The organism is Jannaschia aquimarina (genome assembly GCF_000877395.1).
Taxonomy (GTDB): Bacteria; Pseudomonadota; Alphaproteobacteria; order Rhodobacterales; family Rhodobacteraceae; genus Jannaschia; species Jannaschia aquimarina.
Genome location: NZ_JYFE01000034.1, coordinates 1 through 54160, shown reverse-complemented (window position 1 = coordinate 54160; position 54160 = coordinate 1). Strand labels below are relative to the sequence as shown.

Below are 54160 nucleotides of genomic sequence, written 5' to 3'. Positions count from 1 at the left end.
AGGTCAGCGCTTCGGTCAGGCCGGAATGCAGCGCCAACAGACGCGCCGAAAGATCGCCCCGCGGGGGCCGGACCGTCCCGCAGGCGACGAAGGAAAGGCGGGATCCGTCCACATCGACTACGCCCCAGCCGCAGGCATTCAGCCCCGGATCTATGCCGATCACCCGCATTGCCGACCTGCCCCGCAATCACCGCTTTGTTCACGTCTCGTTCGCCCTAGCATGCCGGGCGGGGCGGGGCCAAGCCGGGCCATGCGCGGGATGCATGACGGGCAGGCGAAAGTTGCAATTGCGCCCGCTGGCCCCGCCCCCCATCTGCCGTTCAACGATGGGCCATCGGTGGCCCGACGCTTTCCATGATGACAGATGAAGGAGTGACCGGAATGGCCACTTTCGATCAGTTCCGTTCCGTTGTTCCTGCGCCGCGCGGATTCTTCGCAAACCTGCTTGCTGCCGCCCTGACCTGGAGCGACCGGCGCGGCACCGTGCGCGCTCTGCGTGCGCTGACCGACCGGGAGCTTGCGGATATCGGCCTCACCCGCGGTGACGTCGAGGAAATGGCGCACCGCCGCTGAGGCACGGTCTGCCGCAGGAATGGCGGTGACGTCAGCCCTTGCGCAGCCGCAGAGTGGTCCAGTCGCCGATCTCGCGGCGATGTTCGAGCGTGAGGCCCTGATCGGCATAGGCGGCGATGACCTCCTCGGCCTGAGGCGTCAGCAGGCCGGACAGGACGACCGCGCCGCCGGGTGCGCAGGCGGAGGCGGCATCCGGCGCAAGCTGCACGAGCGGGCCTTTCAGGATGTTCGCCAGAATCAGGTCGAAGGGGCCGCGCAGGGCGTCGTGGTCGAAGCCCGCCGCGATATGGGTTGCGATCCGGTCCGCCATTGCGTTCACCGCGAGGTTCGCCTGGGCGACGTCGATGGCGACCGGGTCCATATCCGAGGCGACGACCTGCGCGTCGGGCCAGACATGGGCGGCCGCCATGGCGAGCACCGCCGTGCCCGCGCCGATATCCGCGATGCGCGCCGGATTGTCGGTCGCGGCCAGATCCTCGATGGCCAAAAGGCAGCCTTGCGTCGTGCCATGATGGCCGGTGCCGAAGGCCAAGGACGCCTCGATCAGCAGCGGCACCTTGCCCGCAGGCAGGGCGTCGGCATCGTGGGCCCCGTGGACGACGAAGCGGCCCGCCTCGACGGGATGCAGCTCTCGCCGGACATGGGCGACCCAATCGGTCGGCGGCAGGGCGCTGACTGTGAAGGGCTTGGCGCCGAAGGCTGCGGCCAGCAGGTCGAGCGTGGCGCCGTCGGGCGTCTCGGTGAAGTAGCCGCCGACTTCCCAGAGCCCCGAGCCGTCCTCGAGCTCGAAGACGCCGATGCCCTGGGGCTCCGGGTCGAGCCTCTCCATCCGCTCGCCCAGCGCCTCGGCGGCGTCGCGGCCGGGCAGGGTGGTGAGTGCGGTCCAGGTGGCTGGGGTGTCTGTCATGTCGCGTCCTTTCGGGGCGGGGTAGGGCAGGGCGCGCGGCCTGTCCAGCGGAAGGCGGACTGCGCGGACTTGTCGCGGGACCCGCGCGATCCCAGATCAAGGGCATGAAACAGACCGTCTTTCCCCCGCTCGACCGCGACGCCGAACTCGACCGCTTGGCCCAGGTGATGAAGGGCGCGCAAGGCACGGGGTTCCATGTCCTGAACCTGATCGGCACGCAGGCCGAAGGGCTGGTGGACATGCTGCCTCAGGGCGTGCGCAGCCGGCTTGAGAAGACGACGATCAGCGCGCTGGAATATGCCTTCGACGCGGCCAAGGCATCGCGCGGCGGGCGGCTGCCGGATACGTCCGACTGGCTGACGCGCGCGGTGACGCTGGGCACGGGGGCCGCCGGCGGCTTCGGGGGCGTGGGCACGGCCCTGGCTGAATTGCCGGTGACGACGACGGTGATCCTGCGCGCGATCCAGAGCATCGCGGACGAGCACGGCTTCGACCCGGAGAGGCCCGAGATCCGCGCCGCATGCCTGCATGTCTTCGCTGCGGCGGGTCCGCTCGACGACGATGACGGCACCGATCTGAGCTTTCTGACGATGCGGCTGACGATGACGGGAAAATCGCTGTCGGGGCTGATCCCCGGGGTCGCGGTCAAGCTGGCGGGGCCGCTCGGCCAGAAGGTCGCCGCCCAGGCGGTGCCGGTGATCGGCGCGGCGGCGGGGGCTGCGATCAACTACGTTTTCACGGCCTACTACCAGGACATGGCGCGGGTGCAGTTCGGCTTGCTGGCGCTGTCCGAACAGACGGGGGAAAGCGTCGAGAGCCTGACGCATCTTCTGCGGGCGCGGATCACGGGGTGACGCTGATCGTTCGCGAGGCCGTCCCGGGCGATGCGCGGGGGTCGGCGCGTTGCTGGATGCGTTGATCGAGGCGGGGATGCGGACACGTCCCGGCGGGCAGGCCTTCGCGATGGAGGGCTACATCGCCAATCCCGACCGGATCCTGTGCTCGGTCGCCGAGGTGGACGGCGAGGTGAGGGGGCTGCAGGTCCTGTCCGGTGAGAGGCCGGGCAATCCATACGACGCCCCAGTGGGGCAGGGGATCATCGGCACCCATGTCCACCCGGCCGCGCACGGGCTGGGTGCGGGGCGCGCGCTGTTCCGCCGGACCGAGGCGGCGGCACGGGCGGCGGGGCTGGACCGGTTGAAAGCGTACATCCAGGCCGACAACGCGATGGGGCACGGCTATTACGAGGCGATGGGCTTCGTCGCCGACCGGCAGCACGGGACGGCGCTGATCCGGGTCTACAGGCTGACCTAGGCCACGGCCTCGTCGGTCACCGGGCCGAAGTCTTTGCGTGCTGGAACGAGACTTGCCGGTCGGGCCCTAGCGGTGGCCGCCGTCGAAATGGTCGGGATCCGCGGGATAGACGCCGAGAATTTCGAGGTAGTCGGTGAAGTAGTCCAGTTCCTCCAGCGCGCGTGCGACGGCCGGGTCGTCGGGATGACCCTCGATATCGGCGTAGAACTGGGTGGCGGTGAAGGCGCCGTCGACCATGTAGCTTTCCAGCTTGGTCATGTTGACACCGTTCGTCGCGAAGCCGCCCATCGCCTTATAGAGCGCCGCCGGCAGGTTGCGGACCCGGAAGACGAAGGTGGTCTTGGTCGGCCCCTCGCCCAGAGCGGGACGGGCGCTGTCGCGGGACATGACAAGGAAGCGCGTCGTGTTGTGGTCCGTGTCCTCGATATCGCGGGCGAGGATGTCGAGCCCGTACTGGGCGGCAGCAAGCTCGGAGGCGAGGGCGCCTTCGTCGGTCAGGTCGGACGCGGCGAGGGCGGCGGCCGCTCCGGCGCTGTCGGCGGCGCTTTCGGCCGCGATGCCGTGCGCGCGCAGGAAGGCGGCGCATTGCGGCAGCAGGACGAGATGCGCGCGCACGCGACGGATATCCGAAAGCGCCACGCCGGGGCGCGCCATCAGCGCGATACGGACCCGTACGAAGGTCTCTCCGACGATGCGCAGGCCAGAATGGGGCAACAGGCGATGCACGTCGGCCACACGCCCGTAGGTGGAATTCTCGATCGCGATCATCCCGAGATCCGCGCGCCCATCGCGGACCGCGTCCAGCGCATCCTCGAAAGTGGTGCAGGGCACGGGGACGTGGTCGGGATAGGTCTCGGCACTTGCCTGATGCGAATAGGAGCCCAATTCCCCCTGAAATGCGATGCGAACCATATGTCTCGCCCCGTGTGATGCGTTTGGTCGCGGTGCTATCCCTTGCGCCTGAGGGGCGAAAGACAATACATGGCGCGCGACGCTTCGATTGACTGAGAGACGGGAATCCATGGACTCGATGACCTTCACCAAGGCCGGCGGCTTCCTCTGTGCCATGCTGCTCGTGTTCCTGCTTGGCAGCTACGGCGCGGAGAACCTCTACACCGTCGGAACCGACGACCATGGCGAGGATCGGGTCGTCGGCTACCGGATCGAGGTCGCCGAAGCCGATACCGGCGCTGAAGAGGAAGCGGAGCCGGAGATTCCGTTCGAGGAAGTCTTCGCCAGCGCATCTGCCGCCGATGGCGAGCGTCTGTGGCGCCAGTGCTCCGCCTGTCACCAGCTTGAAGATGGCGCGAACGCGACCGGGCCGCACCTCTATGGGGTCGTCGGACGGGATAAGGGCAGCGTGGCTGGTTACGACTATTCCGACGCGCTGGTCGGCACCGGCGAGGCCTGGACGCCAGAGAACCTGTCGGGCTTTCTGCTTAACCCGCGCGAATACGCGCCTGGCACCAAGATGGCCTATCGCGGGATGGCCGATGTCGAGGATCGCGCGAACCTGATCGCCTATCTCGACTCGATCGGCGGCTGAGATCCGCTCGACACGCAGTGTGACACGCCGGTCCGGTCGGGCCGGCGTTTTCGTTGAACGGGTCTGTCAGGCAATCCGTGTGGACCGGGCACCACCATTGCATGTGCGCCGGAGGGCTTTCTCGACCTGAGGTCGCTTTCCGGGCCGAATCGACGCCCTAGCTTGCATCTTCGTGAAACGAGGCCCCCTTGCACCTGCCCGCGCAGGCCCCTTACCTGACCGCCAACGAATTGACCTGGGAGGTTCGCCGATGAGGATCCGTAAGCTCGCACCCATCGCGCTGGCCGCGATGACCGCGCCCGCCCTGGCGCAGGACGTCACCGTCAGCCACGGCATCTCCAATTTCGGCGAGCTGAAATACGGACCCGACGAGCCGTTTGCCTACGTGAATGTCGATGCGCCGAAGGGCGGCGAGATCAGCCTGCACTCGATCGGCAACTTCGACAGTTTCAACCCCTACACCCGAAACGGCAACGTCGCGGCGGGAACCGCAGCCCTGTGGGAGAACCTGTTCATCTCGGCGGCGGACGATCCGTACGGCCTCTACTGCTATCTCTGCGAGACGATCGAGTATCCGGAAGACCTGGCCTTCATCCGGATCAACCTGCGGCCCGAGATCCGGTTCTGGGACGGCACGCCGATGACCGCCGAGGACATGAAGTTCACCATCGACATGTTCCTTCAGGACGGCATCGCGGAGTTCCGGAACGTGTTCACCCGCTACTACGAGTCGATCGAGGTGACCGGAGAGCATCAGCTGACCGTGACCTTCACCGACGTCGCGCCCAAGCGCGACCGGGCCGGGCTGATCGGCTTCTGGACGCCGTTCTCGAAGGCGTGGTTCGAGGAGACGGGGGCCAGCATCACCGAGACGACGCTGGAGCCGTTCATGGGAACGGGGCCCTACATGGTCGGCGATTTCGACACCGGCAGGACCATGATCTACGAGCGTACGCCCGACTGGTGGGGTGCCGATCTGGCGCTGAACCAGGGTCGGCACAATTTCGACCGCATCCGCTACGAGTATTTCGGCGACGCCTCGGCCGCGATTCAGGCATTCTTTGCCGGCGAATACACGTTCCGGGTCGAATCCTCGTCGCGCGAATGGGCCACGTCCTATGACGGCGTGCGGCCGGTGCAGCGCGGCGACATCATTCGAGAGACGCTGCCAGACGGGGCGATCTCGAACGCGCAGGGCTTCGTCTTCAACCTCAAGCGCGACAAATGGTCGGATCCGCGGGTGCGGCAGGCCATCTCGATGATGTTCAACTTCGAGTGGTCCAACGAGACGCTCTTCTACGGGTTGTACTCGCGGCCGAACAGCTTCTGGGGCGGCTCGGACCTCGCGGCCGAAGGCGTACCGGGTTCCGAGGAGGCGGCGATCCTTCAGCCGCTGGTGGACGAGGGGCTGTTGGATGCCTCAATCCTGACCGACGAGGCCTGGACGGCGCCGGTCAACGACGTGAGCCGCAGCCAGCCCGATCGGCGTGCCCGGCGCACCGCGCTCGGCCTGATGGCAGAAGCGGGGTGGGAGCTGGACGCCGACGGGCTGCTGCGCAACGAGGCGGGGCAGACGCTCGATCTGGTGATCATCCAGTTCAACCCGACCTTCGATCGCATCATCAACCCCTTCGTCGAGAACCTGCGCGAGATCGGCGTGAACGCTCGCCTCGACCGCATCGACCGGGCGCAATACATCAACCGCCGCCGGTCCGGCGACTGGGATCTCACGAACCACAGCCCCGGTCAGGAATGGGAGCCGGGCGCGGGCCTCAAGCAATGGTTCCACTCTGAGACGGCAGAGGACTCCTCGCGCAACCTGATGGCACTGGCCGATCCGGCCATCGACAGCCTGATCGACACGGTGATCGAGGCCGAGGACATCGACAGCCTGCGCGCCAGTACACGCGCGCTGGATCGTGCGCTGCGATCCTACGGCTTCTGGATCCCGCAATGGGGCAACTCGGAACACTGGGTCGCCTATTGGGACCAGTACGAACGCCCCGAAGAGATCCCGCCACTGGCTTTGGGCGTGCTGGACTTCTGGTGGTACGACGCGGAGGCCGCCGAGCAGCTCCGGGCAAGCGGAGCGCTCTGATTTGGGCGCCTACATCCTGAGACGGTTGCTGCTGATGATCCCCACCCTGCTGGGGATCATGGTCATCAACTTCACGCTGATCCAGTTCGTGCCCGGTGGCCCGGTCGAACAGGTGCTGGCGCAGCTCGAAGGCAGCGGCAGCGCATTCGACGTGATTTCGGGCGGGGGCGCCGAGATCCAGGATGTGGGCGGCAATTCCAGCGGCTATATCGGGGCGCAGGGCCTGCCTCAGGAATTCATCGAGGAGCTCGAGCGGCAGTTCGGCTTCGACAAGCCGCCGCTGGAACGCTTTCTCAACATGATGTGGGATTACCTCCGCTTCGATTTCGGAGAGAGCTATTTTCGTTCGATCAGCGTCGTCGACCTCGTAGTCGAGAAGCTGCCGGTTTCGCTGTCGCTGGGCCTCTGGACGACGCTGATCGCCTATCTGATCTCGATCCCTCTCGGAATCCGCAAGGCTGTGCGCGACGGGTCCAGCTTCGATACGTGGACGTCGGGCATCGTGATCGTGGCCTACGCCATCCCGGGCTTTTTGTTCGCGATCCTGCTGCTGGTTCTCTTTGCGGGCGGCAGCTACTTCCAGATCTTTCCGATCCGGGGGCTGACCTCGCCCGATTTCGAGACGATGAGCGTGGGCGAAAAGATCCTCGATTACTTCTGGCACATCACGCTGCCGGTCGCGGCGTCCGTCATATCGGCCTTCGCGGGGCTGACGCTGCTGACGAAGAACAGCTTCATGGACGAGATCCGCAAGCAATACGTCATGACGGCCAAGGCCAAGGGCCTGTCCGAAGGGCGGGTCCTCTACGGCCATGTCTTCCGCAACGCGATGCTGATCGTGATCGCGGGCTTTCCCGCCGCCTTCGTCAGCGTCTTCTTCGGTGCCTCGCTGATCATCGAGACGATCTTCTCGCTGGACGGACTGGGGCGCCTGGGATTCGAGGCGGTGGTGAACCGCGACTACCCGGTCATGTTCGGCACGCTCTATGCCTTCGCGCTGATCGGGCTGGTAATGAACCTCGTCACCGACCTCACCTATGTCTGGGTCGATCCGCGCATCGACTTCGAGAGCCGGGAGACCTGAGATGGCATTATCCCCGCTCAACCGTCGCCGCTGGGCGAACTTCAAGGCGAACCGCCGGGCCTATTGGTCGCTGTGGATCTTCGGGATCCTCTACGTTCTGTCGCTGGGGTCGGAATTGCTGGCCAACGACAAGCCGCTGCTGGTCAGCTATCAGGGCGAGCTGCGCGCGCCGTTCCTGACCTTCTACCCCGAGACGGCGTTCGGCGGCGACTTCCGGACCGAGGCGCCCTACCGGGACGTCGAGGTGCAGTGCCTCATCGTGTCCGGCGGGCTGGAGGAGTGCTTCGACCAGCCGGAGGAAATCATCGAAACCGTGCAGGCGACCGGCCGGTGGAATGGCAAGGCCGTCGACGAAGGGTGGCTGATCTGGCCGCCGATCCGGTACCACTACACCACCAACAGCGACGTACCGGGCGCCGCGCCTCATGCGCCGAGTGCCGAACACCTGCTGGGCACGGATGACACGGCGCGCGACGTGCTGTCCCGCGTGATCTATGGCTTCCGCCTGTCCGTGACCTTTGCGCTGGTCGTCACCATCACGACCTCGATCATCGGTATCGCGGCGGGGGCAGTGCAGGGGTTCTTTGGCGGGTGGACCGATCTGGTCTTCCAGCGGATCATCGAGATCTGGGGGTCCACGCCCAGTCTTTATATCATCATCATCATCGCCGCGATCATCCCGCTGAATTTCTGGATCCTCGTCGGTCTGATGACGCTGTTCGGGTGGACGGCGCTGGTCGGCGTGGTGCGGGCGGAATTCCTGCGCGCGCGCAACTTCGAATATGTGCGCGCGGCGAGGGCCCTCGGCGTCGGCAACTGGACGATCATGTTCCGCCACGTCCTGCCCAATGCGATGGTCGCGACCCTGACCTTCCTGCCCTTCATCGTGACCGGCACCATCGGCGGTCTGGCGGCGCTGGACTACCTGGGCTTCGGGATGCCGTCTTCCGCCCCCTCCCTCGGGGAGCTGACGCGGCAGGCGAAGGACAACCTGAATGCGCCGTGGCTGGGGTTCACGGCGTTCATGACGTTCTCGATCATGCTGTCGCTTCTGGTCTTCGTCTTCGAGGGCATCCGCGACGCCTTCGATCCGCGCAAGACTTTCACTGCCGAGCCGGCCGCGCCCGCCGCGACCCCCGCGCGCGCCACGTCGACCGCGGCCGAGGGGAACATATGAGCCTTCTGCGTGTCCGCGATCTGAACGTCAGGTTCCAACAGGGTGCCGCCGCGACCCATGCCGTGCGCGGCGTGTCGTTCGAGGTGGGCAGGGGCGAGACCGTCGCCCTGGTGGGCGAAAGCGGGTCGGGCAAATCCGTCACGGCGCTGTCCACCGTCTCGCTGCTGCCGGACAGCGCGGCCATCGAGGGCTCGATCACCTATGACGGGGCGCAGATGGTCGGCGCCTCGGAAAAGGAACTGCGCCGGGTGCGGGGCAACGATATCAGCTTCATCTTCCAGGAGCCGATGACATCGTTGAACCCGCTGCACACGCTGGAAAAGCAGTTGGCCGAAAGTCTGTCGCTGCATCAGGGTCTGTCGGGGCAGGCGGCGCGCGACCGGATCGTCGAGCTTCTGCACCAGGTGGGCATCCCCGAGCCGGAAGGCCGGTTGAAATCCTATCCGCATCAATTGTCCGGCGGGCAGCGTCAGCGCGTGATGATCGCCATGGCGCTGGCCAACGGGCCGGACCTGCTGATCGCTGACGAGCCGACCACGGCGCTGGACGTGACGATCCAGGCTCAGATCCTGGAACTGCTGGCCGGGCTGAAGCGCGAGCGGGGCATGTCGATGCTGTTCATCACGCACGATCTTGGGATCGTGCGCCGCTTTGCGGACCGGGTCTGCGTGATGCGCCACGGCGAGATCGTCGAGACCGGGCCGACGGCCCGGATCTTCGCCGATCCGAAGCATTCCTACACCCAGACCCTCCTCGCCGCGGAGCCGACGGGGAGCCCCGATCCGGTCCCCGCCGACGCGCCCGAGATCGCGCGGACCGAGAACCTGAAGATCTGGTTTCCGATCAAGCGCGGGCTGCTCAAGCGGACGGCCGGCTATATCAAGGCCGTGAACGACGCCTCCGTTTCGGTCCGGGCCGGAGAGACGACGGGTATCGTCGGCGAAAGCGGGTCCGGCAAGACGACCCTGGCGCTGGCCATCATGCGGCTGATCTCGTCCGAAGGGCGCATCGTCTTTCAGGGACGCGACATCCAGGGCCTGCGCTCTCGCGAGGTGCGGCCTCTGCGGCAGGGAATGCAGATTGTCTTTCAGGATCCGTTCGGCAGCCTGAGTCCCCGGATGACGGTGGCCGAGATCGTGGCCGAGGGTCTGAAGCTGCATGATACGGGGGACACGCGGCCGCACCGGGAACAGGTGGCAGAGATCTTGTCGGAGACCGGCATCGACCCCGGTACGATGGATCGGTACCCCCACGAATTCTCCGGCGGTCAGAGGCAGCGGATCGCCATCGCGCGCGCGATGATCCTACGGCCCAAGCTGGTCGTTCTGGACGAGCCGACCAGCGCGCTGGACCAGACGGTGCAGGTACAGATCGTGGACCTGCTGCGCGACCTGCAGAAGCGTCACAAGCTGGCCTATCTCTTCATCAGCCACGACCTGCGGGTGGTGCGGGCCCTGTCGCACAACGTGGTCGTGATGCAGCGCGGCGATGTCCGGGAGCAGGGCCCGACGGATGCCGTCTTCGACAATCCGAGCGATCCCTATACGCGCGCGCTCATGGCGGCGGCCTTCGACCTGAAGGCCGACGCGGCGGATGCCGTCGCGGTCTAGCTGGGGCCGAAGCGGCGGATCAGGACCCGAAGGTCACAGCACAATCCACGTCCCGCGACTGGAGGCGCAGGCAGGCGCGCTGCGCTTCGCGTTGGCTGAGGCCGATGAAGCTGGGCTCGAAGCCGCCGTTCACCCGGCTGACCTGACGCAGCGCATCGTCCAGCGCCTCGAGTTCCTGCAAAGCGGTGCGCAGCAGGAGCTTGTCAGCGGCCGACCGCGTGGGCTGGCGGGACAGGGTGATGCCGTAGACGCGGCCGCCCTGGGTCGAGGCGCGGGTCACGACTTCGCGCGGGGCGTCGTCGCGGGTGGCTTCGGCGGTGGGTTGCTCGGGCGCGGCGGTGGCGATCAGGACGGCGTCGGCATCCGAGCCGGGCCGCATGATCGGACGGGCCGACCGGGGGGGAGCCGCCGGGCCTGCTGAGACTGCGCCCGCATAAGCGGGCGGGGCGGGCCGGCGCTCTGCCACGTGCTTGGGCGCGCGGGCGAAACCCATGTCGAAGAGCTCGATGATGCGAGCGTTGCGCGTCGAGGCGGAGCGGCCGCCGAAGACGGTCGCGATCACCCGCACGCCGCCCCGCTCGGCCGATGCCACGAGGTTAAACCCGGCCGCATTGGTAAAGCCCGTCTTGATCCCGTCGGCGCCACGATAATTGTCCAGGACCCGGCGGTTCGTGTTGCGCACGGTCTTGATGCCGACATTCGTCGTCCGGCGTCCGAAGAGGTTGTAGTATTCGGGATAGTCGTAGAAGAGCCGGCGCCCCATGATCGTCATGTCACGCGCGGTCGAGAGATGGCCGCTTTGGGTCAGGCCGTGGGGGTTCTTGAACGTCGTGCTGTTCATGCCGAGCGCGCGCGCCGTGCGGTTCATCCGCGCCGCAAAGGCCGGGACGGAACCGGAGATCGCCTCGGCCATCGCAGTGGCCGCGTCGTTGGACGACCGGACCGCCGCCGCGCGCATCAGGTAGCGCAGGGGCACGCGGGTCCCGGCGCGAAACCCGATCGCGTAGGGCGTCGACGCGGCGTTGCTGCTGATGCGGACCTGGGTATCGAGGGTGATCTCGCCCCGGCGGACCGCCTCGAAGGCGACGTAAAGCGTCATCATCTTCGTCAGCGAGGCGGGATGCAGCCGCGTGTCGGCGTTGCGCGATCGGAGCACCTCTCCGGTGCGGGCGTCCATGACGAGTTCCGCATAGGGCGCGGCCCGCAACGGGGTCGCTGCCATGCAAACGAGTACGGTCAGAGCCATGACGGCCCGGATCAGCATGTTCATGATGCGCCTGCTCTACTGCCCACGGCCCGGGTTTTCCCGGATCCGCATTCGTTTCCAGAAAGATAACCCGACTGGCCGCCCGAATCCACCGTTTCGGCGGGCCGCCGCGAAATTACCTCTTTCGGTATCGAGGCGGGCATATCTGGTATTGGCGACGTCTGCCGTCCACAAGGCCGGAGCGCCGAATGAGGCGAAAAGAAGGCGTCCCATCGGCTGTCGAATGCGGCTAGGATCGCCCGGAACTGCAGGAGGCCACACATGCTCGACCACGACCCGTCATCCACAGCGCGAAAGACCCGCGCGGCCGCATGGTTCCGCGCGCTGCGGGACGAGATCGTTTCCGCCTTCGAGGGACTGGAGGATGCGGGTGCGCAGGGCCCCTTCGCCGATCTGGCGCCCGGCCGGTTCGACGTGACCGAGACCAAGCGCGCCTCGGAGGACGGATCGGATGCCGGCGGCGGGATCATGAGCGTGATGCGCGGCGGGCGCGTCTTCGAGAAGGTCGGCGTGAACTGGTCCGAGGTGCACGGCACGCTCGCCCCCCGGGCCGTCGCCGCGATGGCGGCGCGCAAGGATCTGCCCGGCATGGCCGAGGATCCCCGCTTCTGGGCGTCGGGGATCAGCCTCGTCGCGCATATGCGCAATCCCCACGTGCCGGCCGTTCACATGAATACCCGTATGTTCTGGACGCCCCATGGCGGCTGGTTCGGCGGCGGGGCGGATCTGAACCCCGCCATCCCCTACGAGGAAGACACCGCCCATTTCCACGCCCAGATGGAAGCCGCCTGTGAAGGCGAGGCCGGCCGCTATGAGCGCCTGAAGGAATGGGCCGACGAGTATTTCTACATTCCCCACCGGAAGCGGGCGCGGGGCGTCGGCGGGATTTTCTACGACGATCTCAGTACTGGCGATTGGGATGCGGACTTCGCCTTCACCCAATCGGTCGGGCGGCATTTCCTGCCCGCTTTCGTGCCGCTTGTGGAGCGCCGTCGCGCGATGACCTGGAGCGATGCCGACAAGGAGGCGCAGCTCGTTCACCGGGGGCTCTACGCCGAGTACAACCTCGTCTACGACCGGGGCACGAAGTTCGGGCTGGAGACCGGGCACGACGCGAATGCCGTGCTCATGAGCCTGCCGCCCGAAGCCAAATGGCCGTGATCCAGCGGTGCGCCTGCGGCGCGTTTCCCTGAACAGGGCGAGGGGCTCTGCCCCTCGCGCTCCCCGGGATATTTCCGGCAGGATGAGGACCGGTCAGATCCAGACGGCGCGGAAGTCGGTCCTGTAGCCCGCATCGGTGATGCCGGTGCCGGTTGCCGTCAGCGCGCCGAGACGGCCCAGTTCGTCCCCGCATTTCGCGGCAGCGCCGTTGCCGCCTGTCAGGATCGTGACGTTCGCGCCCGCGCTGTCGATGTAGGGAAAGCCGGTCTCGGTCCACGTGACCGCGCACGGGCCGTAGCTGGTACCCTTGGCGCGATGGGTCGGCAGGACGCGGCGAAATTCTTCGAGAAGGCGCGCCCCGACATCCGCATCGCCCGTCCCGTGGAACCAGTCGCGCATCTCGTCCGCCGAGCCGATGGTCGGCCCGTCCTTCTGGCCTCCGACCTTCATCCGCCAGACCCCGTCGGGATAGCGGATCGGAGGCAGCGCGTAGAGATCGTGATCCCAGTCAGGGCCGGGCACCCAGATCAGGGTTGGGAGCTGGAGGAGGTCGCGCGCCTGATCTTCGTCGAGTTCGATGAAGGCGACTGTCCGGGCCCAGACGGTCATGGCAGGGCGGGCCGGAAGGAGGCCGTCGCTTGCTGCGTGAGGACCCGTGGCGACGACGACATGGCCAGCCGAAAGGCGCGTGCCGTCGGCAAGCGTGATATCGGTTTCGTCGCGGGATACCGCCGCCTGTGGGTAGAGCGCCGCCCCGGCCCTGCAAGCGCCCCCGATCTGGGCGCGGGCCATCGCGCGGGGGTCGATCCAGCCGCCCCCCGTTTCCAGCGCCGTGACGGATCCGGCGGGCAGGTGCCACCCCGTTTCGGCCGGGTCGTTCAGGATCGAGGCATCCTCGACGAAGGGAACCATCTCCAGAAAGGCCTCGGTGAACCCGGCGAGCGGCCCCGCCCGCAAGCCGGCCATCGCGGCGCCCGTCCGGGTGAAAATCCGTTCCCCCGACGCCTCCTCAAGGCTCTGGTAGCGAGACATCGAGGCCGCGCTGAGCAGGGACCAGTCGTCGTGGTGGGAGAGATGCCGGGTGATCCGGCCCGCATCGTAATGGCTGCCGAAGGGGCCATCCGCCACGGACGCCGGTTCCGGGGCGGCAACCAGGGCTACCGAGTGGCCGCCCCGGGCGAGATAGCGCGCGCAGGGGGCGCCCATCATGCCGCCGCCGACCACGATGAAGTCGAACCGCTCCACGTGCGGGTCCGGGCGGCCTAGCCTGCGCCGACGGTCGCGTCTTCGCGCAGGACGTCGAGCATGCGCGCCACGTTATCGGGATCCGCATCCGGCGTGATTCCGTGGCCGAGGTTGAAGATATGCGGACCGTTCGAGAACGCGTCGCGGATGCGTCGGATCTCTGCGTCCATGTCAGGCCCCCCGCTGACCATGTGGCGGGAGGCGAGGTTGCCCTGCACGCAGCCGCCGGTCTGGACGTGCGCGGCCGCCCATTCCGCCATCACGCCGTCATCGAGGGCGATGCAGTCGGCGCCGATCTCTGCGTGCAGGCCCTCGTACTTCTCGCCTGCCCCGCGGGGGAAGGCGATGACGGGCAAGCCCGGATGGCGCGTCTTGAGCTCGGACGTGATCCGGCGTGCGGGCGCGACTGCGTAGTGCGCGAAGTCATCGCCCGTCAGCGATCCGGCCCAACTATCGAAGATCTTCACGACCTCCGCGCCGGCCTGAACCTGCCGGTCGAGATATTCGACGGTCGCGTCGGTCAGAAGGTCGATCAGCGCCTCGAACGTCCCGCGATCCTCCTCCTTCAGCGCGTGGGCCGGGCCTTGGTCGGGCGTGCCGCGGCCCGCGATCATGTAGGTCGCGACCGTCCAGGGCGCGCCCGCGAAGCCAATCAGCGCGACATTCTCCGGCAGGGCCGAGGCGAGGTTGGAGACCGTGCCGTAGACCGGCGCAAGCGTGTCATGGATGTCGTCCTTGCCGCCGAGCCTGGCCAGATCGTCGGCGGACGTGATCGTGGAAAGGCGAGGCCCCTCTCCGGTCACGAACCAAAGATCGGCGCCCAGGGCCTGCGGTACCAGCAGGATGTCCGCGAACAGGATCGCGGCGTCGAAAGCGTAGCGGCGGATCGGCTGAAGCGTGACCTCGGTGGCGAGGTCGGGATTGTAGCACAGGCTGAGGAAGTCGCCCGCCTGCTCGCGCGTGGCGCGGTATTCCGGCAGGTAGCGCCCGGCCTGCCGCATCATCCAGGCGGGGGGCACGGGCAGACGCTCTCCGGCGAGGGCGCGAAGCAGGGGTTTGGTCATCTGGCCTCCGATCGGGTCTGGACAGGGTGTGGGGACCTCTGGTCAGAGTGTCAATCGCGGGGCATGTGTCAATCCCGCCTGACAGACGGACCGATCCATGCGCAAGCCCACCCCCGCCTCTCCGTTTCGCATCGGCACCCGGGGATCCCCGCTCGCGCTGGCCCAGGCACACGAGACCCGTGCCCGGCTTATGGAGGCGTGGGATCTGGTCGAAGAGGCGTTCGAGATCGTCGTCATCAAGACGACGGGGGACCGCGTACTCGACCGCCCGCTGAAGGAGATCGGGGGCAAGGGGCTTTTCACACGCGAGATCGAGGAGGCGCTTCTGGACGGCTCGCTCGATATCGCCGTGCATTCCACCAAGGACATGCCGACGCTTCAGCCAGACGGGTTGGTGCTGGACACGTTCCTGCCGCGCGAGGACGTACGCGATGCTTTCGTCACGCTGGACGGGCGGGGGTTCGGCGATCTGGCCGAGGGCACGGTGGTGGGGACATCGTCGCTGCGCAGGCGTGCGCAGCTCGCCCAGCGGCGCCCCGATCTCAAGGTTGTCGAGTTCAGGGGCAACGTGCAGACGCGGATGGCCAAGTTGCGCGACGGCGTGGCCGAGGCGACCTTTCTGGCCATGGCGGGGCTGAACCGGCTCGGCATGGAGGACGTGCCGCGAACGGCCGTGGAGACGTCCGACATGCTGCCCGCCGTGGCGCAGGGCGCCATCGGGATCGAACGGCGCGTCGACGACAGCCGGGCCGCAGAGATGCTCGAGGCGATCCACCACCGGGACACCGGGCTGCGGATCGCGTGCGAGCGGGCATTCCTGCGCAAGGTCGACGGATCCTGCGAGACGCCGATTGCCGGACTGGCGGATCTGGAGGGAGGAAAGATCGCTTTCCGATGCGAGATCCTGCGGCCCGACGGGTCCGACGTTCTGACCGAAGCGGGCGAGGCCGGTGCTTCGGACGGGCCGGCCCTGGGCATGGAACTCGGGGCGAAACTGCTGGACCGGGCGCCGGCCGGCTTTTTCGACTGGCGCGCCGAGGTCTAGGGCCGCCGCCGCTCGCCGACGGTTGCGCGCTTGCGGCAGGTCCAGCCGGCAGAAACCCATTGTTTCCGAATCCGTGCTTGCGGATTAAGCAACCCGCGAGGCACGTTGCGACCAGCGGTGGGGGCCGCAACACTGGACGCCGCCTGCCCGATGACCGCCTATCAGCGCCCGCCGACCTCTTTCGCCCCTGTGACGCCCGCTCGCCTGGTCGAGCCAGAGCAGGTCACCTACGATTTCAGTTGGCTCGATGCGCAGGGCGCGGACAAGTGGAAGACCCTCACGCTTCCTGCCCATGACGTGATCGAGGGCGCGGTGACGCTGTTCGCCCGCGGCACGCCCATCGACACGCCGCGCGGGCAATCCGCCGTCGAGGATCTCCTGCCCGGGGATCGGGTGTTGACCCCGGAAGGCAGCGCCACGGTTCGCTGGGTCGGATCGAGGTGTTTCCCGGCGACCGCCCCGATCCGTCCGACGCTGTTCCGCATCGGCTCGTCGGCTTTCGGGCGGGATCGCCCCGTCGGCGATGTCGTCCTGGGAGGGTCCGCCCGCATCCTGATCCAGTCGGATCGCTGCCGGACCCTCGTCGGCCAGGATGCGGCCTTCGCGCCGATCGCGGCCTTCGAAGACGCGCTCGGCGTGATCGCCCTGATGCCGCCCGGGGACGTGACGACCTATGGCATCGCCTGTGACGGGCAGGCGGCCGTCATGATCGACGGGATGGCCGTCGAGGCCTGGCACCCGGCGCGGGACATGATGCGGCGCGTGACGCCCGCCATGCTGGACGCGCTGCGGCAACTAATACCGCCGCTTGCCGAAGACGGTTTTGGCTCGGCACGCATCCCCTATCTGAGCGATGTCGAGGCGCAGACGCTGCGGTTGCTCTGAGGCACGCGCGGCGCGCGCGGATCGACCCCGTCGTCGCGGCGTCCTTCAGGCTTCGACAGCGAGGCGATCTTCCAGCACGTCGAACGGGACGCCCGGTTCGTCCTTCGCCCCCCGGATGACCAGCGACGTCTTTACGCTGGCCACGTTCTCGGCGGACGTCAGTTGACCGGTCAGGAATGACTGGAACGTGGACAGGTCGGGTGCGACGCATTTCAGGATGAAGTCGATCTCGCCGTTCAGCATGTGGCACTCGCGCACGAGCGGCCATTCGCGGGCTTGCGCCTCGAAGGCCGACAGGTCGCTCTCGGCCTGGCGGTTCAGGCTGACCATGGCGAAGACCTGGACCTCGAACCCCAATGCGCGGGCGTCCACATCGGCATGATAGCCCCGGATCAGCCCCGCCTCTTCCAGCGCACGCACCCGGCGGAGGCACGGCGGAGCAGAGATCCCGACGCGGCGGGCCAATTCGACATTCGTCATCCGCCCGTCTGCCTGAAGTTCGGCGAGGATCTGGCGGTCGATCGGGTCGAGTTTGGCGAGGGGCATCCACATGTTCCGTTCAGCGCAGGTCTTCGATAATTGTCACGCTGGCTATCTGAGCGCAACAAAATTTCTCGGAGGCGTAATTAAGTTTCCGCGTGATTACCTTCCGGAGGATGCCTACGCGTGTGACCGACAGACTGTGCGCGGATCTCCTGTGCGATGGCCGCAGCAGGTCGAGAGCCGTCCCTCACATACAAGCCGGCATATCTTGTGGAGAACGCCGCCTGATCCGCGAAATCGGGTGGCGATGACTTGACCGCGGCCGTCCGCGCCGTCCAAATCGCCTGAACGCAAGGCAGGGGGCAGCCGGTGCGCTTCACGCGACTCAGGCTACACGGCTTCAAGAGCTTCGTGGATCCGACCGATCTGGTGATCGCGGACGGGCTGACGGGCGTGGTCGGCCCCAATGGCTGCGGCAAGTCGAACCTTCTGGAAGCCTTGCGCTGGGTCATGGGTGAGAACCGCCCGACCGCGATGCGCGGCGGTGGAATGGAGGACGTCATCTTCGCCGGCGCGGCAAGCCGCCCGGCCCGCAACTTCGCGGAGGTGACGCTGGCGCTGGACAATGCGGACCGGACCGCGCCTGCCGCTTTCAACGACGCCGACGCGCTTGATGTGGTGCGCCGGATCACGCGGGATGCGGGCAGCGCCTACAAGCTGAACGGCAAGGATGTCAGGGCGCGCGACGTGCAGATGCTGTTCGCGGACGCCTCGACGGGCGCGCATTCGCCCGCTCTGGTGCGGCAGGGCCAGATCAGCGAATTGATCAACGCCAAGCCGCAGCGTCGGCGTCGGATCCTCGAAGAGGCAGCCGGGATCAGCGGGCTTTATGCGCGCCGCCACGAGGCGGAGTTGAAACTGAACGGAGCCGAGACGAACCTCGCGCGGGTCGATGACGTGATCGAGCAGCTTGCGGCGCAACTCGCGTCGCTGGCCCGCCAGGCCCGTCAGGCCGCACGGTACCGCGAGATCGGAGAGGCGCTCCGCCGCGCCGAAGGTCTTCTGCTTTATGCGCGCTGGCGCGAGGCGGATGCGGCGCGCGCGGCGGCGGATGCGGCCCTGCGGAACGCTGCGACCGGAGCCGCGAGCGCCGAGCGTGAGGCCGTCGCGGCGGGCCGCGCACGTGGCGCCGCCGAGGAGGCGATGCCACCGCTCCGGGAGGAGGAGGCCGTCGCCGGTGCGGTCCTGCAACGCTTGCAGGTCGCCCGCGACACGCTGGAAGAGCGCGAGACCCGGGCGCGGTCGACGATCGAGGCTCTGGAAGCCCGCGCCCGGCAACTCGATGCCGATGCGGAGCGCGAGGAGATACTGGGCCGGGATGCCGCCGAGAGCATCGCGCGTCTGACCGCCGAAACCGAATCGCTGGAGCAGGCCGGATCGGGCGAGGGCGAGGAACTGGCGACCGCACAGGCCGAAGCGCACGAAGCCGCCCGTATCCTGCAAGACCGCGAGGAAGAGCTGGCTCAGCTCACGGAGGACATGGCCCGCCTGTCGGCCCGTCACCAATCCGCGAACCGCATGGCCGAAGACGCGCAAGCGCGTGTCACGCGCGTCGAGGCGGAGCGTGAGCGTGCCGAGGCGCAGGCCGCGATTGCCCGCCGGACGCTGGCGGAGGCCGACGCCGCTCAGGAAGCCGCTCAGGCGGAGCGGACCGAGGCACAGGCCGGAGCGACGGAGGCCGAGGCGGCCCTGGAGGCGGCCGAGGCCGCACGCGAGACCGCGCAGGAAGAGGAGGGCCGCGCCCGCACCCAGCGTGCCGAGGCGGAGGGCGCCGCCTCGACGCTTCGCGCCGAGGTGGGGGCCTTGGCCAACCTTCTGTCCCGGGACGATGGCGAGGGCGAACCGCTTCTGGACAGGTTGACGGTGTCGCCCGGCTACGAAGCGGCGCTCGGGGCCGCCGTCGGCGAGGATCTGCGTGTCTCCGAAGCCGACCGGGAGGCGGAGACCGGGTGGGTGACCCTCGCCCCCTATGACCGGCCGCAGCCGCTGCCAGACGGGATCGAGGCGCTGGCACCTCAGGTCGAGGCCCCCGACGTTCTGGCCCGCCGTCTGGGACAGATCGGGCTGATCGACCCCGAGGAAGCGGCGCAGATGCAGCCCCGCCTTCTGCCGGGGCAAGTGCTGGTCTCGACCGATGGGGATCTGTGGCGCTGGGACGGCTATCGCGCCTCGGCAGAAGCCGCTCCTTCGGCAGCGGCCTTGCGGCTCCAGCAGGTGAACCGGTTGTCTTCCCTGAGACGGGATCTCGAGGAAGCCGAAAGTCGCGCCGACGGGACCCGCGCCGCGCACGAGGCCTTGTCCAAGACGCTGGAACGGCGGCGCGCGGCCGAGGCCGCGCCTCGGGACAGGTTGCGCGCCGCCGACCGGGCCGCGACCGAAGCGGGGCGCAAGCTTGCCCGCCTTGAAGGCGAGCGCGGGCTTGCCGCCTCAAAGCTCGAGACGGCGCAGATGGCGACGGGTCGGCTGGATGCCGACGGGCTGGAGGCCAAGGAGGCGGCGCGCGAGGCACAGGCGGCCCTGCGCGACTTGCCACCGCTCGAGGGCGCGCGGGCCGCGTTGGAGACGATGCGCCAGACCGTCGAGGCCGCGCGCATGGCGATGATGTCCCGCCGCGCACAAGCCGACGAGATCAAGCGGGAGGCCGAAGCGCGCGCCAAGCGCCTCGCCACCGTGACGCGCGAGCTTTCGGATTGGACGGGCCGTCGAGAGAACGCGGGCAACCGCACGAGAGAGCTGTCCGATCGTCGCGAGGCGACGGCGACCGAATTGAAAGCCGCCCGAGCGGTGCCGGAACAGGTCGCGGCCGAGGCGGCGAAGCTGCATGACGAATTGGAGAGGGCGACCACGCGCCGGAAGGCGGCGGCGGATGCCTTGGCCGAGGGCGAGACGGCCCTGCGCGAGGCGCAATTGGCCGAACGCGATGCAGAGCGGGCCGCGGGCGAGGCGCGTGAAGGCCGCGCCGCCGCGCAGGCCCGTCTGGAGGCTGCCGACGAGAGCCTCCAGACGGCCGTCGACCGGATCCGCGAGGCGATGGAAATCACGCCCGAACGATTGCTCGAGTCCCTCGACGAAGTGCCGGATGACTTGCCCGTCGACCGCCTTGAGGCCGATGTCGCCCGCCTGAAGCGCCAGCGCGACGCCTTGGGCGCGGTCAATCTGCGGGCCGAGGAGGACGCCAAGGAAGTGTCGGCCGAGCACGATAATCTCGTTGCCGAGAAGGCCGATCTCGAAGCGGCCATCGCCGAGTTGCGGGCCGGCATCGCGGCCCTGAACAAGGAGGGGCGGCAGCGTCTTATGGATGCGTTCGGGACGGTGAACGCGAACTTCTCGCTGCTCTTCCGGCATCTCTTTCAAGGCGGCGAGGCGCGGCTGGAACTGGTGGAGTCGGACGACCCGCTGGAGGCGGGGCTTGAAATCATGTGCCAACCGCCCGGCAAGAAGCTGTCGACCTTGTCGCTCTTGTCCGGAGGGGAGCAGACGCTGACGGCGCTGGCCCTCATCTTCGCCGTTTTCCTCGCGAACCCGGCGCCGATCTGTGTGCTCGACGAGGTAGATGCGCCGTTGGACGATGCGAACGTCACGAGGTTCTGCGACATGCTGGACGAGATGACGCGCCGGACCGACACGCGGTTCCTGATCATCACGCACCACGCCGTGACGATGGCGCGGATGGACCGCCTTTTCGGGGTGACGATGGTCGAACAGGGGGTGAGCCAGCTTGTCAGCGTGGACCTGAAGAAGGCCGAAGCGCTGGTGGCCTGAGCCGCCCGCGCTAGCTTCGCCATATGACCCGGCTCGCCATAGACTCCCGCATGACCTACGAGATGGCGGCGCCCTGCGACTGCCTGTTGCAGATCGAGGTCGCCCACGCGGAAGGGCAGGACATTCTTTCCGAAAGCCTCTCCACCACGCCGGTGGACGGATTCGTCAGGATCGCCGCCGAGGGCGGCGTGGGCACCCGGGCCTGGATGGGGGCCGCAGGACAACTCGGCATCACCCACCTGGCCGAGGTAGAGGTGACGCGCCCTGACCGGGATCTCCGGGGTCTTCCCCCGACCGACCCTCGCGCCCTGCCAGCCGAGGTGACATCCTATCTGATGCCGTCCCGCTACGCCGTCTCGGACCTTTTCGAGGGGCTGATGGACGACAAGTTCGCCGATCTGGTAGGCGGTGCGCTTGCGGTCGCCATCCGGGACTGGATCGAAGCCAACTTCGCCTACATTCCCGGCGCGAGCGGCCCCACCACGACGGCCTACGAGACGTTCATGTCGCGCAGGGGCGTCTGTCGGGATTACGCTCATGTCTTCATCGCGCTCGCACGCGCGGCATCGCTCCCGGCGCGGATGGCCAGCGTCTATGCGCCTGACGTCGATCCTCCGGATTTCCACGCGGTCGCGCAGGTCTGGCTGGACGGGGCGTGGCATTTCATCGACCCGACCGGGATGGCCAAGCCGTCGAACATGGCGCTGATCGGGGTGGGGCGGGACGCCGCCGATGTCTCATTCCTGACCGTGATCGGCGCGGCGGCCCTGATCGAGCAGAGTGTGTCGGTCCGCCGCCTCGGCCCAGCCTAGATCGCAAGCGCCGCCAAGAAGAAGAGCACATGCGGAGCCGCTTCCCAAATGGCGACGCAGAGCAGGGCGGCCAGCCAGGTGCGCCAGAGGACGCGGACGGCCCCGTCGATCTCGGCCCTGCCGGGGTCTCGACGACCTTCGGGATGGACCCAGGGAAAGTCTCGCGGCGTGCCGTCGTAGCTGCGGGGTCCGGCCAGCGCCACATTCAGGGCCCGCGCCATCGCCGCCTCGGGCCAGCCCGCGTTGGGAGAGCGATGCAGCCGAGAGTCGGCCGAGAGCCCGGCCCCCGATGTCCGGGTCGACAGAAGGATGAACCCTGCCGTCAGCCGGGCCGGGATCCAGTTGAGAACGTCGTCCAGCCGGGCCGACGCCCAACCGAAATCGGCGTGACGCGGGGTGCGGTATCCGACCGTCGAGTCCGCGGTGTTCACCATCTTGTAGGCGGCCATCGCAGGCAGCCCCCCGACGGCGAACCAGAAGGCGGGGGCGATCACGCCGTCAGACAGGTTCTCCGCTGCGCTCTCGATCGCCGCCCTCGCGACCGCCTGTTCGTCCATATCGGCCGTGTCCCGCCCGACTATCATGGCGACCGCCTTGCGGCCTGCGGGCAAGCCGATGGCCAAGGCGCGGGCGACCGCGCGGACGTGTTCGACGAGGCTCCGCTGGGCCAGCAGGACCGCTGCGACCAGCAACTCAAGCGCCGGGTGTAAGGCGGCGAGCGTCCAACCGACGAAACCTGCGGTGCCCACGAGGATCGCGAGGGCCGCGATCCCCTTCCACCGCCGTGCGTCTGCGTGGTTCCAGCGCGCGTCCAGCGCCTCGACCGCGCGGCCCATCAGAACCGCCGGATGGGGCAGGCGCCGCCAGAGCCAGTCCGGCTCGCCCAGAAGGGCGTCGAGTAGAAGAGCCAGCGAAAGCGTCAAGCCGCCAGCGCAGTTTCAAGCCTCGACCAATCGTCGGGATCCGGCAGGCCAAGCCGCAGCAATGCGGGACTATGCGAGAAGGTCCGGCTCCAGATGCGCTGCCGGGCCAGCCTTTCCTGCCAGTCGGCCGCCGCCCCGAATCCGGGCACGGTGTAGGTTCGAAAGAGCGGGGTTCCCAGAACCTCGCGATGCATCCCCGCCCCGCACATCAGGTCGTCCAACCGGGCCGCGTCGCGGACGAGGCGGGTCCGCGTCTCTTCGGCCCAGGCCCGATCCTCCAGTGCTGCGGCGCCGATCGCGAGGGCGGGCCCCGAGACAGGCCATGGGCCCAGCGCCTCTGCCATCCGAGCCACGAGGCCCGGCGACCCGATCAGAAAGCCAAGCCGTAGCCCGGCGAGCCCCCAGAACTTGCCGAAGCTTTTCACGACGACGAAAGCCGGCGAACGCGTCGTCCAGACCAAGCTGTCCTTGGGGTCGACGCAATCCGCGAAACTCTCATCATAGATGGCGGTGAACCCTTCGTACGGGCCGTCGGTACAGGAGGCCGGGCCGAAGCTCGCACGGTCCGGTCCGGGGGCATAGATGCCGGTGGGGTTGTCCGGATGGACGGAGACCTCGGCATGCGGGATGCCGGCGTCGTGTTGCGTGGCGACATGCGGCTGCCAGCCGGACGCCAGGAAGGCCGCGCGCCATTCACCGTAGCTGTGAGGATCGACGACGAACTCGCCGGGACCCGGGATCAGGCCCGGCAGGCGCGCGATCAGTGCCGAAGCGCCGGGTGTGGGCAGGATCTCCGCCTCGCTCGGCACGTCCCAGAATTCGCGCGCGGCCCGGACCAGACGGTCATGCGCCGCCCGGTCAGGCAACGCGGTCCAGCAATACGGGTCCAGATCGGAAATCGGGTACGGCACAGGGTTGATGCCCGTAGACAGGTCGATCCACGCGTCGCGCGTCCCGCCCCATCGGTCGATGGCCGCGTCGAGGCCACCGCCATGCTCGCGCCCGCCGGACGGTTCAGTCATCGGGATCGGCCGACGCGTCGGGCAGGGGCGGATGGCGGGTCACGAAATGGCCGTTGATCGCCTCGGGCCAGTCTCGATACGCCACGATGCCAGTTTTCTCGCGTGCATGGAGCGACGCATATTCGACGATGCCGTCGGCCGCATCGGAGGTGGGATCGAACCCGCCCAACGTGTAGGCCATCTTTCCGTCCGCCTGCAGCGCGACGTTGCATGCCGACGAACAGCCCATCAGACAGGAATGCCGTCTGACAGTGATGCCGTCGAGACCGTCGGCCGCCCGCTCGATCAGCGATGCGAGGATCTCTCCGTCGGTCTGTCCGGACTCGGCGTTCCACCCTTCGCGCTTGCAGGTGTCGCAGACGGTGATTGTGGTCAACATGCACCTCTCCCCGGATCGCGCAGGCGTTAACGCACCTTGCCCGCGCGAGCGCAATGGGCGGTGTCTTGCCACACCTGCCGGTCTCCGGAATTGTTTAACCCTCGCTTAACCATGCGGCCCCAAAAAACGGATCGACAGCCTTCGGGCAATCGAGAGGGAGACTGCGATGAACGGCAAACCGCTTGTTCTGACCGTCGGGGTCAGCACAGCCATATCCGAGCGCTTGCGGGCGGAGCAGGGGCGGGAGATGGGGTTCGCCCTCTTCGAAGTTCACGATCAGGCCGGAGCGGTCGCGATCCTGCAGCAGATGCCTGTCGCGGTCATTGTCATCAATGTCGAGATGCGTGCCGGCAGCCCGCTGGCGGTTGCCGATTATGCGAATTACCGCCGCCCTCAGGCCCGGGTGCTGTGGGAGATGTCCAGATCCGGGGAGTTCGCGGACGGCTCGATCTTCGCTCACTCAGCGAACACGGCGGGCGCCATCACTCTGCGGATGCAGGCCGAGGACGTCCACGCCGTCGTATCGCACCATGTCAGGGCGGCCGCCTGAGGCCGCCCGATCGGTTCAGGCGGCGAGCCGGGTTTCCCCGCGCCCGTGGGGTTCGTCCCAGTCGATATCCGGTGCGATGGGTACGATCCGGTGGGGATTTATCGTCTCGTGGCTGAAATGGTAATGGCGGCGGATGTGATCGAAATTGACCGTCTCGGCGATGCCCGGAACGTGAAACAGCTCGCGCGTGTAGGGCCAGAGCCTCGGGTAATCGACCAGCCGTCTGCGGCTGCACTTGAAGTGACCGTGATAGACGGCGTCGAACCGGACGAGGGTCGTGAACAGGCGCCAATCGGCTTCGGTCACGACATCCCCGGCAAGATAACGCCTCTGGCCCAGCAGATCTTCCAGCCAGTCCAGACCGTCGAAGAGGTCGGTCACGGCTTCTTCGTAGGCGGATTGCGTGGTCGCGAAGCCGGACTTGTAGACGCCGTTATTGACCTGCTCGTAGACGCGGGCGTTCACCCGGTCGATTTCCTCGCGGAGCGGGGCGGGATAGAGGTCGATCGCGCCGGTCTTCAGGTGATCGAAAGCGGTATCGAGCATCCGGATGATCTCGGAGGACTCGTTCGACACGATGGTCTCCCGTTTCGTGTCCCACAGGATCGGAACGGTGACGCGCCCCGAGACATCGGGCTTGGCGCGGGTGTAGATGTCGCGAAGGAACGGGGATCCGTACAGGCGGTCGCCCGTCGCAGCCGGGTAGTTCGTCTCGAAGGTCCAGCCGTCACTCAGCATGTCCGGGTGGACGACCGAGACGTCGATCATCTCTTCCAGCCCTTCCAGCGTCCTCGCGATCAGGGTGCGGTGTGCCCAGGGACAGGCGAGCGAGACATAGAGATGATACCGCCCCGCCTCGGCCTCGAAGCCGCCATCTCCCGAAGGGCCGGCTGAGCCGTCCGCCGTGACCCAGTTCCGGAAGCTCGCGGTCGAGCGGACGAACTTCCCCCCGCTGGATTTCGTATCATACCAGTCGTCATGCCAGACGCCGTCGACAAGTTGGCCCATCGGAAGGTCCTCCATTCGGTCTGAAGGACAGATAACCGATGATGCCGCGATCGGTTACGCGCAAAGGCGCACAGGCGCAGTGCGGCTCAGCCGAAGGTGCCTGCGACACGCCCCAGGAGCATGAAGGCGCGCGCCGAGCGGGTCCGCGAAAGGGCGGCGAAATCCTCGTCATCCGCGCGCTCCACGAGATCCGCGAGCATCCGGTCGAACGCCATCAGGAAGCGATGGGCCGTCTCCCGGAATTCGGGATCGTCGCGCATCCGGGCCGAGGCGAGGGCAAGGGCGGATCGGTCGTGGATCGCCCCCATCTCGTTTGTCTCCGCCCCACGCGTCCCGTCGGCGAAGGCGCGCCAGATCGACGGATCCTGCGCGTCCATGTCGAAATCGTCCACGTAGATCCCGTCCTGCGACAGGAGCGTCAGGGCATCCTGCGCAGCCGACACAACCTGTGCGGTCGGTGGATGCCGCAGGGCCCGGCGGAGCACGTCGAACCCTTCGGTATCGTTCTCGTTGTCCGGAAAATGGAGTGCCCGAACCAGTTCGGCTGGCGTCAGCTCATCCTCTCGTGCCCCGGTCTCCAATGCGAGCGCGGGTTGCGGGGCCGGCATCGCAGAACGGGCCGGCGCAGCCTGCGCGGCAGGGCGCGCCTCGGTCGCGATCCGCGTCTCAAGCAGGGTGCGCAAGCGGTCGAGCCCGTCGAGCCGCGCAACCAGATCGGGTTGGGGCGTGTCCCGCGTCTCCAGATAGCTCATGCGGAGGTTGTCGACCGCGCGCCGTAACATGACCGTCTGCCCCCTCAACTCGCGCAGGCGACGCGTCGCGGAGATGACGAGAAGGCACAGGGCAAGGGGCAGCATCAGGCCGAGCAGCACGATCAGGATGACGATCGGATCGGCCCTCGCAATCCAGCTTCCCTCATCCGACGGGGCGAAGAGCACCCATCCCCCGATCACGAGCCAGAGCAGCGCCGCCCCGAGTGCCGCGGTTTCGATCGTTGCGCGGAAGTTCACTTGTAGGCGACCGCCGTGATTTCGTAGTCGCGGGTCCCTCCGGGCGTGCGCACCTCGACGGAATCGCCCTCTTCCTTGCCGATCAGGGCGCGGGCCAGCGGGGAGCGGATGTTGAGAAGACCGTTCTCGATATCGGCTTCGGGTTCGCCGACGATCTGATAGGTCTTCTCTTCTTCGGTATCCTCGTCGATCAGGGTGACCGTCGCGCCGAACTTGATGGTGTCACCCTGCATCTTGGCAGGGTCGATGACCTCCGCGAGAGAGATCAGCCCCTCAAGCTCCTTGATGCGCCCTTCGATGAAGCCCTGCTTCTCGCGGGCGGAATGGTACTCGGCATTCTCGGACAGGTCGCCGTGCTCGCGGGCCTCCGCGATCGCCTTGATGATGGCCGGCCGTTCTTCGGACTTGAGGTGCTTCAACTCCTTCTCCAGCGCGGCGATGCCGCGCGGGGTCATGGGGACCTTGTCCATGGATCTTCTCCCGCGGGGGAGCCATGCAAGGCCCCCGAACTCCTCGTTCGGGCAAGACTACCAGCGATGCGCGCGGGTGCAACAGCACCGGGGGACGGAGCTGTCGGACCGTGTCGCCGATCAGGCCGCCGGGAGCGGCGCTTCGCCGGCCACCATCCCCCGGTGAAGGACGCGGTCGCCGACGACGGCGGAATGGTCGCCCTTGTGCAGCGTGCAGCGATTGTCCCAGATCAGGATGTCGCCGGGTCGCCAGGCGTGCCGCCATTCGCGGGACGGATCGGTCGAGTGCTCGAAGAGGGTCGCGATCAGGTCGTCCGCCCGGCTCCCGTCGGCCAGTTCCAAAGCAACGCATCGCTCCGGGGTCGAGAGGAACAGCGCGGTGCGTCCCGATACGGGATGGCGCCGAAAGAGGGGATGCCAGCTCTCGGTCTCCTGCCCCTCACCGGGGTCGACCCCGGTCACGCGGTGCAGGACGCGCGCCCCCCTCAGCCGCAGCTTGAGATCTGGCGAAAGCCTCTCATAGGCGTCGAACTGGTTCGCAAAGACGGTTTCCCCGCCCTGGTCGGGGATCCGCTCCGCCTTGAGCGCGGTGAAGGCGGGCGGCTGGCGCACGTAGCTCGTATCCGTGTGGAAGACGCTGCGCGGTGGCTTGGTCCGACCGACATTGGAGACGAAATTCAAGCGCGGTTCGTGGTCGAGCGGAGTCTCCCCCGCGGTGAAGGTCATCTCACCGAGTTCTTCGAGAAAGTCGGCGAAGGCGGTGTCCGACAGGCCGGTCCCCTCGATCACGACGACCCCGGTCTCGCCGAGAGCCCGACGCACCTCCTCCGCGTCGAGACCGCACCGTGCGGCGTGCCAACTCATTCTGCGGCGACCGTATCCGGCAACACCCGCTCAAGCGGGTCGTCGACCATTTCGGCTGACCCGAAATCCTGTCCGGCGGTGTTCTCGTTCGGCCAGGCGAGGCAGGTGCACCCCGCCGCCAGCGCGGCCTTCGCTCCGTCTGGATTGTCCTCGACTGCGACGCAGTCTTCGGGTGCGACCGCCAGCATCGCGGAGGCCAGATGGTAGCAGTCGGGTGCGGGCTTGGGGGCGCTGACATCGCTGCGGGACAGGACCAGATCGAAATCCCCGGACGTCAGCCCGACAGCCCGCAGGATCGCGGCGACATTGCCCGGTGAGGTCGTGGTCACCAGCCCCACCGGGATCTCTGCTGCGCGGGCCTTCGTGATCAGGTCCACGATCCCGGGCCGCGAGGTGGCTTTTCCGTCGTCAAGATAGGACTGGAACAAATCAGACTTCGTCTGATGGACCGCCTCGGCATCGACCTCCACGCCATCGGCATCGGCCTGCCGCTGGATCCGGTCCTTGCCTCCGGCTTGGGTCAGCATCCCGCGATAGGTATCGCGGTCCCATTCCCACGGAAGGTCATGCTTGCGGAATGCCTCGTTGAAAGCACGGCGCTGAAGTTCGGATGTGTCGGAAAGGGTCCCGATAGACCCGAGGAGGAGAGCTTTCATGGCGCAGATATCCCTGCTGCAAGGCGATCGGACGTTCCATACGGAGTTTAGCGCGGCATGAAAGGCTTCAAGGGCTTAGCCCGTCTTCGATCGCGCGGCACGGGTGATCCATGGTCGCGCCGGTCTTTCCGGTTCGGCGCGATGGGGGCTCTCCGGGGCGTTGGGCAGAGGCCGCAGGCGCGGCCCGATGGTGGCGAGATGTCCGACAGCCGAAATGACAACTCGTTGCGATCCGGATTGCGGATTGGCTGCCGCTAGAAACGGCTTGCGATCCCGGCCTCGACCGTCCCGCTGATCGTGATCCCGGTGCGACGCTGTTCGGCGTCTTCGACCTCCGAGGGCGGAACCGGATCGCCATCGACACCGCATGCGGCGAGCATGAGCAAGAGCAGGACGGAACGGATCATGGCAGCACCTCGCGCCAGCGTTTCACCTGCGACCTTACGTTGTCTGGAGCCGTGCCGCCATAAGAGGTGCGGGACGCCACCGAGTTGTGAACGCCAAGGACGTCGAAAACGCCTTCGGTGATCGCGGGATGCGCGTCCTGCATCTCTTCCAGGGACAGGTCCGGCAGGTCGCAGCCCCTGGCTTCGGCTTTCGCCACCAGCGCGCCGGTGACGTGGTGCGCCTCGCGGAAGGGCAGGTCCGCCTCGCTCACAAGCCAGTCGGCGAGGTCCGTCGCCGTCGAGAATCCGGAGGAGGCGGCCGCCTCCAGCGCCTCTCGCTGGGGCGCCATGTCCGAGACCATGCCTGTCATCGCCGCCAGCGCCAGCATGAGCGAGTCCGCGGCGTCGAAGACCTGCTCCTTGTCTTCCTGCATGTCCTTGGAATAGGTCAGCGGAAGCCCCTTCATCACCGTAAACAACGCGACATTCGCCCCCAGAATGCGGCCCAGCTTGGCGCGCAGCAATTCCGCCGCGTCGGGGTTGCGCTTCTGCGGCATGATGCTGGACCCGGTCGACCAGCGATCCGAGAGCCGCACGAAGCGGAACTGCGCGCTGGACCAGATCACCAGCTCTTCGGCCAGCCGCGAGAGGTGCATCGCACAAATCGAGGCGGCGGACAGGAACTCCAGCGCGAAGTCGCGGTCGGAGACGGCGTCGAGCGAATTGGCCGCCGGCCGGTCGAAGCCCAAGGCCTTCGCCGTCATCTCGCGGTCGATGGGGAAGGATGTGCCCGCCAGGGCCGCCGTGCCGAGCGGGCATTCGTTCATTCGCGCGCGGGCATCCCGGAAACGCCCGAGATCGCGATGGAACATCTCCGCATAGGCCAGCATGTGGTGCCCCCAGGTCACGGGCTGCGCCGTCTGGAGGTGAGTGAAGCCCGGCATCACCCAGTCGGCCCCCGCCTCGGCCTGGTCCACCAATGCGGCGATGAGGCGGGGCAGGGCGTCGACGGCCGCATCGGCCTGGTCCCGGACCCACATGCGGAAGTCGAGCGCCACCTGATCGTTGCGCGACCGCGCCGTGTGGAGCCGGCCCGCCGGGGCGCCGATCAACTCGGTCAGGCGCGCCTCGACATTCATGTGGATGTCTTCCAGCGCGGTCGAGAACTGGAACGTTCCCGCCTCGATCTCTGACAAGACCGTGAGGAGGCCTTCCCGGATCGCCTCGGCATCCTTATCCGAGACGATACCCGTCGCCGCCAGCATGGCGGCATGGGCGCGGCTGCCCTCGATGTCCTGGCGCGCCATGCGGCGGTCGAAGCCGATAGAGGCGTTGATGGCCTCCATGATCGCGTCCGGCCCTTCCTGGAACCGGCCGCCCCACATTTGGTTGGATTGCTTGACCATGCGTATTCTCCTGTCCGTCGCCGCCTACACCGCCGCCCTCGCGCTCGCCACCCCCGCGGTGGCCGGGCAGGCGGAGGGACGCGCCGAAGCCGAGGCGCGCGGCGTCGAGATGGATTTCCCGGCGCCGTTCCCGCCCGAGGTGACGGCATACCAGACCTTCGAGGGCGAGGCGGCGGATCTGTCGGACCATGCGGGGCAGGTGGTCGTCCTGAACTTCTGGGCCACATGGTGCGCGCCATGCCGGGCCGAGATGCCGTCGCTGCAGACGTTGGACGAGACCGTGGACGGAGAGGGCATCGACGTCGTGACCATGGCATTCGGGCGCCACAACCCGGCCGCGATGAAGATGTTCTGGGAGGAGGCTGGCATAACCTCCCTGCCGCTCCATCGTGACGTTTCGACCGATCTGGCACGGGGGCTGGGCGTGAAGGGTCTGCCCCATACCGTTGTGCTGGGTGCTGACGGCCGGGTCATCGCGTCGAAGCAGGGCGAAGCCGATTGGGCATCGGAGGATATGCTGGCCGTGATCCGGGCTTTGGCGGACTAGGCGGCACTGGCGCCTCAGATCGCGGTATCGGGATAGAGGGGCCGGACCTGACCGGGGTCTTGAACGGAGCCTGTGCCCCTCCGATCTATCGCTCGGCGATGCAGCGGGGTTCATGCGCGCCCCGTGCCCTCGTCCCCGACACGATGTCCATGGATCTGATCCTGATCGGCGCGGGCCTGATCGCACTCCTGCTCGGCGGCGGCTGGCTCGTCTCGGGCGCAGTCGGTGTCGCACGGCATTTCGGCCTCTCCCCTCTCGTGATCGGCGTCACGCTCGTCGGGATGGGCACATCCCTGCCAGAGCTTCTGACGTCGCTGCGGGCTGCGTGGCAGGGGGCGTCGGGCATCGCCTTGGGCAACGTCGTCGGCTCGAACGTCGCCAATATCGCGCTTATCCTCGGGCTGGCCGCCCTTATCCGTCCGGTCGCCTTTCAGCGCGGGGATCTCCGGCGCGACGGCCTCGTTCTCATGGCGATCACGGTCGGGGCGGCGATCTGGGTCTGGTTCGACCAGGGGCTGAGCCGGATCGGTGGCCTGCTATTCCTTTCCGTTTTTGCAGGTTGGATGATCTGGCAACTTCGCTCCGGCGGCGCGCCGGAAGTCGAGGACAGCCCCGCGATGCCGATGGCGCGCGCGGTTCCCTTCGTTGCGCTGGGCCTCGTGGCGCTTGTCGCCGGGGCGGAGATGCTGGTCCGTGGCGCGATCGGTCTGGCCGAGGGGTTCGGCGTCTCAGAAGCGGTGATCGGACTGACCATCGTCGCCGTCGGCACCTCGCTGCCAGAACTCGCCACCAGCCTCGTCGCCGCGTGGAAAGGCCGGTCCGAAGTGGCCCTGGGCAACGTGCTGGGCTCGAACGTCTTCAACCTGCTGGCCATCCTGGGTGCGACCGGCGCGATCCTGCCCCTGACGGCACCCGGCCGGATCCTCTCGGTGGACTTGTGGGTCATGGCGGCGGTGACGGCGGCGCTGCTGATCTTCGCTCTGCCGGGCCGCCTGGGCCGGCCCGCGGGCGCGCTGCTGCTGGTCGGCTATGCCGGTTACATGGCGACCTTGGTGTAACGCCGCGCTGCGGCTATTGCGCTGCGGCGCGCAACGACGTATCGCCGACACAGCACCACACGCAATATCATTACCCGGAGAGCTCATGTCCTTCCGCATTCAGCCCACGCCGCCCGCCCGCCCGAATCGCTGCCAGCTCTTCGGTCCGGGCTCGAACGCCAAGCTGCTGGGCAAGATGGCGGCCAGCGAGGCGGACGTCGTCAATCTGGATCTCGAGGACAGCGTCGCACCGTCCGACAAGGATGCCGCGCGGGCCAACGTGATCGAGGCGCTGCGCGATCTGGATTGGGGCGCCAAGACCGTGAGCGTGCGGATCAACGCGCTGGACACGCCCTACTGGTATCGCGACGTGGTCGACCTGCTGGAGGCCGACACGCCGAGGCTGGACCAGATCATGATCCCGAAGGTGGGCTGCGCGGGCGACATCTACGCGGTCGATGCACTGGTCACTGCAGTCGAGACCGCCAAGGGACGCGACAAGAAGGTCGGTCTGGAGGTCATCATCGAATCTGCCGCCGGCCTCGCTCATGTCGAAGAGATCGCGGCCGCCTCGCCCCGAATGCAGGCCATGAGCCTGGGCGCGGCGGATTTCGCCGCCAGCATGGGGATGCAGACGACCGGCATCGGCGGCACGCAGGAAGACTACTACATGCTGCACGAGGGGCAGAGGCACTGGGCGGACCCCTGGCACTGGGCCCAGACGGCCATCGTCGCAGCCTGCCGGACCCACGGGCTTCTGCCGGTCGACGGGCCATTCGGCGACTTTTCGGACGATGAAGGCTACCGCGCCCAGGCTCGCCGTTCGGCGGTGCTGGGCATGGTCGGCAAATGGGCGATCCATCCCAAACAAATCGCTTTGGCCAACGAGGTCTTCACACCGTCCGAAGCCAAGGTCACCGAAGCCAGAGAGATCCTTGCCGCGATGGAAGAAGCGAAGGCCTCTGGGGCCGGAGCGGCGACCTACAAGGGACGCCTCGTCGACATCGCTTCGATGCGCCAGGCCGAGGTCATCGTGCGTCAAGCCGAGATGATCGAAGGTTAATCCGCTAGAATTGCTCTGAAAAGACGGGTTCGCATTAATCTGCGGGTAACGCCCCTTGTGTCAGCCAAGTCCCGGCTGGATGTGGAGGGTGCGTTATGTCGGTCGAACTACAAACGTTTACCGAGTGGTTTTCCTCACTCGCCATTCTGGCCGTCCTCGCATCCGGCTATGGGCTCCTTCGACGATCACGCCTCTCCGAAAACCAGGCCCACACCCTTTTGGGTGGCATCTTCGGGGCCATCGCCTTCATCGAGATGCACATGCCTCTGGAGGTCTCGCCCGGCCTGATCTTCGACCTCCGCGCGGTTCCCGTCGTCCTGGCCGGGGCGTTTCTGGGCTGGCGGGGGCTGCTGCCATGTCTTCTCATCGCGATCGCGTCCCGGCTCCAGATCGGTGGGGTCGGGGCTCCCGCGGGGGTGTTGGGCCTGTTTCTTGCCGGCAGCATGGGGCTTCTCTGGGCCCGCCTCGTCGGTAATCGGGCCCGCGACGGTCGTGCGATCGTCCTGCTCGGCGTGATGGCCGTTGGCGGTCTCGGCGGGATCGTGCTTTTGCCCTACGACGTCGCAATCTGGAGCTTGCAGAACATCCTGCCGGTCATCGCGATGGCGCTCGTGCCGTCGGTCGCGATCATCGCGGCCCTGCTCGAACGCGAAGTCCGCGCTGTCGATACGGAAAAGCGATTGAAGGCGTCCGTGTCGGTCGATCCGGAAACGGGTCTCATGACCTTCGACACCCTGCAGCGCGAATTGGCACACCGGGCGGCATCGGCCGCATCGATGCGCGATACAGGTACGGCGCTTGCCCTGCTGCGGCCCGGATCGACCAGATGGATCAGTCGCGTCCACGGTGCCGGCGCGTTGGCGGTCGTGCGCGGCGCACTGCGCGAACGCCTTGCGCGGTCCGCCGGGCCGGGCACGCTGCTGGCGCTGACCGACCGGGACGAGATCGTCGCGGTGATGACGGGTGTGGATCGGATGTCGGCCCTGGCCACGCTGCGGCACGCGTTCCATGAGACGGTCATCTCCCCGGTCACGCTGCCGGACGGGAACACGCTCCGGCCCGATCACCTGCCGGGCATGACATGGGAGCCTGGATCGAGGACGGATCTCAACTCGCTGCTCACGACCGCCCGGGCTGAGATGTGTGCGCCACGTGGCCGCAAGGCTGAGGTTGCGGCCGGTCCGAAGCCGCTGTCGGACCAATTGTTCGAGCGGGCGGCCCGGCTCCAAGGTTAGCGCAAGGCCTGGCGGAGCGACATCGCCTTGCGGCTTCGTCGGCCCCCGGCCATATGAGTCCCCGATGCCGGGGAGCCGACGATGACCACTTATCTGGATTTCGAGAAACCGCTCAGCGAGATCGAGGGCAAGGCCGAAGAATTGCGGGCCATGGCCCGGTCCGACGAGAAGATGGACGTCGAGGGCGAGGCGAAGGCGCTCGACCAGAAGGCCCGGACGATGCTGACCCAGCTCTACGCCTCGCTTACCCCTTGGCAGAAGGCACAGGTCGCGCGGCATGCCAGTCGCCCGCATTGCGTCGACTACGTGGATGCCCTCTTTGATGAATGGACGCCGCTGGCAGGCGATCGCAACTTCGCCGACGATCATGCGGTGATCGGGGGTCTTGCCCGGCTCGACGACCGCGCGGTGATGGTCATCGGCCACGAAAAGGGCAACGACACGTCCAGCCGCATCGCGCGCAACTTCGGCATGGCGCGGCCCGAAGGGTACCGCAAGGCGATCCGCCTGATGCAGATGGCCGATCGCTTCGGCCTCCCGGTTGTGACGCTGATCGACACGCCCGGCGCCTATCCCGGCAAGGGCGCCGAGGAACGCGGCCAGTCCGAGGCGATCGCCCGCTCGACCCAGACCTGCCTCGGTCTCGGCGTGCCCCTTGTCAGCGTCGTGATCGGTGAAGGCGGCTCTGGCGGCGCCGTCGCCTTTGCCACCGCCGACCGGGTCGCGATGTTGGAACACTCGATCTACTCGGTCATCTCGCCCGAAGGCTGTGCGTCGATCCTCTGGAAGGATGCCGAGAAGATGCGGGAAGCGGCGGAAGCTTTGCGTCTGACGGCACAGGATCTCTTGAAGCTGGGCGTCGTCGACCGTGTCATTTCCGAGCCGACGGGCGGCGCCCATCGGGATCCTTCCACCGCCATCGCGGAGGTCGGATCCGCCCTGCGCGACATGCTGGGTGAGATGGACGGCCGCGACCCGGATGCGATCCGCGCGGCCCGCCGACGCAAGTTCCTGGACATGGGGACCAAGGGCCTGGCCGCCTGACGCGCGGCCCGGCCTCCCGGATTTCGTCGACGGTCTGATGGCAGGTATGAAGAACGTCGACCCCGACCGGTCAGCCGGGTCCGGGGCGCGGACCGGCAGCCCGTCAATCGGTCCAGGGATGCCCTCTTCGTGACCCACCGGATCCAGGTCAAGTTCGGATCTGCGGGATCAGAAGCGGCTTGGGTCGCCGAAATAGGTTCTGGGCTGGCCCCTTCATCCGGAACCGGCTCACCGGCGGCGCCTGTCCCGATCCCGAATTCGGTCTCGAGTTCCATCAAGCCCGCCAGAGCAGCGTCCGGCACGTCACGGCGACAAAAGGCAGATGCCGCTCTGCCGCCCGGGGCGCCAAGCCTATCGGGGTGACCCGCGCGCCGCCGCGCGATCCATCGACCTGCGCGGTCGGCATGTAAGGCCTGCCCCTGCCTGTCGAAGCGATCTCGTGGGGGACTCACCTTCTACACAATGGCATGGCTGCAGATGTCGACGCAGCGCCCGGTTGCGGCTGACTGGTGAATCGAGGTTCCACCGGACGCCCCGCCCGGCATTTCGCGCCCGGTCGAGATTTGCCTCGCTGCCGCATGAGCGACCCGGTCCCCCTCGCCGCGTCAACGCAATCGGTAGGCCCCCTCGGGCAGGTTCATCGCCGCCGCCAGATCACGGACCTGCTGCATCGAGAGCGTCACCGTCACCGGCTCGCCCGAGCGCGGATCGGCCTGGCTGACGGTCACGCATTCCTCGAAAGCCGCCACGACGACGTCTTCCTGCAAGACGGCCTCGCCTTCATCGACCAGCGTTACGATCGTCGCGTCGAACTCGTGTTCGATGGTGAACATCTACCGCCCCTTCCGGCGCTCGTGCATCGCGAAGACGACCGGTCCGAAGATCCGGTCGTAGATGACCGCGCCCGCCTGCCGAAGGCCCGGCAGCCCCGCGATCCGCGCCAGGATGCGCCAACGCGGCAGCGCACGCCAGAGCGCGAGGTTCGCATCGAACCCGGTCAGGATTCCGCCGGGCGTGCGGACATGCAACCGACGCGCGGCTTCCTGCTCCGTTACGCCCCATGCGTCCCGCGCGTCGTCGTCGTTGAGATCATCGAAGGTCACGTCCAACCCTTCGCGTGCCGCCAGACGACGATGATGGTCGATCTCGATCCGGCAGATCGGACAATCCGCATTGTAGAGCACCGCTGTCGCGGCACGTTCGTCCAGCGCTGACATCCTGGATTCCTACGCTATTCTCACCGACAGATAGGTGCCCAACCCGGAGAGACGACCAATGATCCTTCGCGCCCCGCGCGTTCTTGTCGCAACGCTCGGCCTGTTGCTGGCGGGCTGCGTCGCCACGCCCGTCCCCAGCCCGACATCCGAGGGTCCGGCCGCGCCGCGGGGCGCCGTCCCGGATCGTGTCACCGAGGCGACCGCGGTCGCCAATTTCCGCGCCGCGGTCGCCCGGACCGAGCCCGCAGCCGAACGCGTCTGCCGCGAGCAGACGCAGGGCATCAACTGCGATTTCCTGATCCGGGTGCTTCCCGACCGGAGCCTGCCGCCCAACGCCTTCCAGTCGCTCGATCGGAGCGGACGGCCGATCCTCACCTTCACGCAAAGCCTGATCGCGGATGCGCGGAACGCCGACGAGATCGCATTCGTCGTCGGGCACGAGGCGGCTCACCATATCGAGCAGCACATCGCCCAGCAGGTCCGGTCCGCGCAGGCGGGGGCCCTGATCGGCGGCCTCGTCGGGACGCTCGCCGGGGGCGATGGCGCCTTGGTCGATACGCTCAGTCGCGCCGGCGCGACGGCCGGGGCACGGCGGTTCTCCAAAGAGCATGAGCTGGAGGCAGATGCGCTCGGAACGGTCATCACGGCCCGCGCGGGATACGATCCGGTTCGCGGGGCGGCCTTCTTTAGTCGCATTCCCGATCCGGGCGATCAGTTCCTGGGCACCCACCCCCCCAATGCAGAGCGGTTGGCGACCGTGCGCCGGGCGGCCTCGCGTCTCTAGCACCGGTCCTCCTGATCCGTGCCGCATGGCGGCACGGGCCGGCGAGGGGAACAAGGGCCATGCCTTGGGGATTTCTTCGGAAAGGAGATCCCAATGCCCACTCGACGCGCCATGCTCGCAGGAACCGCCGCCACCGCCGCCATTGCGGGCGGAGGCCTTTACTGGTGGACCACGGGCTCCGAGGCGGCGACCGGCGACTTCCCGATCAGCCTCAGCGAGGAGGAGTGGCGGGCGCGCCTGACCGAAGCCGAATACGCCGTCCTGCGACAGGAAGAGACCGAGCCGCCCTATTCCAGCCCGCTCGACGATTTCTGGGAGGAGGGGACCTATATCTGCGCGGGTTGCGAGAACCCTCTCTACGCCTCGACCCACAAATACGACAGCGGCACGGGCTGGCCCAGCTTCTGGCAGCCGATCCGTCCCGAGGCGGTGGGAACCAAGATCGACTACAAGCTCGTCTATCCCCGTACCGAGGTGCATTGCGCCCGCTGCGGCGGGCACCAGGGCCATGTCTTCGAGGACGGACCGGCGCCGACCGGTCTGCGCCATTGCATCAACGGGATCGCGTTGAACTTCGTGCCGGCCACGAATGCGTGAGGGGCGCTGGCGTCTGGGGCAGAGGCGGCGCTAGGCTGGCGCGATGTTGCGGATCCTTCTTGCGGCCCTTGCGGTCCTCTCCTCCCCTGCATTCGCCTGCCAGGGTCTCGACAAATGCTCCCTGAACGGGCGCAGCTACCACGTCGTTCCGCCCGAAGACTGGGACGGACAAACGCCGCTGACGGTGCAGATCCACTTTCACGGTTGGGCGCGCCAAGGCGAGGTTCCGGTGCAGAGCCCGCGGACGGGGCGGGCCGCGGCCCAGGCGGGCGTCCTCTTCGTCGCGCCGGACGGTCTGGACCGGACATGGCGATTCCGACGTCCGGGCAGCCCGGATACGACCTTCGCGTTGGACGTTCTGGCGGATGTCGCGGACCGGTTTCCGACCGACGGCCGCCTGATCGTCTCCGGCTATAGTTGGGGCGCGCTGATGGCGGCGCGCTTCGCCTGCGAGAGCGGGGTGCCGATCGACACGCTCCTCCTGATCGCCGGGGCCTTTCCACCGGGGACCGAGTGCGCGCCACGATCGGCACCGACCCGCGTCAGCCATGTTCACGGCACGACCGATACCGTCCTCGACTTCCCCTACGGCCCCGACGGGTCGGACACGTTCGCCGTCGCGCTTTGGCGTGAAGTGATGTCCTGCCCGCCTTCCGCCCAGCGGAGCTTCGACTGGCAGGCCGTGTCATGGCTGACGCATACGCGCCACGAATGGGAATGCGAGGCGGGGCTCGTCACGATGGACATCCATCCGGCCAGCCACCTGATCCCGCGCGGATGGGTGGCCCGGCACCTCACCGAGGTGCTGGGCCCCCTCGATTAGTCCTCGCCCTTCGGCGGATAGCGGTCGTCCGGCTCCATCTCGGTGCCCGTGGTGACTGAATTCGGATCATGGGTCGTGCCTTGCGCCCCATGGCTCCGCAGGCCGGGCGTTGTCTTCTCGTCGGGCGTCTCGGCATCGCGGGCATTCGGCTCGCGGGTCTCGGCCTCGAACTGGGGGGTTTCAGTAGTGTCGGTCATGAATGCCTCCTTCGAGGGGTGAATCCCGAAGCGACCGCCTTCGTTCCCCCGAAATTGAGATGGATCAGGGTCCGCGCGGAAACGCCGCGCTACCGAGCGATGCAGGAGGACCGCCCATGACGACTTCCACCCGCCCCAGAGCGTTGGGCAAGACCCGCCCCCATCTCGAACTCGTCCGCACGATGGCGCGCGCGACCGGTGCCGATCTTCAGGCCGCATTCGATGACGGCCGTCTGTCTGCCGAGGCGTGGGCTGACACGATCCAGCGGTGCCGCGGCTGCAGCGATCCGAAGGGCTGCCGCAAATGGCTCTCACGGGTCGAGTGGGGCGCACAGACGCCGCCCGACATGTGCCGCAACGCCGAGCTGATGAAAGAGCTGGCCGCCGACGCTATGGCGGTCGTGAAAGAGGATCAGACGCGAGACCCCCACAGGTCGTAATCGGACGCCTCGTCCACCTCCACCTCGACCATGTCGCCGGGCACAAGCCCGTCGAACCCCTCGTCGATGAAGAGGTTGCCGTCGATCTCCGGCGCGTCGCGCCTGGTGCGGCAGGTCGCCCCCTCCTCGTCGACCGCATCGACGATCACGGGCTCGCGTCTGCCGACCCGCGCCTCCAGCTTGGCGGCGCTGATGCGCTGGGCAACTTCCATGAAGCGGGCGTAGCGCTCCGCCTTCACCTCTTCCGGCACGTGATCGGGCAGGGCGTTCGCGCGCGCCCCGGCGACATTCTCGTACTGGAAGGCGCCGACCCGGTCGAGTTGCGCCTCTTCCAGCCAATCCAGCAGGGTCCGGAACTCGGCCTCGGTCTCGCCGGGATAACCGACGATGAAGGTCGAGCGGATCGCGATATCGGGGCAGATCGCGCGCCATTCGGCGATCCGATCCAGCGTTCGCTCGGCCGCCGCGGGACGCGCCATACGGCGCAGCGTGTCGGGATGCGCGTGCTGGAACGGCACATCGAGATACGGCAGCACCAGCCCGTCCGCCATCAGCGGCACCAGGTCGGCCACGAATGGGTAAGGGTAGACGTAATGCAGCCGCACCCAGGCGCCCAATGACCCCAGATCGCGCGCAAGCGGCACGATCGCGCGCGCATCCTTGCGATCCACGCCGTAGGCCGAGGTGTCCTGGCTGATCACCAGCAACTCCTTCACCCCCGCTTCGACCAGCCGCTCCGCCTCGCGGAGGACGGCGGCATGGGGGCGCGAGACCAGCTTCCCGCGCATGTCGGGGATGATGCAGAACTTGCATTTGTGGTTACAGCCCTCGGAGATCTTGAGGTAGCTGTAATGGCGCGGCGTCAGGGTCACGCCGCTGGCTGGCAGCAGGTCCACGAACGGGTCCGGCGCAGGCGGCACGGCGCTGTGGACGGCATCCAACACCTGCTCGTATTGATGCGGCCCGGTCACGGCCAGCACCTTGGGATGGGCGCCGGTGATGAAATCCGGCTCGGCCCCCAGGCACCCCGTTACGATCACCCGGCCGTTCTGTGTCAGCGCCTCGCCGATGGCATCGAGGCTTTCGGCCTTGGCCGAATCCAGGAAGCCGCAGGTATTTACGATCACCGCGTCCGCGCCGCCGTAATCCGGGCTGATCGCGTACCCCTCGGCCCTCAGGCGCGTCAGGATGCGCTCGCTGTCGACCAGCGCCTTGGGGCATCCCAGGCTGACCATCCCGATGCGCGGCTGCCCAGGACGGGCGTCGGAGGGCAGGACGGGGCGCGGCGCCAGATCGGGACGCAGATCGGGCGGGTTTTGCGGGCGGGTTTGCGACATGGGCGCCACATAAGCGCGCGCGGGCAGGGGCGGAACCCCTCTCCCCTTGCCGGAGGCGGCGTCGCGCGATTCACTGCGCGAAAAACCGATAAAGAAAACTGAGGTGGCGGGAATGAGATGGATCGTGCGGGGCGCGCTCGCGCTGGTGGGCGTGGTCGTCGGACTGGTGGTTCTGGGCGCGGCGGCGCTGTTCTTCATCCCGACGGAACGAATTGCAGGGATCGCGAACGAACAGGTCCGCGCCGCGACCGGTCGCGACCTTACGATTTCGGGCGACCTGCGGCCGGTCTTCTGGCCCGCACCCGGCATCGTGGCCGAGGGCATCGCCCTGTCCAACGCCGACTGGTCGGCGCAGGGGCCGCTCCTGCGCGCCGAGCGGCTGGAAGTCGCGGTCGAACTGACCTCGCTCTGGAACGGCCCGATCCGCGTTCGCAAGGTCCAGCTCGACGGCGCTGCCCTCCTGCTGGAGCGCAACGCGGACGGGCGCGGCAACTGGGAGTTCCCGGCGCAAGCCTCCCACGGAGGCGCGCGCGGAGGGCCTGCGGCCACGGCCTCGGTCCCCGCGCTCGACCTCGCCGCGCTGGAGGGCGCAGAACTGGCCTTCATCGACCATGCGGCAGGAACCACGATCCGCCTGCGTGCCCTCGATGCCGAACTGCGCGCGCCGACGCCCGGCGGCCCCGCGACGATCAGCGCCTCGGCCCTTGTCGGGGGCAAGGCCCTGAAGATCGGTGCCACCCTGCCAGATCCGTCCGCACTGGCGGCAGGCCGCCTCGCACCCGTTTCGCTGTCGCTCGCCGCCGGGGGAACGGCGCTGACCTTCGACGGTCAGGCCGACCTCGACCCGCCGGCCTTCGCGGGCACTCTGGACGCGCGCAGCGACGACGATCTGGCCATCCTGACCGCACTTGGCATCGAGGTGCCGGAGCTTCCGCGCGGTCTGGGCCGCGACCGCATCGCCTTGACCGCAGAAGCGACATTGGCGCCCGAAGGCTCGATCCACCTGCGCGGCATGGATCTCGCGCTGGATGACAACCGGCTCACCGGCCACATGGACCTGATCCCCGGCGAGACCCGCCCGAAGATCGTGGCGCAACTCGAAGCGCCGTCCCTCGACCTCAACGGCCTGTCGAGCGAAGGCAGCGGCGGCGAAAGCGGCGTGGTCGCGGGCTCCGGCTGGTCGAAGACCCCGCTCGATGCCAGCGCGCTCTTTGCGGCCGACGCGGAGATCTCGCTTTCCAGCGGCCCGGTCGCGATGGGCGATGCCCGGCTGGACGCGATCGCGGCACACGTGGCCGTGGATCGCGGCCGCGCCGTGCTGACGCTGGAGCCCGCCCGCGCCTATGGCGGCACGATCGCCGGCGATCTGGTGGCGAATGCGCGCGACGGTCTGTCGACCCGGGCCGACCTGACCCTGACCGACATCGACTTGCAGCCGCTGATGGCGGGTTTCGCCGATTTCGACCGCTTCGTCGGCAAGGCGGACGCACGCATCGACCTGCTTGGCGTGGGCGACGACGCCGACGAGATTGTGCGCAGCCTCCGCGGTGCCGTCGCGCTCGAGATGGGGCAGGGGGAAATCCTCGGCCTCGATATCCCCGGCATGATCCACAACCTTGATCCGAACTACGTCGGCGAGGGCTCCAAGACGGTCTTCGACCGGCTCGTCTCCCGTTGGGAGGTGAAGGGCGGCGTCATGCGCCAGCAGGAGCTCGACTTTCAGGCGCCGATCCTCACCGCCTCGGCGACCGGCGAGATCGATCTGGGCGGACAATCGCTCGACATGCGTCTGCTGCCGCAGCTTCGATCCAATGGCTTCACGTTGCCGATCACGGTGCGCGGGCCGTGGTCGGACCCGCGCATCCGGCCCGATATCGAATGGGTCACGCGCCAGCGTCTGGAGGCGGAACGCGAGCAACTCGAAGCGCGCCTGCGCGAAGAGGCCGACGAGGCCCGCCGCCGCGCCGAAGAGGCCGCGCGCGCCAAGCTGGCCGCCGAACTCGACGTCGCCCCCGAGACGCTCAGCGACCGCGACGCCGTCGAGCGAGCCCTGCGCGACAAGATCGACCGCGAAATCCTGAACCTCGTCACCGGCAACTGATCTGGCCGGGGGCGGGCGCCCCCGCTGGACCCTCCGCGCCGGGCGCGCTACCTGCTCCGAAATCCCGAGCGGAGGGGACGCATGTCCGTCGACCTGAAATCCACGATCATCAAGCCGATCCACCGGGAAGGCCCGAAATTCATCGGCATCTTCGCCGTCGCCACGCTGATCCTGTTCCTGATCTGGCAACCGCTGGGCTGGATCGGGCTGGGTCTGACGATCTGGTGCTACTACTTCTTCCGCGATCCCGACCGCACCGTCCCGCAGGACGAGAACCTGGTCGTGAGCCCTGCCGACGGACAGGTCAGCCTGATCGAGCCGGCCGTCCCCCCCTCCGAACTGGGCCTCGGCAGCGACCCCCTGACCCGGGTCAGCGTCTTCATGTCGGTCTTCGACTGCCACGTGAACCGTGCGCCCGTCGCCGGAGAGATCGCCGTCGTCGCCTATCGGCCCGGCAAGTTCCTGTCCGCCGAACTCGACAAGGCTTCCGAGGAGAACGAGCGCAACGGCCTCGTCTTCCGGATGGCCGACGGGACCGAGCTGGGCGTCGTCCAGATTGCGGGCCTCGTGGCGCGCCGCATCCTTTGCGAAGTGTCCGAAGGGGCCGTTCTCGGCCGGGGCGATCGCTTCGGCATCATCCGCTTCGGGTCCCGGCTGGATATCTACCTACCCGTGGGAACCGCGCCGCGCGTCGCCGTGGGTCAACGCTGCGTGTCCGGAGAGACCGTGCTGGCCGTGCTGGGACGCGACGATCCCGCGACTGCGAGGACGATCTGAGATGATCCGCCGCGACCCCGGAAGCGGGCGCATGCCTCTGTTGCAGCTCCTGCCGAATGTGGTGACGATCCTGGGTCTTTCGGCGGGCCTCACCTCGATCCGCTTCGCCTTCGACGACAACCTCGCCTTCGCGGCGGGCCTTCTGATCTTCGCGGCGTTGATCGACCTGCTCGACGGGCTGCTGGCCCGCCGTCTCGATGCGGCCTCGCCCATGGGCGCGGAACTCGACAGCCTGTCGGATTTCGTCTGCTTCGGCGTGGCGCCCGCGCTGCTGATCTATCGCTTCGGCCTGTCCGAGCTCTACGGCCTCGGCTGGCTGGCCGCGCTATTTCTCGCGATCTGCTGCTGCCTGCGGCTCGCGCGGTTCAACGTGATGTCCAAGGATCCCGAGATCGACGTGAAGGGCCATTTCGTCGGCGTCCCGGCCCCGGCGGGCGCGATGCTGGCGCTGATGCCGGCCTTCCTGCTGCTGTCGGGCATTTGGGATACCCGTGACCTGCCGATGCTGGTCGCGGCCTGGGCGGTTTTCGTCGGCGTGCTGATGATCGCGCGCTTCCGCACGATCTCGCTCAAGACGATGCGGATCGACCGCGACAACGCGGTCTACGTCCTGCTGGGCGCGGGCGTGGTCGTGGGGCTGATGCTCACGCGACTGTGGCTGTTCTGTGTGCTGTCGGGTGTGATCTACCTGTCGCTGCTGGCCTGGGGAGTTCTGCAGCATCGCCGTCAACGAAAGGAAGGCTGATGGACCCGGACGCGATCGCGCGCACTTATCGCCGGTGGGCACCGGTCTACGATGCGACCTTCGGCGCTGTGACCCGGCCCGGCCGCCGCGCCGCGACGGCCCATGCCAACAGGCAGGGCGGCCACGTGCTCGAGGTGGGTGTGGGAACGGGGCTGGCCCTGCGCCACTACCGGCCCGACGTGAAGGTAACCGGGATAGATTTCAGCGACGACATGCTCCGCCTCGCCCGCGAAAAGGTGACCGAGAAGGGTCTGACCAACGTCGCCGACCTGCGCCAGATGGATGCCCGTGACCTGGATTTCCCCGACGACAGTTTCGACACCGTCGTCGCCATGTACCTCATCTCGGTCGTCCCAGAGCCGCGCCGCGTCCTGGCCGAGATGGCGCGCGTCTGCAAACCGGGCGGCGAGATCGTCATCGTCAACCATTTCGCCGCCGAGGGCGGCGCGCTGGGCCGGGTCGAGGCGCTGCTCGGTCCCTTCGCCGACCGCATGGGCTGGCACGCGGATTTCGAGATCGGCACGGTTCTCGGTTCGGACCGTGTGCGGGAGATAGAGCGCCGGACCCTGCCGCCGCTGGGCCTCTTCACGTTTCTGCGCCTGCGCCCCCGACCGGCCGCGCAACAGGCGGCCTAGGTCGGGCGGGCCGCACGTCGGCGCCCCGCCCGAGATACGTCAGCGGCGCCGGTCGCGGCGCGACGACATGGGCTGGAAGGCCACGCTGACATGGGCCTCGCAATAGGGCTTGCCCGCCTGGACCGGCAGCCCGCAGAACCAGAACTTGGTCGTCGCGGGGTCGCCGATGGGCCATTTGCAGGTCCGCTCGGTCAGCTCCATCAGGTTCAGCTTCTTCGCGGTCTTCTCGACCGCGTTCACCTTGGCAAGCGCCTCGGGCGAGATCTCGTTGGCCGAGGGCTGCGGGGGCAGCGGCTGGCCCGCCAGAAGCGGCTTGCGGATCGGCGTGACGTTGGTGCCATGGGGCACGGCCGCCATGGTCCGCGGCTCGTCGTCGTCCTCTTCCTCCTCGACTTCCGGCTCGGGGGCCGGCTCGGGCTTGGGCTCCGGCTTGGCGGCGGCCTTCTCCTCGACGACGGGGGCAGCGGGTTTGGGCGCCTCTTCAGTGGCGGGGGCGGCGGTCTCTTCGCCCTTGGCTTGCCGGTTCGACAGGCCCAGCCGGTGGACCTTGCCGATCACGGCATTGCGGGTCACGCCGCCCAGTTCCTTGGCGATCTGCGAGGCGCTCGCCCCTTCGCCCCACATGCGCTTGAGCGTCTCGACGCGTTCGTCCGTCCAGGCCATTCAGTGTCCTTTCGTCCTGCTCGTCCTCCGCCGTCCGGCTCTCGGGGCCGGTGGCGATCCGGCGGAGGGTGCTGTACTCGGTCCTGGGCCCAGCCCACGACATCGTGCTTTTCGGGCGTCACGCCCTTATCCGATTTGGGCCAATCGCCCACAAGCCGACCCAGATAGCAGAGGGGGCAGGACCTTGGCAACCGATACCGCACCGCAACAGGGCGCCCCAGAGGCCGGCGTCCGCCGCTTCGGCGCAGTCAACTGGCTGGGCCTGCGCACCCTTGCCGAGCGCGAGGTCCGCCGCTTCCTTGCGGTCTGGACCCAGACGCTGCTGGCGCCGCTGGTCACAGCGGGCCTGTTCCTGCTGATCTTCACCCTCGCCGTGGGCACCCGGCGCGGGGAGGTCATGGGCGTCAGCTTCCTGCACTTCCTGGCCCCCGGCATCCTGATGATGACGGTGATCCAGAACTCCTTCGCCAACGTCTCGTCCTCGATCGTGATCTCGAAGGTGCAGGGCAACATCGTCGACACCCTCATGCCGCCGCTTTCCGCCGGAGAGCTGGTCACCGGCTACCTCGCGGGCGGCATTCTGCGCGGGATCGTCGTGGCGCTCGCTATCACGCTGGTCCTGTTCCCGTTCATCGGGCTGGGCGTCGCCAACCCGCTGATGGCGCTGGTCTGGGTGGTGATGGGTGGCGCGTTTCTCGGCGCGCTGGGGATCGTCGCGGGGGTCTTCGCCAACAAGTTCGACCAGATTGCCGCGATCACGAATTTCATCGTCACCCCGCTCAGCTTTCTGTCGGGGACTTTCTATTCGCTCGAGACGCTGCCGCCGATCATGCAGACGCTCAGCCACATCAACCCGGTCTTCTACCTGATCGACGGGTTGCGCCATTCGATCCTCGGCGTGTCCGACAGCCCGCCTTTGCTGGGATTTGTCGTGGTGTTGGCAACAACTTTAGCGGTATCCGCGTTGGCATGGTGGATGTTCAGGGCAGGGTACAGGTTGAAGTCATGATCCGCGCGGCGCTCGTCTCGATCCTCTTGGCCTCTCCCGCCTCGGCCCAGAAGTTCCTGACGCCCCCGCCGCCCGCTCCGACCCCGGTCTCTTCCGTCGCTCCGGCCGAGACGGATCCGCATCTCCAGTCCGTTGCTGACGAACTGGCCCGCCATCCTGCGATCCCCGGTGCTGTGGTCGCGGTCGTTACGCCTGATGCGATCCGCACCGCCGTCGCCGGGCGGCGGGCTGCGGGCTTCGGCGGGGCGCCGGTGCGTCCCGGAGACCGCTGGCACGTCGGCTCGCTGGGCAAGGCCATGACGGCGACGCTCGCCGCGCGCCTGCGGGACCGCGGCCGTCTGGACTGGGATGCGACGGTGGGCGAGTTGCTGCCCGCGCCCGGCCGCTTTGCCGCTGTGACGCTGGAGGACTTGCTGACCCATCGCGGTGGCCTGCCCGCGAACCTGCCCGGTGTTCTGGCCCGCTCTGCGCCGGACCGGGCGTTCTACGTGCAGGCAGGGCTCCGGATGCCGTTGTCCCGCCCGGCCGAGGGGCGTTTCCACTATTCCAACGTCGGCTACGTCGTTGCCGGCGCGATGATGGAGCGGGCGACCGGCTTGAGCTGGGAGGACCTGATGCGGATCGAGGTCTTCGGCCCCCTCGGCATGACCGGGGCCGGCTTCGGACCGCCGCCCCGCAACCAGGGCCATTCCGCGGGGCCCGATCCGGTGGCGCCCGGCCCGGCCGCCGACAACCCCGCCGTGATGGGCCCCGCCGGCACGATCCATCTGACCGCCGAGGACATGGCCGCCTTCCTTCAGGCGCACCTGACCTGGGATGCGGGTTATCTGTCGCCCGACGGATGGGAGCGGCTGCACACCGCACCGCCGGGTCAGGACTACGCGGCAGGCTGGCTTTTTCAGGAAGGACGGCTGACCCATAACGGGTCGAACACGCTCTGGTGGGCCTGGATGGAGATCGACCACGCCGCGGGCCGCGCCATCTTCGTCGGTGTCAATGCAGGCGACACCCGCGCCGTACGGATGCCCATCGCCGAAGCCGTCACCGCGCTGAGGACCCCGCCGCTGGAGGATGTGGTGACGACCCGGTCGCGCTGATCCGGCCCTCGCGCCATGCCAGCAGCGCGGCCCCCGCAAGGATCAGCGCCGCCCCCGTCCAGCCCACCGCGTCGGGCAGCACGCCGAAGAGGGCGGCGTCGTAGAGCCCGGCGAAGACCAAGGTGAGATAGGTGAATGGCGTGACATAGCTCGCATCCGCGCGCCGCATCGACTGCACGAAGCAGCCCTGCGCCGCCGCCATGGTCAGACCCAACGCCGCCAGTCCGGCCCATTGCGCAGGCGTGGGCGCCTGCCAGACAATCAGGACGGCGAGGCTGGCCAGCACCACGCCGATCCCGTTCGACCACATCAGGATCACCAGCGGCCCGTCCATGCGGGTCAGGCGCTTGATGAACATCACCTCGGCCCCCAGCGCCAGCGCCGCGCCCAGCGCGAAGGCCGCCCCGATCTGGATCGCCTCGCCTCCGGGGCGCAGCAGGATCAGCGCGCCCGCAAGCGCCGTCGCCGCCGCGAGCCAGCGCCACGGTCCCACCCGCTCGCCCAGGATGGGGATGGCCAGCAGCATGGCGACCACCGGGTTGAGGAAGCTGATCGCCGTCGCCTCGGCCAGCGGCATCAGCGCGGCGGCGGCGAACATGAAGGTGACGCCGGTGGCACCCAGGACCACGCGGCCCGCATGCCAGGGCCAATGCGCCCACCGCACCTGCGGCCGCAGGAAGGCGGCCACCGCTAACACGCCCAGCGCGGCAAAGGCGAAACGTCCCCAGGCGACCTGCACCGGGGTCAGCGGCGGGCCCAGCGCGTCCGTCCCCAGCGCCTTTGCCAGAAGCGTCGTTCCTGCGATGAAGGCCGAGGCGGCGACCATGAAGGCCGCCGCGGCACGGGTGTCGGCCGGGCGCGTCTCAGACACCCAAACAGTGGCGCATGATCGCCTTCTGCGCGTGAAGCCGGTTCTCGGCCTCGTCGAAGATGACGCTGCGCGGCCCGTCCATCACCTCGTCGGTGATCTCCTCTCCGCGATGGGCGGGCAGACAGTGCATGACGATGGCGTCTTGGGGCGCGTTCTCCATCAGGCGGGCATTGACCTGATAGGGGCGCAGCAGGTTGTGGCGCCGCTGGCGGCTGCTTTCGGCGTCGCCCATGCTGACCCAGGTGTCGGTGACGATCAGGTCGGCATCGGCGACCGCGCGGGCCGGGTCGCGCTCGATCCGCATTTCGCGTCCGGAGCGGCGTAGCGCGTCCATGAGACGCTCGTCCGGGTCGAGCTGCGCGGGCCCCGAAAAGGTGAAGTCGAAGCCGAAGCGCTCCGCCGCCTGAAGGAAACTCTGGGCGACGTTGTTGCCATCGCCCATCCACGCCACCCGCGCGCCCGCGATGGGGCCGCGATGTTCCTCGTAGGTCATGACGTCGGCCATGATCTGGCAGGGATGGGAGCTGTCGGTCAGCCCATTGATTACGGGGACCGAGGCATTGGCCGCCATCTCCTCGACGATGTCGGCGCCGAAGGTCCGGATCATGATCAGGTCGACATAGCGGCTGAGCACGCGGGCGGTGTCGGCGATCGTCTCGCCGTGGCCCAGCTGCATGTCGGCGCCGGACAGGACCATCGTCGTGCCGCCCATCTGGCGCACGCCCACATCGAAACTGATCCGGGTGCGGGTCGAGGGCTTCTCGAAGATCAGCGCGACGACGCGGCCTTCGAGCGGCGTCTCGTCGTCGGGCGTGCCCTTGGGGCGGTTGCCGCGCGCGGCCTTCATCTCTGCGGCCAGCGTCAGCATCGCGCGCAGGTCGTCCCTTGGCGTGGCGTCGATGTCGAGGAAATGGGTCATGACTGCGTCCTGAATGGATAGCGCCGGGGGCCAGCCCCCGGACCCCCGGAGTATTTTCACCGAGAAGAAGATCAGGCCGGTTGCGGCGCCTTTACGGCGGCGGCGGCCCGGTCGAGACGGTCCAGCGCCTCCCGGATGTCGTCGTCGCCGATATTGAGCGCGGGCAGAAGGCGCGCGGTCTCATCGGCGGCGGGCACGATCAGAACTTCCGCGTCTCGGGCCGCGGCGATCACGTCGCCCACCGGTACGCGGCATTTGAGGCCCAGCATCAGACCCGACCCGCGCACGACCTCGAACACGTCCGGATGCGAGGCGACCAGTCCTTCGAGGCCTTGGCGCAGCAGGCCCGCCTTGCGGCGCACTTCGGCGAGAAAAGCCTCGTCCGCCACGACCTCCATGACGGCGTTGCCGACCGCGCAGGCCAGCGGGTTGCCGCCATAGGTCGAGCCGTGGGTGCCGGCGCTCATACCGGCCGCCGCATGCTCGGTGGCCAGCAACGCGCCCAGGGGGAAGCCACCGCCGATGCCCTTGGCGACCATCATGATGTCCGGGGTCACCCCCGCCCATTCATGCGCGAAGAGCTTGCCCGTCCGGCCCATGCCGCACTGCACCTCGTCGAGGATCATCAACGCGCCGGTCCGGTCGCAGACGTCGCGCAGGCCCTTGAGGCATTGGTCCGGCACCGGAACGATGCCGCCCTCGCCCTGGATTGGTTCCAGGATCACGGCGGCGATGTCGTCGCGTTTCATGACCTCGGCGAAGGCGTCGTGATCGCCGAAGGGTACATGGACGAATCCGGGCAGAAGCGGGCCGAACCCATCGGTCATCTTCTTGGACCCGGCCGCGGCGATCCCGGCGGAGGACCGCCCGTGGAAGGACCCGGTGAAGGCCACGATGGTCGCCCGGTCCTCGCCCTTCGTGGACCAGTACTTGCGCGCCATCTTGACGGCCAGCTCGCAGGCTTCGGTGCCCGAATTGGTAAAGAACACGGTGTCCGCGAAGGTCGCCTCGACCAGCCGTTCGGCCAGCTCCTGCTGCTGCGGGATCTCGTAGAGGTTCGACGTATGCCAGAGCTGTCCCGCCTGCGCCGTCAGCGCTTCGGTCAGGGCCGGATGGGCGTGGCCCAGCACGTTCACCGCGATGCCCGCGCCCAGATCCAGGTAACGTCGGCCGCCGCGTTCCACCAGCCAGCTGCCTTCGCCCGACACGAAGGCCAGGGGAGCGCGGTTGTAGGTGGGCAGGATCGCGGGGATCATCGGACCTCTCCTCGGTTCGGAGTGAAAGCCTCCGCGTGACGCGAAAGCGGCGCCAAGTCAACGAAACGTTGGGGAATCGGCCTCATCACGCGGTTGTTGGGTGCGCGTGATCGTCGCACCCGTCACGAAGGGGTGCAATTCGAAGGGAGACGTTCCATGACCATCCGCCAGCTCGCCGCCGCCGCCATGCTCGCCGCGCTTGCCAGCCCCGCTGCCGCACAGGACTGCACGATCGAAGGAGACCATTGGTCCCTCGACGACGCGGCCGTGACCGCGCTCTACGACTGCATGTCTCAGAAGATGCTCGACGGCTACACCAAGGAGGGCAACGAGATCGCCGCCGCCTATCGCGATTGGCAGCCCTCGGCCTCGCGCCCCGCCGTCGCCGGCCCCCACGGAGAGCGGTTCCTGATGACCTTCGCCAACGATATCGCCGCCGAGCAATATCTCGCCTTCGCCCAGGGCGACTTCGAGATGCCGGTGGGCAGCGTCCTCGCCAAGGAGAGCATCGCCAACCGCGACGGCACCGCCCGGGTCGGGCCGCTCTTCATCATGACCAAGGTCGATGATGCGCCCGAATTCGACAACTGGGTCTATTCCGGGGTCCAGCCCAACGGCAAGGAGCTGCGGATCAGCCAGGCCTTCTGCCACGATTGTCACGCCGCCTTCGAGGATCAGGACAGCATGGGCTACCCGCTTGAAGAGGTGCGGCTGTCGGGCACGAACTGACGGCCCACCAGCACGATCTGCCGTCGTTCGGTCACGAGCGCCCCGCCGGCCGCGGTCATGGATGCCTTCGCCTCCGCGTCCGGTGCGTCCGGCGAGACACCGGGATAGGAGGCGAGATAGGCCGCCAGCGCAGGGGTGTCCGTGATCCGGTAGCGGTCCGACCAGCGATGGATCGCGACCCCGGCAAAGCGATCCCTCATGAGGCGTTCCGCCGTTTGCCCGCCAAAACGTGCGACTGTGCCCGATGAGAGGTCGCGGCCCGTCAGCCGACGCAGCATCGCGCCGATCTCGGGCAGGTCGCCCAGATCCGGGGCTGTCGCGATCAGGAGGCCATCGGGTGCCAACCGCGAGCCGAGCACGTCGAGCGCGGCCCCCGGATCGTCGACATGATACAGGACGTGCCCCGCCACGATCCGGTCGAAGGGGCCCCGAGGCGGCGTCATCAGGTCGCCGACGATCCCGCGCGGTCGCCGCGCCGCCAGTTCTGCGCAGGCTTCGCCGACCATCGCCTTTGACCGGTCGAGAAGGACGAGATCCAGATCTCGGCATGCGACGTCCTGCCTGAGCCAGCCCGGGCCGCATCCGGCATCCAGCACCCGCATTCCGGCACGAAGGTCCAGTCGGCCGGCGACGAAACGCAGCCAGTCATTGCGCCCATGGGCCGCGTGGAACGCGCCGCGGGCGCGCAACGGGCCTGTCTTCCGGTAGTTGTCGCCGCTCATGACCCGATCCTTTCCGGGGTCCCTGCAGAGCGCATGCGTATCTTGCGTGCCCCCGGCCCCTGCGCCATCGTCGGCGCATGGAGCATCCCCGCAAGTGGTCGCGCACCCGCGCCCATTCGGTCCACGCGCTGACCGCGACCGGGGCCGTCTTTGCGATGTTCGCCCTGCTCGCCGCCGTCGAGACGGCTTGGTCTTGGATGTTCCTCTGGCTTCTGGCCGCGCTATTTGTCGACGGCATAGACGGGCCGCTGGCGCGCAAATACGACGTCCAGACCTTCGCGGCGCGGTTCGACGGCGTGCTGCTGGACCTCATCATAGACTATCTGACCTACGTCTTCATTCCGGTTTTCGCGCTCTATGCCAGCGGGCTGGTGCCGGGCTGGCCGGGCTGGGGCATCCTGATCGTCGTGCCCTTCGCCTCGGCGCTCTATTTCGCCGACGTGCAGATGAAGACCGAGGACGCCTCCTTCGAGGGCTTCCCGGGATGCTGGAACATGTTCGCCCTCGTCGTCTTCGTGACCGAGCCGAACCCATGGCTCACCCTGGTTCTGGCGCTCGTGCTGTCGGCGGCGATGTTCCTGCCGATCCGTTTTGTCCATCCCGTGCGCACCGCCCGCTGGAGGCCCCTGACGCTGGCCCTGATCCTGCTCTGGATGGGGCTCGCTGTCGCCGCCGCCTGGGGCGAGTTCGGCCTGCCGCCCGGGCTCGCGACCGTCTTCGCGCTGGTCTCGCTCTATCTCTTGGGTGCGGGTGCGGTGCAGCAATTCCTCGATCGAAAGAAAGCCTGACATGCCCGATCCCCAAACCCTGGTCCTGTTCGCCGCCGCCTCGATCGCGCTGCTGGTGGTGCCCGGCCCGACGATCGCGCTGGTGATCGCGCGCAGCCTGTCCCAGGGGCGCCGCGTGGCGCTGCCGCTGGTCGCGGGCGTGGGGCTGGGCGATCTGGTGGCGGCCAGTGCCGCGCTCGCCGGGGCAGGGGCGCTGCTGGCGGCCTCGGCCACGGCTTTCACCATCGTGAAAAGGGGCAGGGGCGCTCTATCTGATCTGGTTGGGCTGGCGCCTGATCCGGTCCGAGCCGCAGCCGCTGGCCGCCGATCCCGCCCCGGCCGACGGGGCCCGCGCCTTCCGCGACGGCTTCCTCGTGACGGTGTTCAATCCGAAGGGGCTCCTGTTCTTCGTGGCGTTCGTGCCCCAGTTCATCCGGCCCGACCTGGCCTACTTGCCGCAGGCGGCGACTTTCGTAGCCCTTTTCACGCTGCTCGGCATCCTGAACGGGGTGGCCTACGCGCTGGGAGCGGATGCGCTGCGCCGGGTCATCGCGGATATGGGCGTCTTGCGCTGGATCAACCGCGCCAGCGGCACGGCCATCGCCGGGGCGGGGCTGGCGGCGCTCTTCGCCCGCCGTCCGGCCTGACGCTCGCCCCCAGATCCCTACGCGGGCGACGGGACGCGTCGACAAGCCTGCGCGTCGTCAGGACGGACTGACCGCTCCTCCTTCTTCGCTTTCCAAATATCCCGGGGGTCCGGGGGCAGAGCCCCCGGCCGCGT

Annotated in this window: 58 protein-coding genes and 1 pseudogene (1 of these 59 cut by a window edge); 33 read left to right on the top strand and 26 right to left on the bottom strand. The window is 67.9% G+C overall.

The window, feature by feature from the left end; all coding sequences use genetic code 11:
* Window positions 1–169, bottom strand: the beginning of a protein-coding gene (gene ruvC / locus jaqu_RS09160; protein WP_043918670.1) for a crossover junction endodeoxyribonuclease RuvC. 335 nt of this gene lie to the left of the window's left edge; 169 of the gene's 504 nt are visible here — the first part of the coding sequence; the start codon lies at window positions 167–169; the stop codon falls past the left edge of the window.
* A 212-nt stretch (window positions 170–381) separates the two neighbouring features.
* Here ruvC and jaqu_RS09155 point away from each other — a divergent pair, with 212 nt between their 5' ends.
* Window positions 382–573 (top strand): DUF1127 domain-containing protein, encoded by a 192-nt coding sequence (locus jaqu_RS09155; RefSeq protein WP_043918669.1) that lies wholly within the window; start codon window positions 382–384, stop codon window positions 571–573.
* Window positions 574–604: 31 nt separating this feature from the next.
* On the opposite strand, the gene jaqu_RS09150 is transcribed toward jaqu_RS09155, so the two are convergent.
* Entirely contained in the window at window positions 605–1480 is an 876-nt protein-coding gene (locus jaqu_RS09150) for a 50S ribosomal protein L11 methyltransferase (RefSeq protein WP_043918668.1), read from the bottom strand.
* Window positions 1481–1584: 104 nt separating this feature from the next.
* Here jaqu_RS09150 and jaqu_RS09145 point away from each other — a divergent pair, with 104 nt between their 5' ends.
* Together jaqu_RS09145 and jaqu_RS09140 are read left to right on the top strand one after the other, a co-directional pair.
* Window positions 1585–2334 (top strand): EcsC family protein, encoded by a 750-nt coding sequence (locus jaqu_RS09145; RefSeq protein ID WP_043918667.1) that lies wholly within the window; start codon window positions 1585–1587, stop codon window positions 2332–2334.
* 76 nt (window positions 2335–2410) lie between these two features.
* A complete protein-coding gene (locus tag jaqu_RS09140) occupies window positions 2411–2794 on the top strand; it encodes a GNAT family N-acetyltransferase (RefSeq protein ID WP_043918680.1) in 384 nt (127 codons plus the stop codon).
* Window positions 2795–2860: 66 nt separating this feature from the next.
* Here the strand turns inward: jaqu_RS09140 and jaqu_RS09135 are convergent, their stop codons facing one another.
* Complete coding sequence (locus jaqu_RS09135; protein ID WP_043918666.1) at window positions 2861–3706, bottom strand: prephenate dehydratase; 846 nt, start codon at window positions 3704–3706, stop codon at window positions 2861–2863.
* 109 nt (window positions 3707–3815) lie between these two features.
* Between jaqu_RS09135 and jaqu_RS09130 the strand changes: the two genes are divergently transcribed.
* The 5 genes from jaqu_RS09130 to jaqu_RS09110 all read left to right on the top strand — a co-directional run bounded on the left by jaqu_RS09130 (window position 3816) and on the right by jaqu_RS09110 (window position 10309).
* Entirely contained in the window at window positions 3816–4340 is a 525-nt protein-coding gene (locus jaqu_RS09130; protein ID WP_043918665.1) for a c-type cytochrome, read from the top strand.
* Between the two features lie 250 nt (window positions 4341–4590).
* Complete coding sequence (locus tag jaqu_RS09125; RefSeq protein WP_089268359.1) at window positions 4591–6438, top strand: extracellular solute-binding protein; 1848 nt, start codon at window positions 4591–4593, stop codon at window positions 6436–6438.
* Window position 6439: 1 nt separating this feature from the next.
* On the top strand, window positions 6440–7522 hold the full coding sequence (locus tag jaqu_RS09120; protein WP_043918663.1) for a microcin C ABC transporter permease YejB: 1083 nt from the start codon (window positions 6440–6442) through the stop codon (window positions 7520–7522).
* A 1-nt stretch (window position 7523) separates the two neighbouring features.
* Window positions 7524–8699 carry an ABC transporter permease gene (locus tag jaqu_RS09115; RefSeq protein WP_043918662.1) on the top strand — a complete coding sequence of 392 codons (1176 nt, stop codon included), beginning with the start codon at window positions 7524–7526 and terminating at the stop codon, window positions 8697–8699.
* Window positions 8696–10309, top strand: coding sequence for an ABC transporter ATP-binding protein (locus jaqu_RS09110; RefSeq protein WP_043918661.1), 1614 nt, complete (start codon window positions 8696–8698; stop codon window positions 10307–10309). Before jaqu_RS09115 ends, jaqu_RS09110 begins: the two co-directional genes overlap by 4 nt.
* Before the next feature lie 19 nt (window positions 10310–10328).
* Here jaqu_RS09110 and jaqu_RS09105 read toward each other — a convergent pair whose 3' ends face one another.
* A complete protein-coding gene (locus jaqu_RS09105; protein ID WP_236687827.1) occupies window positions 10329–11573 on the bottom strand; it encodes a D-alanyl-D-alanine carboxypeptidase family protein in 1245 nt (414 codons plus the stop codon).
* A gap of 264 nt (window positions 11574–11837) precedes the next feature.
* On the opposite strand from jaqu_RS09105, the gene hemF reads away from it, so the two are divergent.
* Window positions 11838–12737 (top strand): oxygen-dependent coproporphyrinogen oxidase, encoded by a 900-nt coding sequence (hemF, locus tag jaqu_RS09100; protein ID WP_043918659.1) that lies wholly within the window; start codon window positions 11838–11840, stop codon window positions 12735–12737.
* Window positions 12738–12830: 93 nt separating this feature from the next.
* Here the strand turns inward: hemF and jaqu_RS09095 are convergent, their stop codons facing one another.
* Together jaqu_RS09095 and hemE are read right to left on the bottom strand one after the other, a co-directional pair.
* Window positions 12831–13982: an NAD(P)/FAD-dependent oxidoreductase gene (locus jaqu_RS09095; protein WP_052500877.1), complete on the bottom strand. Its 1152-nt coding sequence runs from the start codon at window positions 13980–13982 to the stop codon at window positions 12831–12833.
* Between the two features lie 17 nt (window positions 13983–13999).
* On the bottom strand, window positions 14000–15046 hold the full coding sequence (gene hemE, locus jaqu_RS09090) for a uroporphyrinogen decarboxylase (RefSeq protein WP_043918658.1): 1047 nt from the start codon (window positions 15044–15046) through the stop codon (window positions 14000–14002).
* Between the two features lie 97 nt (window positions 15047–15143).
* Between hemE and hemC the strand changes: the two genes are divergently transcribed.
* On the top strand, window positions 15144–16091 hold the full coding sequence (gene hemC, locus jaqu_RS09085; protein ID WP_043918657.1) for a hydroxymethylbilane synthase: 948 nt from the start codon (window positions 15144–15146) through the stop codon (window positions 16089–16091).
* A 150-nt stretch (window positions 16092–16241) separates the two neighbouring features.
* Window positions 16242–16976 carry a Hint domain-containing protein gene (locus jaqu_RS20610; RefSeq protein WP_052500876.1) on the top strand — a complete coding sequence of 245 codons (735 nt, stop codon included), beginning with the start codon at window positions 16242–16244 and terminating at the stop codon, window positions 16974–16976.
* Between the two features lie 45 nt (window positions 16977–17021).
* Here the strand turns inward: jaqu_RS20610 and jaqu_RS09075 are convergent, their stop codons facing one another.
* The gene (locus jaqu_RS09075) at window positions 17022–17522 is read right to left on the bottom strand and encodes an Lrp/AsnC family transcriptional regulator (protein ID WP_043918656.1); all 501 of its coding nucleotides are present in this window, start codon (window positions 17520–17522) and stop codon (window positions 17022–17024) included.
* 306 nt (window positions 17523–17828) lie between these two features.
* On the opposite strand from jaqu_RS09075, the gene smc reads away from it, so the two are divergent.
* Together smc and jaqu_RS09065 are read left to right on the top strand one after the other, a co-directional pair.
* Complete coding sequence (gene smc / locus jaqu_RS09070) at window positions 17829–21281, top strand: chromosome segregation protein SMC (RefSeq protein WP_043918655.1); 3453 nt, start codon at window positions 17829–17831, stop codon at window positions 21279–21281.
* A 23-nt stretch (window positions 21282–21304) separates the two neighbouring features.
* On the top strand, window positions 21305–22093 hold the full coding sequence (locus jaqu_RS09065) for a transglutaminase-like domain-containing protein (RefSeq protein WP_043918654.1): 789 nt from the start codon (window positions 21305–21307) through the stop codon (window positions 22091–22093).
* Here the strand turns inward: jaqu_RS09065 and cbiB are convergent.
* The 3 genes from cbiB to jaqu_RS09050 are packed head-to-tail and all read right to left on the bottom strand — an operon-like array spanning window position 22090 to window position 24417.
* The gene (gene cbiB / locus jaqu_RS09060; RefSeq protein WP_043918653.1) at window positions 22090–23016 is read right to left on the bottom strand and encodes an adenosylcobinamide-phosphate synthase CbiB; all 927 of its coding nucleotides are present in this window, start codon (window positions 23014–23016) and stop codon (window positions 22090–22092) included. The two genes, jaqu_RS09065 and cbiB, sit on opposite strands and share 4 nt — an antisense overlap.
* Entirely contained in the window at window positions 23013–24038 is a 1026-nt protein-coding gene (locus jaqu_RS09055; protein ID WP_043918652.1) for an aminotransferase class I/II-fold pyridoxal phosphate-dependent enzyme, read from the bottom strand. Before jaqu_RS09055 ends, cbiB begins: the two co-directional genes overlap by 4 nt.
* Window positions 24031–24417 carry a DUF1636 family protein gene (locus jaqu_RS09050; RefSeq protein WP_043918651.1) on the bottom strand — a complete coding sequence of 129 codons (387 nt, stop codon included), beginning with the start codon at window positions 24415–24417 and terminating at the stop codon, window positions 24031–24033. The genes jaqu_RS09055 and jaqu_RS09050 overlap by 8 nt, the downstream gene beginning before the upstream one ends.
* A gap of 166 nt (window positions 24418–24583) precedes the next feature.
* On the opposite strand from jaqu_RS09050, the gene jaqu_RS09045 reads away from it, so the two are divergent.
* On the top strand, window positions 24584–24967 hold the full coding sequence (locus tag jaqu_RS09045; RefSeq protein WP_052500875.1) for a hypothetical protein: 384 nt from the start codon (window positions 24584–24586) through the stop codon (window positions 24965–24967).
* 15 nt (window positions 24968–24982) lie between these two features.
* Here jaqu_RS09045 and jaqu_RS09040 read toward each other — a convergent pair whose 3' ends face one another.
* The 7 genes from jaqu_RS09040 to argH all read right to left on the bottom strand — a co-directional run bounded on the left by jaqu_RS09040 (window position 24983) and on the right by argH (window position 30767).
* Complete coding sequence (locus jaqu_RS09040; RefSeq protein ID WP_043918650.1) at window positions 24983–25975, bottom strand: glutathione S-transferase family protein; 993 nt, start codon at window positions 25973–25975, stop codon at window positions 24983–24985.
* A gap of 86 nt (window positions 25976–26061) precedes the next feature.
* A complete protein-coding gene (locus tag jaqu_RS09035; RefSeq protein WP_043918649.1) occupies window positions 26062–26985 on the bottom strand; it encodes a hypothetical protein in 924 nt (307 codons plus the stop codon).
* Window positions 26982–27455 (bottom strand): transcription elongation factor GreA, encoded by a 474-nt coding sequence (greA, locus tag jaqu_RS09030; protein ID WP_043918648.1) that lies wholly within the window; start codon window positions 27453–27455, stop codon window positions 26982–26984. The genes jaqu_RS09035 and greA overlap by 4 nt, the downstream gene beginning before the upstream one ends.
* Before the next feature lie 120 nt (window positions 27456–27575).
* The gene (locus jaqu_RS09025) at window positions 27576–28319 is read right to left on the bottom strand and encodes a TauD/TfdA dioxygenase family protein (protein ID WP_043918647.1); all 744 of its coding nucleotides are present in this window, start codon (window positions 28317–28319) and stop codon (window positions 27576–27578) included.
* On the bottom strand, window positions 28316–28975 hold the full coding sequence (locus tag jaqu_RS09020; protein ID WP_043918646.1) for an HAD family hydrolase: 660 nt from the start codon (window positions 28973–28975) through the stop codon (window positions 28316–28318). The genes jaqu_RS09025 and jaqu_RS09020 overlap by 4 nt, the downstream gene beginning before the upstream one ends.
* Window positions 28976–29229: 254 nt before the next feature.
* Window positions 29230–29382 (bottom strand): argininosuccinate lyase, encoded by a 153-nt coding sequence (locus tag jaqu_RS21350; protein ID WP_141134320.1) that lies wholly within the window; start codon window positions 29380–29382, stop codon window positions 29230–29232.
* Entirely contained in the window at window positions 29379–30767 is a 1389-nt protein-coding gene (gene argH, locus jaqu_RS09015) for an argininosuccinate lyase (protein WP_043918645.1), read from the bottom strand. The genes jaqu_RS21350 and argH overlap by 4 nt, the downstream gene beginning before the upstream one ends.
* Here argH and jaqu_RS09010 point away from each other — a divergent pair.
* The 5 genes from jaqu_RS09010 to jaqu_RS08990 all read left to right on the top strand — a co-directional run bounded on the left by jaqu_RS09010 (window position 30766) and on the right by jaqu_RS08990 (window position 35693).
* Window positions 30766–31314 (top strand): TlpA family protein disulfide reductase, encoded by a 549-nt coding sequence (locus jaqu_RS09010; protein ID WP_043918644.1) that lies wholly within the window; start codon window positions 30766–30768, stop codon window positions 31312–31314. The genes argH and jaqu_RS09010 overlap by 2 nt on opposite strands.
* Before the next feature lie 98 nt (window positions 31315–31412).
* Window positions 31413–32372: a calcium/sodium antiporter gene (locus jaqu_RS09005; RefSeq protein ID WP_316243063.1), complete on the top strand. Its 960-nt coding sequence runs from the start codon at window positions 31413–31415 to the stop codon at window positions 32370–32372.
* Between the two features lie 85 nt (window positions 32373–32457).
* Window positions 32458–33414 (top strand): L-malyl-CoA/beta-methylmalyl-CoA lyase, encoded by a 957-nt coding sequence (locus tag jaqu_RS09000; protein WP_043918642.1) that lies wholly within the window; start codon window positions 32458–32460, stop codon window positions 33412–33414.
* A gap of 95 nt (window positions 33415–33509) precedes the next feature.
* The gene (locus jaqu_RS08995) at window positions 33510–34649 is read left to right on the top strand and encodes a LytS/YhcK type 5TM receptor domain-containing protein (protein ID WP_043918641.1); all 1140 of its coding nucleotides are present in this window, start codon (window positions 33510–33512) and stop codon (window positions 34647–34649) included.
* Window positions 34650–34730: 81 nt separating this feature from the next.
* Window positions 34731–35693: an acetyl-CoA carboxylase carboxyltransferase subunit alpha gene (locus tag jaqu_RS08990; protein ID WP_043918640.1), complete on the top strand. Its 963-nt coding sequence runs from the start codon at window positions 34731–34733 to the stop codon at window positions 35691–35693.
* A 605-nt stretch (window positions 35694–36298) separates the two neighbouring features.
* Here the strand turns inward: jaqu_RS08990 and jaqu_RS21855 are convergent.
* The gene (locus tag jaqu_RS21855) at window positions 36299–36526 is read right to left on the bottom strand and encodes a hypothetical protein (RefSeq protein ID WP_043918639.1); all 228 of its coding nucleotides are present in this window, start codon (window positions 36524–36526) and stop codon (window positions 36299–36301) included.
* The gene (locus jaqu_RS21850) at window positions 36527–36910 is read right to left on the bottom strand and encodes a thiol-disulfide oxidoreductase DCC family protein (protein WP_043918638.1); all 384 of its coding nucleotides are present in this window, start codon (window positions 36908–36910) and stop codon (window positions 36527–36529) included.
* Window positions 36911–36968: 58 nt separating this feature from the next.
* On the opposite strand from jaqu_RS21850, the gene jaqu_RS08975 reads away from it, so the two are divergent.
* The 3 genes from jaqu_RS08975 (at window position 36969) to jaqu_RS08965 (ending at window position 39114) form a co-directional block, all read left to right on the top strand.
* A complete protein-coding gene (locus jaqu_RS08975) occupies window positions 36969–37694 on the top strand; it encodes a M48 family metallopeptidase (RefSeq protein ID WP_043918637.1) in 726 nt (241 codons plus the stop codon).
* A 93-nt stretch (window positions 37695–37787) separates the two neighbouring features.
* Window positions 37788–38291, top strand: a complete 504-nt coding sequence (gene msrB, locus jaqu_RS08970) for a peptide-methionine (R)-S-oxide reductase MsrB (RefSeq protein WP_043918636.1) — start codon at window positions 37788–37790, stop codon at window positions 38289–38291.
* 43 nt (window positions 38292–38334) lie between these two features.
* Entirely contained in the window at window positions 38335–39114 is a 780-nt protein-coding gene (locus jaqu_RS08965; protein WP_043918635.1) for an alpha/beta hydrolase family esterase, read from the top strand.
* Here jaqu_RS08965 and jaqu_RS08960 read toward each other — a convergent pair.
* Window positions 39111–39311 (bottom strand): hypothetical protein, encoded by a 201-nt coding sequence (locus jaqu_RS08960; RefSeq protein ID WP_043918634.1) that lies wholly within the window; start codon window positions 39309–39311, stop codon window positions 39111–39113. The genes jaqu_RS08965 and jaqu_RS08960 overlap by 4 nt on opposite strands.
* A gap of 116 nt (window positions 39312–39427) precedes the next feature.
* Here jaqu_RS08960 and jaqu_RS08955 point away from each other — a divergent pair, with 116 nt between their 5' ends.
* Window positions 39428–39751, top strand: coding sequence for a DUF6455 family protein (locus jaqu_RS08955; protein WP_043918633.1), 324 nt, complete (start codon window positions 39428–39430; stop codon window positions 39749–39751).
* On the opposite strand, the gene rimO is transcribed toward jaqu_RS08955, so the two are convergent.
* The gene (rimO, locus tag jaqu_RS08950; RefSeq protein WP_043918676.1) at window positions 39724–41088 is read right to left on the bottom strand and encodes a 30S ribosomal protein S12 methylthiotransferase RimO; all 1365 of its coding nucleotides are present in this window, start codon (window positions 41086–41088) and stop codon (window positions 39724–39726) included. The two genes, jaqu_RS08955 and rimO, sit on opposite strands and share 28 nt — an antisense overlap.
* Before the next feature lie 112 nt (window positions 41089–41200).
* Here rimO and jaqu_RS08945 point away from each other — a divergent pair, with 112 nt between their 5' ends.
* The 4 genes from jaqu_RS08945 to jaqu_RS08930 all read left to right on the top strand — a co-directional run bounded on the left by jaqu_RS08945 (window position 41201) and on the right by jaqu_RS08930 (window position 45346).
* On the top strand, window positions 41201–43189 hold the full coding sequence (locus jaqu_RS08945; protein ID WP_052500873.1) for an AsmA family protein: 1989 nt from the start codon (window positions 41201–41203) through the stop codon (window positions 43187–43189).
* An 81-nt stretch (window positions 43190–43270) separates the two neighbouring features.
* Complete coding sequence (locus jaqu_RS08940) at window positions 43271–43966, top strand: phosphatidylserine decarboxylase (RefSeq protein ID WP_043918632.1); 696 nt, start codon at window positions 43271–43273, stop codon at window positions 43964–43966.
* A gap of 1 nt (window position 43967) precedes the next feature.
* On the top strand, window positions 43968–44711 hold the full coding sequence (pssA, locus tag jaqu_RS08935; RefSeq protein ID WP_043918631.1) for a CDP-diacylglycerol--serine O-phosphatidyltransferase: 744 nt from the start codon (window positions 43968–43970) through the stop codon (window positions 44709–44711).
* A complete protein-coding gene (locus jaqu_RS08930; RefSeq protein ID WP_043918630.1) occupies window positions 44711–45346 on the top strand; it encodes a class I SAM-dependent methyltransferase in 636 nt (211 codons plus the stop codon). The genes pssA and jaqu_RS08930 overlap by 1 nt, the downstream gene beginning before the upstream one ends.
* A 39-nt stretch (window positions 45347–45385) precedes the next feature.
* On the opposite strand, the gene jaqu_RS08925 is transcribed toward jaqu_RS08930, so the two are convergent.
* Entirely contained in the window at window positions 45386–46009 is a 624-nt protein-coding gene (locus jaqu_RS08925; protein ID WP_043918629.1) for a GcrA family cell cycle regulator, read from the bottom strand.
* Window positions 46010–46193: 184 nt separating this feature from the next.
* Between jaqu_RS08925 and jaqu_RS08920 the strand changes: the two genes are divergently transcribed.
* Both jaqu_RS08920 and jaqu_RS08915 read left to right on the top strand, forming a co-directional pair.
* Window positions 46194–47018, top strand: coding sequence for an ABC transporter permease (locus jaqu_RS08920; protein ID WP_043918628.1), 825 nt, complete (start codon window positions 46194–46196; stop codon window positions 47016–47018).
* Complete coding sequence (locus tag jaqu_RS08915; RefSeq protein ID WP_052500872.1) at window positions 47015–48115, top strand: serine hydrolase domain-containing protein; 1101 nt, start codon at window positions 47015–47017, stop codon at window positions 48113–48115. Before jaqu_RS08920 ends, jaqu_RS08915 begins: the two co-directional genes overlap by 4 nt.
* Here jaqu_RS08915 and jaqu_RS08910 read toward each other — a convergent pair.
* The 3 genes from jaqu_RS08910 to jaqu_RS08900 all read right to left on the bottom strand — a co-directional run bounded on the left by jaqu_RS08910 (window position 48060) and on the right by jaqu_RS08900 (window position 51161).
* The gene (locus jaqu_RS08910; RefSeq protein ID WP_316243062.1) at window positions 48060–48986 is read right to left on the bottom strand and encodes a DMT family transporter; all 927 of its coding nucleotides are present in this window, start codon (window positions 48984–48986) and stop codon (window positions 48060–48062) included. The genes jaqu_RS08915 and jaqu_RS08910 overlap by 56 nt on opposite strands.
* On the bottom strand, window positions 48979–49905 hold the full coding sequence (gene argF / locus jaqu_RS08905) for an ornithine carbamoyltransferase (protein WP_043918627.1): 927 nt from the start codon (window positions 49903–49905) through the stop codon (window positions 48979–48981). The genes jaqu_RS08910 and argF overlap by 8 nt, the downstream gene beginning before the upstream one ends.
* 71 nt (window positions 49906–49976) lie before the next feature.
* Complete coding sequence (locus jaqu_RS08900; RefSeq protein ID WP_043918626.1) at window positions 49977–51161, bottom strand: aspartate aminotransferase family protein; 1185 nt, start codon at window positions 51159–51161, stop codon at window positions 49977–49979.
* A 156-nt stretch (window positions 51162–51317) separates the two neighbouring features.
* Between jaqu_RS08900 and jaqu_RS08895 the strand changes: the two genes are divergently transcribed.
* Window positions 51318–51890, top strand: coding sequence for a cytochrome P460 family protein (locus jaqu_RS08895; RefSeq protein WP_043918625.1), 573 nt, complete (start codon window positions 51318–51320; stop codon window positions 51888–51890).
* Here jaqu_RS08895 and jaqu_RS08890 read toward each other — a convergent pair.
* A complete protein-coding gene (locus jaqu_RS08890; RefSeq protein WP_052500871.1) occupies window positions 51851–52612 on the bottom strand; it encodes a class I SAM-dependent methyltransferase in 762 nt (253 codons plus the stop codon). The genes jaqu_RS08895 and jaqu_RS08890 overlap by 40 nt on opposite strands.
* A 77-nt stretch (window positions 52613–52689) precedes the next feature.
* Here jaqu_RS08890 and jaqu_RS08885 point away from each other — a divergent pair, with 77 nt between their 5' ends.
* From jaqu_RS08885 to jaqu_RS22290, 3 genes and pseudogenes are all read left to right on the top strand, one after another.
* Entirely contained in the window at window positions 52690–53400 is a 711-nt protein-coding gene (locus tag jaqu_RS08885) for a CDP-alcohol phosphatidyltransferase family protein (protein ID WP_043918624.1), read from the top strand.
* A gap of 1 nt (window position 53401) precedes the next feature.
* Window positions 53402–53578 (top strand): annotated as a pseudogene (locus tag jaqu_RS22295) (LysE family translocator); the annotation flags it as partial.
* A gap of 82 nt (window positions 53579–53660) precedes the next feature.
* Entirely contained in the window at window positions 53661–54026 is a 366-nt protein-coding gene (locus jaqu_RS22290) for a LysE family translocator (protein ID WP_316243061.1), read from the top strand.
* The last annotated feature ends 134 nt before the right edge of the window (window positions 54027–54160 follow it).

Excerpts from the sequence above, each read along its gene's own strand:
- jaqu_RS09045 (WP_052500875.1), top strand. The coding sequence starts at position 24,584 with ATGAACGGCAAACCGCTTGTTCTGACCGTCGGGGTCAGCACAGCCATA.
- greA (WP_043918648.1), bottom strand. The coding sequence starts at position 27,455 with ATGGACAAGGTCCCCATGACCCCGCGCGGCATCGCCGCGCTGGAGAAG.
- jaqu_RS08900 (WP_043918626.1), bottom strand. The coding sequence starts at position 51,161 with ATGATCCCCGCGATCCTGCCCACCTACAACCGCGCTCCCCTGGCCTTC.
- jaqu_RS09140 (WP_043918680.1), top strand. The coding sequence starts at position 2,411 with ATGCGGACACGTCCCGGCGGGCAGGCCTTCGCGATGGAGGGCTACATC.
- jaqu_RS21855 (WP_043918639.1), bottom strand. The coding sequence starts at position 36,526 with ATGTTCACCATCGAACACGAGTTCGACGCGACGATCGTAACGCTGGTC.
- jaqu_RS08890 (WP_052500871.1), bottom strand. The coding sequence starts at position 52,612 with ATGAGCGGCGACAACTACCGGAAGACAGGCCCGTTGCGCGCCCGCGGC.
- jaqu_RS09025 (WP_043918647.1), bottom strand. The coding sequence starts at position 28,319 with ATGAGTTGGCACGCCGCACGGTGCGGTCTCGACGCGGAGGAGGTGCGT.
- jaqu_RS09065 (WP_043918654.1), top strand. The coding sequence starts at position 21,305 with ATGACCCGGCTCGCCATAGACTCCCGCATGACCTACGAGATGGCGGCG.
- jaqu_RS08955 (WP_043918633.1), top strand. The coding sequence starts at position 39,428 with ATGACGACTTCCACCCGCCCCAGAGCGTTGGGCAAGACCCGCCCCCAT.
- jaqu_RS09050 (WP_043918651.1), bottom strand. The coding sequence starts at position 24,417 with ATGTTGACCACAATCACCGTCTGCGACACCTGCAAGCGCGAAGGGTGG.
- rimO (WP_043918676.1), bottom strand. The coding sequence starts at position 41,088 with ATGTCGCAAACCCGCCCGCAAAACCCGCCCGATCTGCGTCCCGATCTG.
- jaqu_RS08995 (WP_043918641.1), top strand. The coding sequence starts at position 33,510 with ATGTCGGTCGAACTACAAACGTTTACCGAGTGGTTTTCCTCACTCGCC.
- jaqu_RS20610 (WP_052500876.1), top strand. The coding sequence starts at position 16,242 with ATGACCGCCTATCAGCGCCCGCCGACCTCTTTCGCCCCTGTGACGCCC.
- argH (WP_043918645.1), bottom strand. The coding sequence starts at position 30,767 with ATGGTCAAGCAATCCAACCAAATGTGGGGCGGCCGGTTCCAGGAAGGG.
- jaqu_RS09020 (WP_043918646.1), bottom strand. The coding sequence starts at position 28,975 with ATGAAAGCTCTCCTCCTCGGGTCTATCGGGACCCTTTCCGACACATCC.
- jaqu_RS08975 (WP_043918637.1), top strand. The coding sequence starts at position 36,969 with ATGATCCTTCGCGCCCCGCGCGTTCTTGTCGCAACGCTCGGCCTGTTG.
- jaqu_RS08915 (WP_052500872.1), top strand. The coding sequence starts at position 47,015 with ATGATCCGCGCGGCGCTCGTCTCGATCCTCTTGGCCTCTCCCGCCTCG.
- jaqu_RS09130 (WP_043918665.1), top strand. The coding sequence starts at position 3,816 with ATGGACTCGATGACCTTCACCAAGGCCGGCGGCTTCCTCTGTGCCATG.
- argF (WP_043918627.1), bottom strand. The coding sequence starts at position 49,905 with ATGACCCATTTCCTCGACATCGACGCCACGCCAAGGGACGACCTGCGC.
- jaqu_RS08945 (WP_052500873.1), top strand. The coding sequence starts at position 41,201 with ATGAGATGGATCGTGCGGGGCGCGCTCGCGCTGGTGGGCGTGGTCGTC.
- jaqu_RS09055 (WP_043918652.1), bottom strand. The coding sequence starts at position 24,038 with ATGACTGAACCGTCCGGCGGGCGCGAGCATGGCGGTGGCCTCGACGCG.
- hemC (WP_043918657.1), top strand. The coding sequence starts at position 15,144 with ATGCGCAAGCCCACCCCCGCCTCTCCGTTTCGCATCGGCACCCGGGGA.
- jaqu_RS09125 (WP_089268359.1), top strand. The coding sequence starts at position 4,591 with ATGAGGATCCGTAAGCTCGCACCCATCGCGCTGGCCGCGATGACCGCG.
- jaqu_RS09005 (WP_316243063.1), top strand. The coding sequence starts at position 31,413 with ATGCAGCGGGGTTCATGCGCGCCCCGTGCCCTCGTCCCCGACACGATG.
- jaqu_RS08895 (WP_043918625.1), top strand. The coding sequence starts at position 51,318 with ATGACCATCCGCCAGCTCGCCGCCGCCGCCATGCTCGCCGCGCTTGCC.
- jaqu_RS08965 (WP_043918635.1), top strand. The coding sequence starts at position 38,335 with ATGTTGCGGATCCTTCTTGCGGCCCTTGCGGTCCTCTCCTCCCCTGCA.
- jaqu_RS08885 (WP_043918624.1), top strand. The coding sequence starts at position 52,690 with ATGGAGCATCCCCGCAAGTGGTCGCGCACCCGCGCCCATTCGGTCCAC.
- jaqu_RS09135 (WP_043918666.1), bottom strand. The coding sequence starts at position 3,706 with ATGGTTCGCATCGCATTTCAGGGGGAATTGGGCTCCTATTCGCATCAG.
- jaqu_RS09075 (WP_043918656.1), bottom strand. The coding sequence starts at position 17,522 with ATGCCCCTCGCCAAACTCGACCCGATCGACCGCCAGATCCTCGCCGAA.
- jaqu_RS09040 (WP_043918650.1), bottom strand. The coding sequence starts at position 25,975 with ATGGGCCAACTTGTCGACGGCGTCTGGCATGACGACTGGTATGATACG.
- jaqu_RS09000 (WP_043918642.1), top strand. The coding sequence starts at position 32,458 with ATGTCCTTCCGCATTCAGCCCACGCCGCCCGCCCGCCCGAATCGCTGC.
- jaqu_RS09110 (WP_043918661.1), top strand. The coding sequence starts at position 8,696 with ATGAGCCTTCTGCGTGTCCGCGATCTGAACGTCAGGTTCCAACAGGGT.
- pssA (WP_043918631.1), top strand. The coding sequence starts at position 43,968 with ATGATCCGCCGCGACCCCGGAAGCGGGCGCATGCCTCTGTTGCAGCTC.
- jaqu_RS21850 (WP_043918638.1), bottom strand. The coding sequence starts at position 36,910 with ATGTCAGCGCTGGACGAACGTGCCGCGACAGCGGTGCTCTACAATGCG.
- jaqu_RS09115 (WP_043918662.1), top strand. The coding sequence starts at position 7,524 with ATGGCATTATCCCCGCTCAACCGTCGCCGCTGGGCGAACTTCAAGGCG.
- jaqu_RS09010 (WP_043918644.1), top strand. The coding sequence starts at position 30,766 with ATGCGTATTCTCCTGTCCGTCGCCGCCTACACCGCCGCCCTCGCGCTC.
- jaqu_RS09145 (WP_043918667.1), top strand. The coding sequence starts at position 1,585 with ATGAAACAGACCGTCTTTCCCCCGCTCGACCGCGACGCCGAACTCGAC.
- jaqu_RS21350 (WP_141134320.1), bottom strand. The coding sequence starts at position 29,382 with ATGATCCGTTCCGTCCTGCTCTTGCTCATGCTCGCCGCATGCGGTGTC.
- jaqu_RS09155 (WP_043918669.1), top strand. The coding sequence starts at position 382 with ATGGCCACTTTCGATCAGTTCCGTTCCGTTGTTCCTGCGCCGCGCGGA.
- msrB (WP_043918636.1), top strand. The coding sequence starts at position 37,788 with ATGCCCACTCGACGCGCCATGCTCGCAGGAACCGCCGCCACCGCCGCC.
- jaqu_RS08960 (WP_043918634.1), bottom strand. The coding sequence starts at position 39,311 with ATGACCGACACTACTGAAACCCCCCAGTTCGAGGCCGAGACCCGCGAG.
- jaqu_RS09150 (WP_043918668.1), bottom strand. The coding sequence starts at position 1,480 with ATGACAGACACCCCAGCCACCTGGACCGCACTCACCACCCTGCCCGGC.
- jaqu_RS08940 (WP_043918632.1), top strand. The coding sequence starts at position 43,271 with ATGTCCGTCGACCTGAAATCCACGATCATCAAGCCGATCCACCGGGAA.
- jaqu_RS09105 (WP_236687827.1), bottom strand. The coding sequence starts at position 11,573 with ATGCTGATCCGGGCCGTCATGGCTCTGACCGTACTCGTTTGCATGGCA.
- hemF (WP_043918659.1), top strand. The coding sequence starts at position 11,838 with ATGCTCGACCACGACCCGTCATCCACAGCGCGAAAGACCCGCGCGGCC.
- jaqu_RS08930 (WP_043918630.1), top strand. The coding sequence starts at position 44,711 with ATGGACCCGGACGCGATCGCGCGCACTTATCGCCGGTGGGCACCGGTC.
- jaqu_RS08990 (WP_043918640.1), top strand. The coding sequence starts at position 34,731 with ATGACCACTTATCTGGATTTCGAGAAACCGCTCAGCGAGATCGAGGGC.
- hemE (WP_043918658.1), bottom strand. The coding sequence starts at position 15,046 with ATGACCAAACCCCTGCTTCGCGCCCTCGCCGGAGAGCGTCTGCCCGTG.
- jaqu_RS08925 (WP_043918629.1), bottom strand. The coding sequence starts at position 46,009 with ATGGCCTGGACGGACGAACGCGTCGAGACGCTCAAGCGCATGTGGGGC.